General features: G+C 60.0%; 38 protein-coding genes, 1 tRNA gene and 1 pseudogene (2 of these 40 cut by a window edge). 16 read left to right on the top strand and 24 right to left on the bottom strand.

The window, feature by feature from the left end; translation table 11 throughout:
• The 6 genes from gspD to ND528_RS08975 form a co-directional block, all read left to right on the top strand.
• Positions 1-928, top strand: partial view of a type II secretion system secretin GspD gene (gspD, locus tag ND528_RS09000; RefSeq protein ID WP_263470144.1) — the 3' end only. Its footprint begins 1,454 nt before the window's first position; 928 of the gene's 2,382 nt are visible here — the last part of the coding sequence; its start codon lies beyond the left edge, outside the window; the stop codon is at positions 926-928.
• Between the two features lie 1,588 nt (positions 929-2,516).
• A complete protein-coding gene (locus tag ND528_RS08995; protein ID WP_263470143.1) occupies positions 2,517-2,750 on the top strand; it encodes a hypothetical protein in 234 nt (77 codons plus the stop codon).
• A gap of 435 nt (positions 2,751-3,185) precedes the next feature.
• Positions 3,186-4,592 (top strand): type II secretion system ATPase GspE, encoded by a 1,407-nt coding sequence (gene gspE, locus ND528_RS08990; RefSeq protein WP_137213755.1) that lies wholly within the window; start codon positions 3,186-3,188, stop codon positions 4,590-4,592.
• Entirely contained in the window at positions 4,592-5,803 is a 1,212-nt protein-coding gene (gene gspF / locus ND528_RS08985; RefSeq protein WP_041480124.1) for a type II secretion system inner membrane protein GspF, read from the top strand. Before gspE ends, gspF begins: the two co-directional genes overlap by 1 nt.
• A 436-nt stretch (positions 5,804-6,239) precedes the next feature.
• Complete coding sequence (locus ND528_RS08980) at positions 6,240-7,349, top strand: substrate-binding domain-containing protein (protein WP_137213753.1); 1,110 nt, start codon at positions 6,240-6,242, stop codon at positions 7,347-7,349.
• A gap of 191 nt (positions 7,350-7,540) precedes the next feature.
• Positions 7,541-20,041 (top strand): filamentous haemagglutinin family protein, encoded by a 12,501-nt coding sequence (locus ND528_RS08975; RefSeq protein WP_263470142.1) that lies wholly within the window; start codon positions 7,541-7,543, stop codon positions 20,039-20,041.
• 56 nt (positions 20,042-20,097) lie between these two features.
• Here ND528_RS08975 and ND528_RS08970 read toward each other — a convergent pair whose 3' ends face one another.
• The 11 genes from ND528_RS08970 to ND528_RS08920 all read right to left on the bottom strand — a co-directional run bounded on the left by ND528_RS08970 (position 20,098) and on the right by ND528_RS08920 (position 35,766).
• The gene (locus ND528_RS08970; protein ID WP_236708189.1) at positions 20,098-20,319 is read right to left on the bottom strand and encodes a type II toxin-antitoxin system RelE/ParE family toxin; all 222 of its coding nucleotides are present in this window, start codon (positions 20,317-20,319) and stop codon (positions 20,098-20,100) included.
• A gap of 28 nt (positions 20,320-20,347) precedes the next feature.
• The gene (relB, locus tag ND528_RS08965; protein WP_130911901.1) at positions 20,348-20,551 is read right to left on the bottom strand and encodes a type II toxin-antitoxin system RelB family antitoxin; all 204 of its coding nucleotides are present in this window, start codon (positions 20,549-20,551) and stop codon (positions 20,348-20,350) included.
• Positions 20,552-20,880: 329 nt separating this feature from the next.
• Positions 20,881-25,227, bottom strand: coding sequence for an RCC1 domain-containing protein (locus ND528_RS08960; RefSeq protein ID WP_263470141.1), 4,347 nt, complete (start codon positions 25,225-25,227; stop codon positions 20,881-20,883).
• A gap of 207 nt (positions 25,228-25,434) precedes the next feature.
• Complete coding sequence (locus ND528_RS08955; protein ID WP_263470140.1) at positions 25,435-29,385, bottom strand: Ig-like domain-containing protein; 3,951 nt, start codon at positions 29,383-29,385, stop codon at positions 25,435-25,437.
• A 397-nt stretch (positions 29,386-29,782) separates the two neighbouring features.
• On the bottom strand, positions 29,783-30,001 hold the full coding sequence (locus tag ND528_RS08950; RefSeq protein ID WP_263470139.1) for a hypothetical protein: 219 nt from the start codon (positions 29,999-30,001) through the stop codon (positions 29,783-29,785).
• Positions 30,002-30,109: 108 nt separating this feature from the next.
• A complete protein-coding gene (locus tag ND528_RS08945) occupies positions 30,110-31,789 on the bottom strand; it encodes an MFS transporter (RefSeq protein ID WP_263470138.1) in 1,680 nt (559 codons plus the stop codon).
• A 178-nt stretch (positions 31,790-31,967) separates the two neighbouring features.
• Positions 31,968-32,735, bottom strand: a complete 768-nt coding sequence (gene phnE / locus ND528_RS08940; protein ID WP_130911898.1) for a phosphonate ABC transporter, permease protein PhnE — start codon at positions 32,733-32,735, stop codon at positions 31,968-31,970.
• Positions 32,732-33,559 carry a PhnE/PtxC family ABC transporter permease gene (locus ND528_RS08935; protein ID WP_263470137.1) on the bottom strand — a complete coding sequence of 276 codons (828 nt, stop codon included), beginning with the start codon at positions 33,557-33,559 and terminating at the stop codon, positions 32,732-32,734. Before ND528_RS08935 ends, phnE begins: the two co-directional genes overlap by 4 nt.
• Positions 33,553-34,350 carry a phosphonate ABC transporter ATP-binding protein gene (locus tag ND528_RS08930; protein WP_258602904.1) on the bottom strand — a complete coding sequence of 266 codons (798 nt, stop codon included), beginning with the start codon at positions 34,348-34,350 and terminating at the stop codon, positions 33,553-33,555. Before ND528_RS08930 ends, ND528_RS08935 begins: the two co-directional genes overlap by 7 nt.
• Entirely contained in the window at positions 34,347-35,210 is an 864-nt protein-coding gene (locus tag ND528_RS08925) for a putative selenate ABC transporter substrate-binding protein (protein WP_263470136.1), read from the bottom strand. The genes ND528_RS08930 and ND528_RS08925 overlap by 4 nt, the downstream gene beginning before the upstream one ends.
• Positions 35,211-35,367: 157 nt before the next feature.
• On the bottom strand, positions 35,368-35,766 hold the full coding sequence (locus ND528_RS08920; protein WP_263470135.1) for a RidA family protein: 399 nt from the start codon (positions 35,764-35,766) through the stop codon (positions 35,368-35,370).
• A gap of 115 nt (positions 35,767-35,881) precedes the next feature.
• Here ND528_RS08920 and ND528_RS08915 point away from each other — a divergent pair, with 115 nt between their 5' ends.
• The 6 genes and pseudogenes from ND528_RS08915 to ND528_RS08890 all read left to right on the top strand — a co-directional run.
• Positions 35,882-36,775: a LysR family transcriptional regulator gene (locus tag ND528_RS08915; RefSeq protein WP_263470134.1), complete on the top strand. Its 894-nt coding sequence runs from the start codon at positions 35,882-35,884 to the stop codon at positions 36,773-36,775.
• A gap of 123 nt (positions 36,776-36,898) precedes the next feature.
• Positions 36,899-38,059 (top strand): radical SAM/SPASM domain-containing protein, encoded by a 1,161-nt coding sequence (locus ND528_RS08910; RefSeq protein ID WP_263470133.1) that lies wholly within the window; start codon positions 36,899-36,901, stop codon positions 38,057-38,059.
• Positions 38,060-38,151: 92 nt separating this feature from the next.
• Positions 38,152-39,177, top strand: a complete 1,026-nt coding sequence (locus ND528_RS08905; protein ID WP_137213744.1) for a GlxA family transcriptional regulator — start codon at positions 38,152-38,154, stop codon at positions 39,175-39,177.
• Between the two features lie 338 nt (positions 39,178-39,515).
• Complete coding sequence (locus tag ND528_RS08900; protein ID WP_263470132.1) at positions 39,516-41,096, top strand: hypothetical protein; 1,581 nt, start codon at positions 39,516-39,518, stop codon at positions 41,094-41,096.
• Between the two features lie 54 nt (positions 41,097-41,150).
• The gene (locus tag ND528_RS08895) at positions 41,151-44,393 is read left to right on the top strand and encodes a hypothetical protein (protein WP_263470131.1); all 3,243 of its coding nucleotides are present in this window, start codon (positions 41,151-41,153) and stop codon (positions 44,391-44,393) included.
• 596 nt (positions 44,394-44,989) lie between these two features.
• Positions 44,990-45,445, top strand: a pseudogene (locus ND528_RS08890) (LysR family transcriptional regulator); the annotation flags it as partial.
• An 84-nt stretch (positions 45,446-45,529) separates the two neighbouring features.
• Here the strand turns inward: ND528_RS08890 and ND528_RS08885 are convergent.
• Positions 45,530-46,564 (bottom strand): alpha/beta fold hydrolase, encoded by a 1,035-nt coding sequence (locus ND528_RS08885; protein ID WP_263470130.1) that lies wholly within the window; start codon positions 46,562-46,564, stop codon positions 45,530-45,532.
• A gap of 307 nt (positions 46,565-46,871) precedes the next feature.
• Here ND528_RS08885 and ND528_RS08880 point away from each other — a divergent pair.
• Positions 46,872-46,946: transfer RNA gene (locus ND528_RS08880), tRNA-Gln, on the top strand.
• Positions 46,947-47,060: 114 nt separating this feature from the next.
• Here ND528_RS08880 and ND528_RS08875 read toward each other — a convergent pair.
• The 3 genes from ND528_RS08875 to gstA form a co-directional block, all read right to left on the bottom strand.
• Positions 47,061-49,049, bottom strand: a complete 1,989-nt coding sequence (locus tag ND528_RS08875; protein WP_024013138.1) for a peptidase U32 family protein — start codon at positions 49,047-49,049, stop codon at positions 47,061-47,063.
• A 259-nt stretch (positions 49,050-49,308) separates the two neighbouring features.
• Positions 49,309-49,689, bottom strand: a complete 381-nt coding sequence (locus tag ND528_RS08870; RefSeq protein ID WP_101157158.1) for a RidA family protein — start codon at positions 49,687-49,689, stop codon at positions 49,309-49,311.
• A gap of 72 nt (positions 49,690-49,761) precedes the next feature.
• Complete coding sequence (gstA, locus tag ND528_RS08865; RefSeq protein WP_263470129.1) at positions 49,762-50,373, bottom strand: glutathione transferase GstA; 612 nt, start codon at positions 50,371-50,373, stop codon at positions 49,762-49,764.
• Positions 50,374-50,478: 105 nt separating this feature from the next.
• Between gstA and ND528_RS08860 the strand changes: the two genes are divergently transcribed.
• Both ND528_RS08860 and ND528_RS08855 read left to right on the top strand, forming a co-directional pair.
• Positions 50,479-51,372 carry a transcriptional regulator GcvA gene (locus ND528_RS08860; protein WP_263470128.1) on the top strand — a complete coding sequence of 298 codons (894 nt, stop codon included), beginning with the start codon at positions 50,479-50,481 and terminating at the stop codon, positions 51,370-51,372.
• A 123-nt stretch (positions 51,373-51,495) separates the two neighbouring features.
• Positions 51,496-51,909, top strand: a complete 414-nt coding sequence (locus tag ND528_RS08855; RefSeq protein WP_137213740.1) for a cupin domain-containing protein — start codon at positions 51,496-51,498, stop codon at positions 51,907-51,909.
• A 12-nt stretch (positions 51,910-51,921) separates the two neighbouring features.
• Here the strand turns inward: ND528_RS08855 and ND528_RS08850 are convergent, their stop codons facing one another.
• The 5 genes from ND528_RS08850 to ND528_RS08830 all read right to left on the bottom strand — a co-directional run bounded on the left by ND528_RS08850 (position 51,922) and on the right by ND528_RS08830 (position 54,214).
• Positions 51,922-52,173 carry a hypothetical protein gene (locus tag ND528_RS08850; protein ID WP_263470127.1) on the bottom strand — a complete coding sequence of 84 codons (252 nt, stop codon included), beginning with the start codon at positions 52,171-52,173 and terminating at the stop codon, positions 51,922-51,924.
• Positions 52,170-52,427 carry a DUF6555 family protein gene (locus tag ND528_RS08845; RefSeq protein ID WP_130910973.1) on the bottom strand — a complete coding sequence of 86 codons (258 nt, stop codon included), beginning with the start codon at positions 52,425-52,427 and terminating at the stop codon, positions 52,170-52,172. The genes ND528_RS08850 and ND528_RS08845 overlap by 4 nt, the downstream gene beginning before the upstream one ends.
• Before the next feature lie 207 nt (positions 52,428-52,634).
• Positions 52,635-53,186, bottom strand: a complete 552-nt coding sequence (locus tag ND528_RS08840) for an ATP-dependent Clp protease proteolytic subunit (RefSeq protein WP_137213739.1) — start codon at positions 53,184-53,186, stop codon at positions 52,635-52,637.
• Between the two features lie 97 nt (positions 53,187-53,283).
• A complete protein-coding gene (locus tag ND528_RS08835) occupies positions 53,284-53,568 on the bottom strand; it encodes a con-10 family general stress protein (RefSeq protein WP_263470126.1) in 285 nt (94 codons plus the stop codon).
• A gap of 469 nt (positions 53,569-54,037) precedes the next feature.
• Positions 54,038-54,214, bottom strand: a complete 177-nt coding sequence (locus tag ND528_RS08830) for a con-10 family general stress protein (RefSeq protein WP_016774938.1) — start codon at positions 54,212-54,214, stop codon at positions 54,038-54,040.
• A gap of 295 nt (positions 54,215-54,509) precedes the next feature.
• Between ND528_RS08830 and ND528_RS08825 the strand changes: the two genes are divergently transcribed.
• Complete coding sequence (locus ND528_RS08825; RefSeq protein ID WP_330221312.1) at positions 54,510-54,710, top strand: con-10 family general stress protein; 201 nt, start codon at positions 54,510-54,512, stop codon at positions 54,708-54,710.
• A 65-nt stretch (positions 54,711-54,775) separates the two neighbouring features.
• Here the strand turns inward: ND528_RS08825 and ND528_RS08820 are convergent, their stop codons facing one another.
• From ND528_RS08820 to modC, 4 genes are all read right to left on the bottom strand, one after another.
• Positions 54,776-55,006, bottom strand: a complete 231-nt coding sequence (locus tag ND528_RS08820; protein ID WP_016774936.1) for a hypothetical protein — start codon at positions 55,004-55,006, stop codon at positions 54,776-54,778.
• Positions 55,007-55,127: 121 nt separating this feature from the next.
• Positions 55,128-55,358: a hypothetical protein gene (locus tag ND528_RS08815; RefSeq protein ID WP_130911928.1), complete on the bottom strand. Its 231-nt coding sequence runs from the start codon at positions 55,356-55,358 to the stop codon at positions 55,128-55,130.
• A 205-nt stretch (positions 55,359-55,563) separates the two neighbouring features.
• Positions 55,564-56,601, bottom strand: a complete 1,038-nt coding sequence (locus tag ND528_RS08810; RefSeq protein WP_263470125.1) for a DNA topoisomerase IB — start codon at positions 56,599-56,601, stop codon at positions 55,564-55,566.
• A gap of 71 nt (positions 56,602-56,672) precedes the next feature.
• Positions 56,673-57,671, bottom strand: partial view of a molybdenum ABC transporter ATP-binding protein gene (modC, locus tag ND528_RS08805; protein ID WP_263470124.1) — the 3' portion only. 81 nt of this gene lie beyond the right edge of the window; only the last 999 of its 1,080 coding nucleotides appear in the window; its start codon lies beyond the right edge, outside the window — the gene reads right to left on this strand; it ends in the stop codon at positions 56,673-56,675.

Here is a 57,671-nt window from a genome sequence, read left to right as displayed (position 1 = left end):
CAGTGAATTCGGTGTGCAGTGGCAGACCGGCAATCTTGGCGGCAAAGGCGTGATCGGTGGCGCCAATCTGGGTGGTGCGGGTCTCAATACGGGGGCGAAGAACAGCATCGACGTGCTGCCGCAGGGTTTGAATCTTGGCTACGTCAACGGCACGGTCGACATTCCCGGCATCGGCAAGATTCTCGACCTGAAAGTGCTGGCCCGAGCGCTGAAGAGCAAGGGCGGCACCAACGTGCTGTCGACGCCGAACCTGCTGACCCTGGACAACGAAGCGGCGAGCATTTTTGTCGGCCAGACCATTCCGTTTGTCAGTGGTAGCTACGTCACTGGCGGCGGGGGCACCAGCAACAACCCGTTCCAGACCGTGACCCGCGAAGAGGTCGGCCTCAAGCTCAACGTGCGTCCGCAGATTTCCGAGGGCGGCACGGTGAAGCTGGATATCTATCAGGAAGTCAGCAGCATCGATGAGCGCGCGTCCAACAGCGTGACCGCCGCCGGCATCGTCACCAACAAACGGGCGATTGATACCAGCATTCTGCTCGACGATGGGCAGATCATGGTCCTCGGCGGGCTGCTTCAGGATGGCTACAGCCAGAGCAATGATGCCGTGCCGTGGCTGGGCAGCCTGCCGGGGATCGGCGCGCTGTTTCGCAACGAACGCCGGGCGATCACCAAGACCAATCTGATGGTGTTCCTGCGCCCGTACATCATCCGCGACAGCGAAGCGGGGCGCAGCATCACCCTCAACCGCTACGACTTCATGCGCCGCGCCCAGGGCGGCTTGCAGCCGGAACGCAGCTGGGCGATGCCCGACATGCAGGCGCCGCAATTGCCAAGCGCCGCGCAAGGCGTGCCAGCGCCGGGGCCGACATCAGGCCCACGCGCCACGATCAAAGCCGTACCGATTGAGGGGAGCACCCGGTTTTGACTGGAATGATGATTGTGGCGAGGGGATTCATCCCCGCTCGGCTGCGAAGCAGTCGTAAACCGGGCACATGCGATTTTCCTGGAGAAACCGGTTCTCAAGGTTTGGGTCTGCTTCGCAGCCCAACGGGGATAAATCCCCTCGCCACGGGGGATCTCATTGCCACAAGGGATCCCATTGCCACGGTATCGATGGAAGGGAGCACTCGGTTTTGACTGGAATGATGACTGTGGTGAGGGGATTTATCCCCGCTCGGCTGCGCAGCAGTTGTAAAACCGGTACACGCGATTTGCCTGGAGAAACCGGTTCTCAAGGTTTGGGTCTGCTGCGCAGCCCAACGGGGATAAATCCCCTCGCCACAGGGGATCGCATTGCTACAGAGGATCTCATTGCCACAGAGGATCCCATTGCCACGGTACCGATCGAAGGGAGCACCCGGTTTTGACTGAGATGATGACTGTGGTGAGGGGATTTATCCCCGCTCGGCTGCGCAGCAGTCGTAAACCGGGCACACGCGATTTGCCTGTAGAAACCGGTTCTCAAGGTTTGGGTCTGCTTCGCAGCCCAACGGGGATAAATCCCCTCGCCACAGAGGTTCCCATTGCCACTGAGGACTCCATTGCCACAGGGGATCCCATTGCCACGGTATCGATTGAAGGGAGCACCCGGTTTTGACTGAGATGATGACTGTGGTGAGGGGATTCATCCCCGCTCGGCTGCGCAGCAGTCGTAAAACCGGTACACGCGATTTGCCTGGAGAAACCGGTTCTCAAGGTTTGGGTCTGCTGCGCAGCCCAACGGGGATAAATCCCCTCGCTACGGGGGATCGCATTGCCCCAGAGGATCCCATTGCAACGGCATCGATCGAAGGGAGCACCCGGTTTTGACTGAGATGATGACTGTGGCGAGGGGATTTATCCCCGCTCGGCTGCGCAGCAGTCGTAAAACCGGTACACGCGATTTGCCTGTAGAAACCGGTTCTCAAGGTTTGGGTCTGCTGCGCAGCCCAACGGGGATAAATCCCCTCGCCACTGAGGTTCCCATTGCCACAGGGGATCGCATTGCCACAAGGGATCTCATTGCCACAGGGAATCCCATTGCCACGGTACCGATCGAAGGGAGCACCCGGTTTTGACTGAGATGATGACTGTGGCGAGGGGATTCATCCCCGCTCGGCTGCGCAGCAGTCGTAAAGCCGGTACACGCGATTTGCCTAGAGAAACCGGTTCTCAAGGTTTGGGTCTGCTGCGCAGCCCAACGGGGATAAATCCCCTCGCCACGGGGGATCTCATTGCCACAGGGAATTCCATTGCCACGGTGCCGATCGAAGGGAGCACCCGGTTTTGACTGGAATGATGACTGTGGCGAGGGGATTTATCCCCGCTCGGCTGCGCAGCAGTCGTAAACCGGGCACATGCGATTTGCCTGTAGAAACCGGTTCTCAAGGTTTGGGTCTGCTGCGCAGCCCAACGGGGATAAATCCCCTCGCCACAGAGGTTCCCATTGCCACAGAGGTTCCCATTGCCACTGAGGATTCCATTGCCACAGGGAATTCCATTGCCACGGTACCGATCGAAGGGAGCACCCGGTTTTGACTGAGATGATGACGGTGGCGAGGGAATTCATCCCCGCTCGGCTGCGCAGCAGTCGTAAAACCGGTACACGCGATTTGCCTGTAGAAACCGGTTCTCAAGGTTTGGGTCTGCTGCGCAGCCCAACGGGGATAAATCCCCTCGCCACAGAGGTTCCCATTGCCACTGAGGATTCCATTGCCACAGGGGATCGCATTGCCACGGTACCGATCGAAGGGAGCACCCGGTTTTGACTGAGATGATGACTGTGGCGAGGGGATTTATCCCCGCTCGGCTGCGCAGCAGTCGTAAAGCCGGTACACGCGATTTGCCTGGAGAAACCGGTTCTCAAGGTTTGGGTCTGCTTCGCAACCCAACGGGGATAAATCCCCTCGCCACGGGGGATCGCATTGCCACAAGGGATCCCATTGCCACGGTATCGATGGAAGGGAGCACTCGGTTTTGACTGAGATGATGACGGTGGCGAGGGGATTTATCCCCGCTCGGCTGCGTAGCAGTCGTGAAACCGGTACACGGGATTTGCCTGTAGAAACCGGTTCTCAAGGTTTGGGTCTGCTGCGCAGCCCAACGGGGATAAATCCTCTCGCCACGGGGGATCTCATTGCCTCAGAGGATCGCATTGCCACAGAAGATCGCATTGCCACAGCGGATGGTGGGGAGGGTGGGCGATGAGTCGGTTGCCTTACGCCTGGGCCAAGGCGCAGCGCATTCTGTTGCGCGATGGCGTGCTGACGGTGTGCCCGTCAACGCCCGGCTGGTCGATCAGCGAGGTGCGTCGGCAGTTCGGTGCGACGCAGGTTGAGCGGGTGCGTGATGACGAGCTCGACGGGTTGCTCGCCAGCGCTTACGCCGATACCGGCAGTGCGGCGGCGGTGGTCGGTGCCGCCGAGAACGAAGTCGATCTCGATCGACTGATGCAGGACATGCCGGAAATCACCGACCTGCTCGACACCCAGGACGGCGCGCCGGTGATTCGCATGATCAACGCCTTGCTCACCCAAGCCGCGCGCGACGAGGCCAGTGACATCCACATCGAGCCGTTCGAAACCCATTCGGTGGTGCGCTATCGCGTCGACGGCACCCTGCGGGATGTGGTCTCGCCGCGCAAGGCGTTGCACGGTGCGCTGGTGTCGCGGATCAAGATCATGGCCCAGCTCGACATCGCCGAAAAACGCCTGCCGCAGGACGGTCGTATTGCCTTGCGCGTGGCGGGGCGGCCGATCGATATTCGTGTGTCGACGGTGCCCACCGGCCATGGCGAACGCGTGGTGATGCGCCTGCTCGACAAACAGGCCGGGCGCTTGCATCTGGAAACCTTGGGCATGGATGCGCAGGTGCTGGCCAAGCTCGATCATCTGATCCGCCAGCCCCACGGCATCGTCCTGGTCACCGGGCCGACCGGCAGCGGCAAAACCACCAGCCTCTACGCGGCGCTGGCGCGGCTGGATGCGAGCACCAGCAACATCCTCACCGTGGAAGATCCGGTGGAATACGATTTGCCGGGGATCAGCCAGATTCAGGTCAACGCCAAGATCGACATGACCTTTGCCCTCGCGCTGCGGGCGATTCTGCGGCAGGACCCGGACATCATCATGATCGGCGAGATCCGCGATCTCGAGACTGCGCAAATCGCCGTGCAGGCCTCGCTCACCGGGCATTTGGTGCTGGCGACGCTGCACACCAACGACGCGGTGTCGGCAGTCAATCGCCTGATCGACATGGGCGTTGAGCCGTTCTTGCTCGCGTCATCCATGCTCGGCGTCCTCGCGCAACGTCTGGTGCGGCGCCTGTGCAATCAGTGCAAACAGGAAGATCCGGCCACGCCCGGCACCTGGCGTCCGGTCGGCTGCGCAGCGTGCAATCACACCGGTTACAGCGGCCGCACCGGCATTCACGAATTGTTCTGCATCGACGACGACATCCGCACGCTGATTCACCAAGGGGCAGGGGAGCAGGCCCTGCGGGCGGCGGCGTCGAAAGCGGGCATGTTCAGCCTGCGTGAGGACGGTGAGCGCTGGATTCGCAGCGGTGCCACCGCGCCGGAAGAAATCCTTCGCGTGACACGGGACGCCTGATGAATCGCTACCGCTTTGAAGCGGCGGATGCCACCGGGAAAATCGAGTCCGGGCACCTTGAGGCGGACAGCCAGAGCGCGGCGTTCAGTGCCTTGCGCGGACGTGGATTGACGGCGCTGTCGGTGCACGAGGAAAGTAACGTCGCCCGACACGGTGGCGGCGGTTTGTTCAGCGCCAGACTCTCCGACAACGACCTCGCCTGGGCCACGCGGCAACTGGCGAGCCTGCTCGGTGCCAGCCTGCCATTGGAAGCCGCGTTGAGCGCGACGGTCGAGCAGGCCGAAAAAAAGCACATCGCCCAGACCCTCAGCGCCGTGCGCGCCGATGTGCGCAGCGGCATGCGTCTGGCGGAATCGCTGGCGTCGCGGCCACGGGATTTTCCCGAGATTTACCGCGCGCTGATTGCCGCTGGCGAAGAGTCCGGCGATCTGGCGCAGGTGATGGAGCGGCTGGCCGATTACATCGAGGAACGCAACAACCTGCGCGGCAAGATTCTTACCGCGTTCATCTATCCCGGTGTGGTCGGGCTGGTATCGATCGGCATTGTGATTTTCCTCCTCAGCTACGTGGTGCCGCAGGTGGTCAGCGCGTTCTCTCAAGCGCGGCAGGATTTGCCGGGGCTGACGCTGGCGATGCTCACGGCCAGTGATTTCATTCGCGCGTGGGGCTGGTTGTGTGCGGCGCTCATGGCCGGGGCGTTCTGGAGTTGGCGTTTGTATTTGCGCAATCCGGCGGCGCGCTTGAGCTGGCACCACCGGGTGCTGAAACTGCCGCTGTTCGGGCGTTTCATTCTCGGCCTGAACACTGCGCGGTTCGCCTCAACACTGGCGATCCTCGGCGGCGCCGGGGTGCCGTTGTTGCGTGCATTGGAAGCGGCGCGGCAGACATTGTCCAACGACCGCTTGAGCCTGAGCGTCAGCGAGGCCACGGCGAAGGTGCGCGAAGGCGTCAACCTCGCCGCCGCGCTGCGGGTGGAGAATGTCTTCCCGCCGGTGCTGATTCACCTGATCGCCAGCGGCGAAAAAACCGGCTCGCTGCCGCCGATGCTCGAGCGCGCGGCACAGACCTTGTCGCGGGACATTGAGCGACGGGCGATGGGCATGACCGCGTTGCTCGAGCCGCTGATGATTGTGGTGATGGGCGGGGTGGTGCTGGTGATTGTGATGGCGGTGTTGTTGCCGATTATTGAGATCAACCAGTTGGTGCAGTAGCCCAGTTTGATGTCGGCCGGGCCGGCCTCTTCGCGAGCAGGCTCGCTCCCACAGAGGAACGCATTTCAACTGTGGGAGCGAGCCTGCTCGCGAAAGCGCCAGTCCCGACAACACAAAACTCAAATATTTTGCACCGGCCTGACCCTCACCCGAGTCCCGAGCCCGCCATCCTCGGGTTCTCCATTCTGTCATCTGCAACCACCCGCCAACGCCTCCAGCCCGATTCAGCCAAACCCCGACCCAGACGCGCCGCAACCCACCGCAAACACCCGAGAAATCCGTACCAGAATCCCCCCGCAGCTCCCGAGGTTTTTTCCTTTATCTGTCACCGGAAGCTGCGAATTTCTCTCTGCGGCTCCACCACGGTGGACCCTCCCGGTGTCATGCAAGCCTTCCGAAACCTGTGTTCCAAACCAAGTTGAAAAGGAGATTCTTCATGTTCAAGCGCACTCTGATCGCCGCCTCACTGACCGTCGCCGCTCTGGCTTCCGCCCAGGCCATGGCCGTAACTGGTGGTGGCGCCTCGCTGCCTGCCGCACTGTACAAAGGTTCTGCCAACAGCATCCTGCCTGCCAACTTCAGCTACGCCGTGACCGGTAGCGGCATTGGCAAAAGTGCTTTCCTGACCAACAACGCTTCGCAATTTGGCACCACCGGCACAGTGCACTTTGCTGCCAGCGATTCGATTCTCAGCGCTACCGAACTCAGCAACTACACCGCCAACTTCGGTACTTCCTACGGCCCGCTGATTCAGTTGCCATCGGTTGCGACCTCGGTGGCGATCCCTTACAAAAAAACTGGCAACACCACCCTCAACCTGACCAGCACGCAACTGTGCGACGCATTGTCCGGTGCCAAGATCACTTGGGGTGAATTACTCAACAACGACGCCAAAACCGACCCGACACTGATCCGCGTGGTTTATCGCACGGCTTCCAGCGGCACCACTGAAATTCTCACCCGTCACCTGAACTCGGTGTGCCCTGGCAAGTTCGCCGTCGGCACTACCTTTACCAGCGCTCGTCTGGGTGGCTCTCCGCTGCCAGGCAACTGGGTAGGTGTGGTCAACACCGCTGAAGTTGCTACTGCCGTCAACGCTGTGGACGGTTCGATCGGTTATGTCGGTCCGGACGGTGTGAACGCCTCGAGCAACGCCGTTGTGGCGCGCATCAACGGTGTTCAGCCTACCAGCGCCAACGTCAACGCTGCCTTGTCGTCGGCTGCTCTGCCAGCCACCCCATCCAACCCGGCGCAGTGGGTACCGGTCGTAGCCAACCCAAGTACCGGCTATGCCATGGCGGCCTACACCAACTTCATCTTCGGCCAGTGCTACAAGGACGCAGCGGTTGCCGCTGACGTGAAGGCCTTCCTGACCCAGCACTACAGCATTCCGGGCAACGCTGCCGCTACTGCTGCCCACGGTTTCATTCCGGTTCCAACCAACTGGAAAAACGCTGTGACCGCCAACTTCGTCACCAACTCCACCGGCAACAACCTGGACATCAACAACGCCAGCGTCTGCAACGGCGTGGGTCGTCCTTTGTAAGTCCTGCTACACGCGCAATGAAATGGCAGCAGCCTTCGGGCTGCTGCCATTTTTTTTGGCCGATCTACACCTCAATCATGAAGTTTGTGTGACATCCGTTCGGTCGTGCCTCGCGCCAACTGCCTATGTCGTAACAGCAGGTTTTCGCTGGCCTGCAGCCTTATGTGGCAATCAAAAAGGATCTCGTAGTGATGCTCGCTCGCCCATCCCGTCGCAGTACCCGTGCTCAAAATCTCAAGCGTGAGGTCAACGACCCGGGGTTGTGGCTGCTCAAGCCCTTGGCGCACGCGGTGGCGTTGTGTCTGGTGGCGGGCAGTGCGCAGGCGCAAACGGCGTTCAGTTCGAGCTGGTTTGCCGCCAAGGGCGCTGCGCAACAAGCGACGGCCGCTCGACCAAGTATGGGAGGGCTGCCGGGGATGACGCCACCATTGGCGCAGCAGCAAAAAGCCAATCAGCAATTGCAGCGTTCATTGCAGACGCTCAACAACACCGTGGCGGCGATTGCCGCGCAACAGGCGGCGCAGGCGGCCGGGCGTGCGGTGGCCCTGGGCAGTGTGCAAAACGTGCCGGACGGGTTGGGCGACGGCGGCTTGAAGGTCGACAACAGCCTCACCCAGGGTTGGCTGAACGCCAAGGGGCCGCAGCAGACGCAAGCCGATGGCAAGACCAACGTGAAGATCGAGCAGACGGCCGACAAGGCCATTCTCAACTGGGAGACCTTCAACGTCGGGCGAAATACCACTGTCGAATTTGCTCAGCAGTCCAATTGGGCCGTGCTCAACCGTGTCAACGATCCGAACGCACGCGCCAGTCAGATCCAGGGCCAGATCAGGGGCGACGGCACAGTGATGCTGATCAACCGCAACGGCATCGTGTTCAGTGGCAGCAGCCAGGTCAACGTGCGCAACCTGGTGGCCGCCGCCGCCAATATCACCGATATCCAGTTCCGGGATCGTGGTCTGTATTTCGATAGCAACGGCAGCCAACCGACGTTCACCGATGCCGCCGGCAAGGTGCTGGTGGAGCGCGGTGCGGTGCTTGAAACCCACAAGCCCGCCGTCTCGACCGACGCCGGCGGCTATACGCTGTTGCTCGGTAAAGACGTGATCAATGACGGCACCATCAACACCGTCAAAGGCCAGACCGTGCTGGGTGCCGGTGATCGTTTTTACATCCGCAAAGGCTCAGGCACGGAAGGCAACACGTTTTCGACAACCTTCGGCAACGAAGTCACGCCTGGCTTCAAGGCTTTGGAAAGTGGTGGGCGGGTCAGCAACAACGGGTTGATTCAGGCTGCCACGGGTGACATCACCCTGACCGGGCATGAGGTGGAGCAGGGCGGCGTGTTGCTGAGCAGCACCTCGGTCGCCACTCGCGGGACCATCCATTTGCTCAATCCGGCGAGTGACACGAGCGGCAGCGTGACCCTGGCGCCCGGCAGTGTCACGGCGGTCCTGCTCGACAGCAGCGACCTGACGGCGCTGGACAGTCAGCATCAGGCGGCCCTGAGCGGGGTCAGCCTCAATAACAGGATTCGCGGCGATCAGTCGCGTATCGATCTCCAGAGCGGTGGCAGCGTCGATTTCCAGAACGGTTCGATCACCCTGGCCACCGGCGGCCAGGTCGCTGTCAGCGCGCAGCGTCGCAGCCTGGTTGGCGAAGGCGCGGTGATCGACGTTTCCGGCGCCGTCGGCGTCAAGGTGGCGATGGAATCGAACAACATCAAGATCAACGTGCAGGGCAACGAGCAGCGCGATGCGTCGGTCAACCGCGAGAACGGCGCGCTCAACAGTAACGATGTCTGGGTCGATGTGCGTGAACTGGTCTACGTGCCGGCCGGCACCAATGGCTATGCGACGGACCGTTGGTACACGGCCGGTGGCCTGCTGGAAGTCGGCGGTTATCTGGGCACCCAGGGGCATGGCATCGGCGAGTGGATGGCGCAGGGCGGCACAGTGAGTTTTGCCGGCAACGACGTGGTCACTCGTAAGGGATCACTGATCAACCTGTCCGGCGGTACCCTCGATGTGCAAAGCGGTGAGATTCGACAGAGCTGGCTGCGCGGTGCAGACGGTCGCCTGTATGAAGTCTCGCGTGCGCCGGGGGATCAGCTCTACACCGGTTTGTACAAGGGCTACGAGGATGAAAGTGAGCGGTGGGGCCAGACCCGCACGTTCTACAACCCGCTGATTGCACCGTCGAGTCGCAGAGAGTCGGGTTACACGGTTGGTCGCGATGCCGGACAACTGCTGGTCAGCACTGTCAACGCGGTGCTGGGCGGGCAACTGCTGGGTGAGGTTTTCCAGGGTGAGCGACAGACCCAGGCTCCGCGTGCGGTCATCGACGGTTATGAGCAGAGCCAGACTGCGCTGGCACGGCGCGCGCAATTGATTGTCGGCAGTTATCTGCCGAGCTATCAGGCGGCGTCGGGCGGATTGCGCTACACCCTCAATCCGCTGCTGGATCAGGTCCTGATTGGCGGCGAAGGGCGGGACGAGGAATCCACCGAGGAGCTGAACGGCGCCGTCGCGCAAGACCGTCAGGGCAAGTTGTTGCTCGACGCCGGCCAGCTCAATGGTTTTGATCTCGGCGCACTGAAGATCTCGGCGCTTGAGCGGATTGAAGTGAACGACGCGCTCAAGGTAGACGCCGGTGGTGACATCACGCTGTACGCACCGGATGTCCGCGTTGCGGCCAACCTGACGGCGCGCGGCGGCAGTCTGAACCTGGGCAACGTGTTGAACCAACTGCGCAGCACCACCCTTGATGACATGCTGATTGCGGCACCGGCGGGTGATCCGGTGCAGGTAACGATCGCCAGGGACGTACGCCTCGACACCCGTGGTCTCTGGAGCAATCTGCGCACCAATCCGGACGATGTGGCAAGTCTCGGCTACCTGAACGGCGGCCGGATCTCGATCCGCAGCAGTGGCGATATCGATGTTGCGACGGGCAGCTTGATCGATGTGTCGTCCGGTGCTGCGATTCTGGCCAATGGCAAGACCCGGGGTGGCAAGGGTGGCGACGTGAGTCTTGAGTCCGGCGCGATTTCCGCGCTGGGCGATTCGCATCTGACGATGGCCGGCGACATCTTCGGGCATGGCGTGACGGGCGGCGGTGCGCTGGCTATCCAGGCTAACCGGGTGCGGATCGGTGCGTCCGCAGACAGGCTGCCCGAACATGCCTTGCAGCTGACGCCCGAGTTGTTCGACAACGGTTTCTCCGCCTACCGGGTCACCGGCCTGAACGGGCTGGAGGTGACAGCGGGCACACAAATCGATGTGACGATGCCGGTCTACCGTTTTGCAGACACAACGCTGAATCCGGGCAGCGGGGTCGAACCGAGCCAGGCGATGGAACTGTGGACGCCCACGCTGTATCAGGAAGACCCGCTCAAGGGCGTACTGAGCCAGCGCGCCGGTGCGAATCTGGCGCTGCAGGCCGGCTCGAGTGAACTCGACCGGTTCGACACCGCCAGCACCCTGACGCTGGGCCGCGCATCGCGCATCACCGTCGATCCCGGACAGCGGATCAATCTGCGCGGGACCGGGCAGATCACCCTCGAAGGCGAACTGCAGGCCTGGGGCGGAACCCTGGATATACGTCAGCAACAGTTCGGTTCGATCGACGTCGCCACTTCACAGCAACAAGCCGACAGCAAGGCGCACAACCGCTCGATCTGGGTCGGCGAGCAAGCGCAGCTGGACGTTGCGGGGCGTGCCCACACGGCTGTCGATGCGTCGGGTCGGGTCTACGGTCAGGTCGACAAGGGCGGCAGCATTATCATCGGCGGCGAAATCGATCCCAAGCGAGCGACGGCGACGGCGGCCGATGCGTTTGTGGTTGTGCGCGAAGGCGCACGTCTGGATGCCTCCGGAACGCAGGCCGTGCTGGACATCTCCGGGCAGGGGCCGACTCGCGTTGCCTCGGATGGCGGACGTATCAGCCTGAGCTCCTATAACGGCCTGTGGATCAATGGTCAGCTGCGCGCTGCTTCAGGTGGCAGCGGTGCTGCCGGCGGACGGCTGGAGGTAGCCCTGGAGACCCCGCTGTACGCTACGCAGAAGGCGAGTGCCGAGGTTCTGCGAGCTCGGGAAATCGTTATTGGCCAGGGGCCGGACGATGCAGTGTTGCCCCTGGACCTCAAGCCCGGTGACGCCGCGAACAACCTTCGTTACGGCCATGCCCGCCTGAGCACCGATACGTTGATGTCGGGCGGATTCGACAATCTGAGCGTGTTCAGCAACGGCCTCTTGTCATTTGACGGCGACGTCGACCTGCACATCAATCAGAGTCTGAATCTCTATGCTGGGGCCTTGTCCCTGGCGCAGACTTCCAGCGACTCGACGCGGGTCGATCTATCAGCGCCTTCCGTGCGGCTGTCCGGTGTGGGGACTTATTACGGCGTGGTGGACACCATTCGCCCCCGGGTCCTGAACAGTCCGACTGCGCAAGTTTCGCCGGCGCAGTTCAACGTGAATGCCAACGTTCTGGATATTGCCAACAGCCTGTCGTTCGGCGCGCATGGGTCGATCTTGCAGAACAAAGACGCCCCGGTTGAGGTCAGCCGTCGCGGCTTTGATCAGGTATCGCTGACCAGCACCGGGGACGTGCGGTTTCTGGCGCCCGTCAGTGGCCAAGTGAAGTCAGAGTTGTGGACACCAGGGGATCTGAATCTTCGCGCTGCGCAGATCTACCCTGCGAGCGGGGTCTCGGCCGAAGTCCGGGTCGGCTATCAGAGTCAGAGTTCTCTCGCCGATACCCATCGGACATTGCGCATTACTGGCCAGGGTACGGCGCCGACAGCGCTGCCGTACTCGGTGTTTGGCACGCTGGCGATGAGCGCCAGCCGGATCGATCAGGGCGGTGTTCTGCGTGCGCCTCTGGGCGTGATCAGTCTGGGTGATGATCTGCTGATCAAAACCCGGGAACTGCGCCTGTTGCCCGGCAGTACGACGTCGGTCAGTGCGGCCGGTCTGGTGATGCCTTATGGTGGCACCACCGACGGTATCGAATACCTTTACAACGGCGCACCGATCACATTGAAAGGCATCAGTGGCGACAGCGCCGGGGTGAACCTGCGCTCGCAGTACGTGGATGTGCAGTCCGGCGCGTTGATCGACCTCTCGGGCGGCGGAGATTTGCGCGGTGCCGGGTTTGTCTCCGGTCGCGGTGGCTCCACCGATGCGCGGTTCAGTCCGTTGGTGCGCAATGCCAGCGATGGCACGTTCAGTCTGCCGGGGCTGGCCAGCAACCCGGTGTACGCCATTGTCCCGGGCGATCAGAGCGCCTACGCACCGATACTGGGGGAAGCGGGAGCGGTCGATCCGCGAATCGGCCAGCAGATCACCCTGGGCACCGGCGTGCCAGGGTTGGCGGCAGGCACTTATACACTGTTGCCTTCCACCTTCACGTTGCTGCCCGGCGCGTTCCGGGTCGAAGTCAACGGCCAGGCCGCCCCCGGCGCCAGCAACGGCGCGGTTGCAATGCGCAACGGCTCGTGGACAAGCAGTGCGCGGATGTCGATTGCCAATACCGGCGTGCGGGAAAGTCTCGCCAGCCAGGTCATCGTGACATCGGCGGATGTGTTACGGCGTTACTCGCAATACAACGAAACCACACTGGAGCAGTTCATCGTCAGCGATGCAGCGCGCCGGGGTGTTCCGCGTGCGCTGGCGCCCATGGATGCCAAAGCGCTCAACCTGTTTGTCATCGCGGGGGGTAATCACGATACCGCGCTGGATTTCAATGGCCGGATCGCCTTCGCCGCCGCCAAGGGAGGCGTGGCCGGGACGGCTGTGATTCGTGGCGGCAGTGGCGCCAACTTCGAGATTCTCGGCCCCGGACAGTCAGCCACGAAAGACTTTGCCGGCGTCTCGCTGAGTGCCGATACGCTCAACCGGCTCGGCGCTTCTCGTCTGGCGATCGGTGCGAGCCCGACGGTGAATTACGGCTCGGCCGGCAATATCGTCAGTTTCACGGGCAGTACCTACAACATCACCTTGCGTGAAGGTGCGCTGCTTTCAGCACCGGAAGTGCTGCTCTGGACCAACAATGGCAACGGTGCCATCACGGTTGAGGCCGGTGCCGGCATCAATTCCCTGGGCCGCAGCGAGGTGCCGTACGACTCCTCGAACGGTTTTGTCTATCAGCCCGGCGCCGCAAGTCTGCTGGTGGTGTCCAACGGCTGGACGAATGTGCTGGCGCCAGAGGTCAACGCCAGCACTGCGTCTGGCAGCATCCGCATCGGCACCTGTAATCACCAGGCATGCGCCAATCCGGCGATGCTCTATTCCAATGGCAGCATTACGGCGGCCACCAACAATCAGTTCGAACTGGCCGAAGCGGTGCGTTTCGGCACCCGTCACCTGGCATTGGCTGTGGGTGCGGTCAACATCGGTACCGCTGAAACACTGGCGGCGGCCGGTCGCCTGCCTGCCGGGCTGACGTTGAGTCAGGGCGTGCTGGACCGCTTGCTGCGCGGCGATACTCAGTTTGCTGCGCCAGCTCTGGAAACGCTCAGCCTGACCGCTCGCGACGCGTTGAACTTTTATGGCAGCGTCGCGCTGGACACCGTGGATCCTCAGACCGGGCGCAGCAAGTTGCAGAATTTGATCATCACGACCCCGGCGATGTACGGCCTGGGCGATACGAGCGACGTGGCGACCATCCGCACAGCCAACCTGATCTGGAACGGCGCCACTCAGGCGCCCGGGGCCGTGGCCAGCGGTGGTGCGGGCAGCGGACACGGCACGCTGGACATTGAGGCTCAGCGCATCGATTTTGGCTACGGCCCTTATTCCCAACCCAACGGCCTGGATCAGAACGCTCGTCTTGCGCTGGGCTTTGCCAACGTCAACCTCAACGCCAGTGATCGTATCACCGCCAACCACAAGGGCAGCCTCGCGGTTTATGAAACGCAGGGGGCTTACGACCCGATCAAGGGTTATCTCTACAGCGGCGGCAACCTGAACCTGCGCACACCTCTGCTGACCGGGGAGGCCGGCTCGGTGAATGCGCTCAAGGCCGGCGGCAGTCTGGTATTGAGCGGACCGGCCGGGACGGCGCTCGCCGATGCACTGGGTGCCGAACTGACGCTGGAGGGGCGTAACGTGGTGCTCGACGGCCGGATTGCGCTGGCCAGCGGCAAATTGCAGGTCAAGGCCGTCGGCGATCTGACCCTCACGAGCGGAGCGAACCTGGACCTGGCGGGCCGCACCTTGCCATTCAACGATATCAACCAGTACAGCTGGGGCGGCGACGTGGCGTTGTACAGCCGCGACGGCAATATTCGTCAGGCGAGCGGCTCGCGCATCGATCTGTCGGCGCAGAACAATCAGGCCGGCAATCTGAGTGTCGTGGCACTGTCAGACACCGCAGGCGAGGTCGATCTGCAGGGTGAGATCCGTGGCAGCAGTACAGGGCATTACGATGCCGGCGGCACGTGGGTACCTTACAAATCCGCTGGCGTGGACATCCGCGCGCAACACTTGGGTGGCGCACTGAATGAACAGTTTGCTGCGCTCAACCAACGCTTGAACGCCGGCCAAGTCTTCGGCAGTCGCAGCTTCCAGTTCAAACAGGGCGATCTGGTGGTCGGCGATGGCCTCAAGGCGGGCGAGGTCTCGGTATCGCTAGACAACGGCAGCCTGACGGTGAACGGCCTGGTCGATGCCAGCGGCGAACGGGTCGGCAACATTCGCCTGGCCGCCGCCCATGGCCTGAATGTGGCGGGCGGTGCGGTGCTGGATGCTCACGGTCGGGTACTGCGGGTCGACAGTTACGGCAAGATTATCGACGCGCCCAACCGGGCCATGGTCGAACTCAGTTCCGGCGACGGCCTGCTGACACTCGCTCCCGGTGCGCGGATAGACCTGCGCCATGGCACGGACGCGGCAGTCGGCACACTGGCGGGTCAGAATGACGGTCGCCTGCGCGGCACGCTGGAGCTGAACGTACCGCGACTGGGCGCCGATGACATCGCCATCGACGCCCCTGGCGCGTTGATCATCCAGGGCGCGCGGTCCATCGGTCTCAATGCCGTGCGCCGCTATACCGATGCCGCCGACGGGGTGGATCCAGCGGCCAGCGGCCGGCCTTATCAAATCATCGACCAGGCTTACCTGAACCGCATCCACGCTGACAACGACCTGTTCATCAATGCAGCCTTGGGCAACAGTGATCTGTTGCAGCGCAAACTGGCAGGGTTGAACAATGCGCGGTATGCCGATGCCTTCCATTTGCGCCCAGGCGTAGAGATTGCGAGTAAAACCGCCGACGGCGATCTGGTGGTACAGGGCGATCTGGACTTGTCCGGCTATCGCTACGCCAGTCTCAACCCGAACACCGGCAAAACTTCGGTGTACGGTTCTGGCGAGGCGGGGAGCCTGGTGATTCGAGCCGGAGGGGACCTGGATATCTACGGCAGCATCAACGATGGTTTCGCGCCGCCACCGGAAACCGTGGACGATGCCGGATGGAAATTGCTACCGGGCGTCCAGCCGTTTGGCGGCGATCTGATTGTGCCGGGCGCAGGCGTGACACTGGCCGAGGGCACGTTGTTCCCAGCGGGCGTCAAGCTGAACTATGACCTGCCGATCCAGGCCGCCGTCCTCGCCAGCGGTACGCTGTTGCCCACCGAGGCCGTGCTCGCCGGCCCCTACACTCTGCCGGCCGGCACCGTGTTGAGCGCAGCCGTACACGATGCCTCCGGTAACCTGCTGTATGGCGCCGGAACGCTGCTCACTGACAGTGTGATGTTGCCAGCCGGCAGCCGCCTCGGCGCCGGGACCCGCCTCGGTCAGGCTACCGGGATGCAGGCCATGCTCTGGCCAAAAGGCGTGCCGTTGCCCAGTGTTCTGGATGACCAGCAGCGTTCGGTGGGTGTGAAGTTGAATGGGGCGCTGGCGCTGCTGCGTGGTTCCCTGATTCCGTCGATGACCGATGTGGTGCTGGCCGCCGACACACCCTTTATCGAACTTCGTTCATTGAACGGTACACGCCAGGGCGCGAACTGGGCGATCGCGAGCATGTTGCCGTCGGGCAGCGCCTCGTGGTCGATGCGGATGGTTGCGGGTGCCGACCTGCAAGCCGCTGACAGTCGTGTGGTGAAACCCGTCACCAGTACCGGTGACTTGCGGCTGGCGGACACCCACCTCGGGATTCTTGTCACTGAGAAAAAGCTCGACAGCACCTGGTCGGCGGATAACCCGCTGGGGTATCCGGCGGGCAGCGTCGTCAGCGATGAGGATAGTTTCTGGTGCGAATTGATTCCCGGGGTCTGTCTCCCTCCGGCCAAGTTCCTGTGGGCGGATGGCAACATGATGGGCATACCCGCCGGAACCCCGGTCAGTGACGACGATCTGTTCTGGTGCGACATCGACCCGGGGAACTGCCTGGCCAACAAGGGCGGGATAAACGCCAGTCCCCATTCGCAGATGTTCAGCGTGCTTCGCACCGGTACTGGCGATCTGGATTTGATGGCCGCTGGCAATCTGAGCATGAACTCACCGTTCGGCGTTTATACGGCGGGCACTCAGTCCAGCGATGTCGATTCACGTTTCAACCAGGCCCGCGGCCGCTTGTCTGACGATGGATCGATACTGGGCAGCGCCGGCAGTGCTTACGAAAAATGGGTCAATGGCGGTTCGGAGAGCCTGTATCAGGCGTGGTATCCGCAGATGGGCGGCAACCTGACCATCGGTGCCGGTGGCTCGGTGTCGGGGGACACGCTCGGGCGGCGCGGCTATGTAATGAACGCGCCACTGCGCGAACAGGTATCCAGCGTTGCTGTGGGCAACTGGCTCTGGCGTCAGGGTGATGGCAAGGCGGATCTGCCTACGGCCTGGTGGATCAACTTCGGCAGCTACGCCACGCAGCCCTTGCCGGACCAGAGCACCGACACCGGGTCATACCTGGTCGGCTTCACCGGCTTCGGCACATTGGGCGGCGGCAATATCAGCCTGCGCGCTGGCGCGGATGCAGGCATGCTCAGGCCCATGGGCGATCAGTTGCTTAATCCCCGCAGTCAGGGACTGATCGTGGCGGTGGGCAGCACCGGCCGCGTTGGCGCTGACGGTAGCCTGCAGTTGACTGGCGGTGGCGACATGGACATTCGTCTCGGTGGCATGCTCAATCCGTCATTGCAGGCGAGGTCGGGGCAAAACGGCACGACACCGCCGCGACACGACCTTCAAGGCGTCCTGATCAATCTACGGGGTGCGGCACAGCTGACCGGCGCTGCTGCGGGTGCAATCAACCTGCAATATGGCGTCGAGCAATTCCAGCAGGACGCCCGGGAAACCAGAGCCTACGATTTGTTCAGTGCCAGCACCGGAGCGGCGGGCGGTGGCGTGGTATTGATACCGGGTGATTCGGGGATGCGCATCAGTACACGCGGCGACCTGGTGATGGGGGGTGCGGCGGACCCGGGTCGGGTAAGGCTGCAGAACTCCACGCCGTTCACCACTGACAGTGGTGTGGTCCATGCGGGTGGCGGACTGAGCGGTTTCTCGTTGTGGACCGGGCACACGGCCATAGATCTGTTTTCCGCTGGGGGCAATCTCACACCGAGCACACAGATGGCTGAAGTCAGCACGACGTTGTCTCAACCCGTCAGCGCAATGAACAGCTCGCCGACTGATGGTCGCTTTGTATATCCCTCGATTCTTCGGGCCGTTGCAGCCAAGGGTTCCATCTACGTGGGACCGTCGGCCGCTTTTGGTGCAGCGAGCAATCTGTTCCCGGCGGTGGGGTACTCGCTATTGCTGGCGCCTTCGACAAACGGGCAATTGTCGTTGCTGGCTGGTGACTCCATCTACGCCGGCGGTTATGCAATCAATCAGTCCGGCGCGAGCCCGGGAGCCATCGCGACCCCGTTTGCGCCTTCCTTCTCCGGATACGGAGCCAGCACTGCAAACGTGCCGTTGGTCAGCAACTACAGCCCCGATGGTGTGATCCCGAGCAGAAACCTGCGTTATCCGCTGTTTGCGTTTGGCGCCGATACCTTCTCGGGGTCGAGTGATGTACAGGGTCCGGCGCGTTTCTATGCCTTGACCGGTGATCTGGTCGGTCTACGCAGCGGCGAAACCCTGAGCTTTTCCCCGTCCGCGCGTACCTGGTATGAAGCGGCGGGGCCGGTGTGGATGATGGCCGGTCGCGACATCGTCGGGTCCGGTACTTTCCTGGGGCAGCCGACAATCGCGCCGAATGAGGAATTGGGCGGAACCCGCCAAAGCGTCAGTTCGACCGGTAACCTGTTCATTCACAACGACCCGCGGGATGTCTCGCGCGTATCTGCCGGGCGCGACATTCTCTACAGCAGCTTCGATATCGCCGGTCCGGGCCTTTTGGATGTCAATGCCGGGCGCAACATCCTGATGGAGGACCGGGCCGCTATTACCAGCCTCGGACCGATCGCGGCGGGAGACAGCCGATCGGGGGCGAGCATCGTGATGCAAGCGGGTGCGGGCGCGCAGGGGCCGGATTACTCACGGTTCATTGCGCGTTATCTGAACCCGCAAAACGTAGCGGATTCAGCGGTGGCCCTCAGCGCGCAACCGGGCAAAGTGGTCAAGAGCTACGTCGATGAACTGCAGAGTTGGCTGAGCCTCGGTTATGGCTTCAAGGGTAGCGACCAACAGGCGCAAGCCTTCTTCGCCGCACTGCCGAGTACCGAACAGGCGATCTTCGCCCGCCAGGTGTACTTCGCCGAATTGCGCGCCGGTGGCCTGGAATACACCGATGCCGACGGCCCGCGCACAGGTAGTTACCTGCGCGGTCGCAACGCCATTGCGGCACTGTTCCCGACCACCGATGTGGCCGGTAATCCGATTCGCTACGACGGCGATATCACGATGTACGGCGGCGCCGGGGTCAAGACGCTGTTTGGCGGCGATATCCAGATGCTCACACCGGGCGGTGGCCAGGTGTTCGGCATCGAAGGCGCGGCGCCGCCGTCGACAGCGGGGATCATCACCCAAGGCTCGGGCGACATTCAGCTGTACTCGCAAGGCAGCATTCTGCTCGGCCAGAGCCGGATCATGACCACCTTTGGCGGCTCGATTCTCGGTTGGTCCGCCGAGGGCGACATCAACGCCGGTCGCGGCTCGAAAACCACCGTGGTCTATACGCCGCCAAAACGTGTCTACGACACCTGGGGCAACGTCACGCTGTCGCCGTCGGTGCCGAGCACCGGCGCCGGTATCGCCACGCTCAACCCGATTGCCGGAGTGGCACCGGGCAACATCGACCTGATCGCGCCACTGGGCACCATCGATGCCGGCGAAGCGGGGATTCGCGTGTCAGGCAACGTCAACATCGCCGCGCTGACGGTGGTCAATGCCGCGAACATTTCGGTGCAGGGCAAGGCAACCGGCGTGCCGGTGGTATCGGCGGTCAACACCGGCGCGATCACCTCGGCCAGTTCGGCGGCATCCTCCGCTACACAAGCGGCTGAAGACGTCGCGCGGCAGCAACAGGCAGCGGCGCGGCAGAACCAGGCCTCGGTGTTCACCGTGCAGGTGCTCAGCTTCGGCAACGAGCAACTGGCGCCGTCGCGTGATGGTGCCAGTCGCGCGCCAGCGCCGGGTTATAACCCGGACAGCCCGGTGCAGGTGCTGGGCGCCGGGGCGTTGGATGAACAGGCGAAACAGCAGCTGACCGAGGAGGAGCGTGGGCAGCTGACGTTGTAAAAGACTCTCGTGCAGTACGTTTGGGCGGCCGGTTGGCCGCCTTTTTTTATGAGTGGTTATGGATATTTTTTACGGGCGTGCAACACGGTCAGAATTTTGATGTGGTCTGTCACCTGATAGACCAGTAAATAATTCGAGTTAATGACCATTTCGCGAGTGCCCGGTATTCGGCCGGAGCGGAAACCATGCGGTATCCAGGAAAGCCTTCGCGCTGCGGCGCTGAGCTTTTGGTGCAGTGCAACTGAAGCGACAGTGTTGCGTTGTTCTACGTATTCGATGATGTCAGCCAGATCTCCAAGAGCCGGTTTACTCCAGCTTACCGGCAGCGCGTCGATTCTTGCGTCTCTCTTCCAGCATCTGACCTAGCAGCACCATTGCCTCATCGTGGGGAATAGGCGGGCGCGGGTCATCAAGTGCGGCTTGTACTTTGGCGCGATACCAAAGGTCGTATTCCGCAGCCTCTTCTTCGGTTTCGAAGTCTGAAACGATAAGTGAAAGTTCAGCGCTCATCATGACCTCCATGATCAATGTGAAGCAGTCTAAGGGGATGTGGGCTCGTTGTCGTCACTGGCGGGACGAGGGACTCATCATCTCCAAACAGACTATTCAAATCTGTCAGACGCTTCGCTTGTGATGCGAGTTAAGTCGATCAGGGGAGTAGTTCGAATCTGTAAGGAATCAGTTTCTGGTTCTCGGGCCATGCGATGTCCAGGAAAGCCTCCGCGCCGCGGCGCTGAGTTTTTGGTGCAGTGCAAATGAAGCGACAGTTGTTGCTCATGAGTGCAGCGTCAGCCCATGCGGCGCCCAGAGGAGCGCCGCATGAAAAGCACGGCCTTGTTTCAGACTGATGCACCTGTTTTACCCAAACGACTCGCTTTGAGCGCAATACCCCGAGAAGCCGGTGTAGCGAGGTACGACACCATTCCCTTTAGTCGATCCTGCACGGTGCTACTGTTTCCCCCTCCCGTAGGCTGACCCCAGGTTACAACCCGGCCGTCAGCGGTGAGCGCGCTAAACCCGTGAGTATTGGTGTAAATCGCGCGGACGTCAGTCAATTGATCCGCTACCGGCTTTGTGTCTCCACCCACGGTGGCATTACCCCATGCTGCCACCGTCCCATCTTTGAACAGTACGGCAAAAGCATGAGACGTCCCTGCCACTTGGACAACATCATCCCGGGCAGCGATGGCATCGGGCACCTTGCCGTCGGCACTGGTTTCCGGCCAAGCAACGACATGACCATTTTCGCGTAGCGCCGCAAACGAGTTCCAAGTGGCAACTACGCATAAGATATCTGTCAGTGTCGAGATCAGTTGGGGAACAGTTCCCCCTTGTGCCACAGGCCCCCAAGCGACGATCTGATTGGTTTTGCGCAGGGCGACAAAACTGTACTTATTGGCACAGGCAAGCCTTTTAATATCCGTCATGGCGGCGATAGGGCCAGGTACAGTACCGCCATAGGTCGCGTTACCCCAAGCGACAAGTGTTCCATTGGCCCTATAGGCTGCGAAGGCATAGGGATTGCCGATAACGTCTTCGATATCGTCGAGTGAAGCTATTGGCGCGGGTACGGTTCCAACATTTGCCGGCAGCCCCCAAGCCTTTACGTGCCCTGTTGCAAGTCTTACGGCAAAGGCTTGCCCAGCAGGAATGATGTCAACAGCATTGATCACGGCTTTGATTTCTGCGGTGGGCACGCCGCCGTTGGCAGCGGTGCCCCAGGCATCCACCGTCCCACCGGCTCTTATACCGGCGAAGGCAGCGATATTACCGATGATCTGGACGAATCCGACCGGATTGACTGTGCCCATGTCGCTGCCCTCACCGGCAGTGGCACTCCAGGCTATCGTGGTGTTATTGGTGCGCCGGGCCGCAAAGGTGCTGCGCGTGGCACTTACCTCAACAATGTCGTTCATCGTGATGATGGTAGGTGGAATGACGCCACCATTGGGTCCGTAGCCCCAACCAGTCATGTCGTTCTTATCGCGCAACGCGACAAATGCTGCTTGACCGGTAATGGTCGTGTCGCTCCCGGTGCCGAAGATGTTCGCTTCGCTGAGTGTGACTTGATCGTCTGCTGTACGGACTTGAAGGTGCTCCTGTGGGGCGGTATCAAACCAGGTGCTCGCCTGCGTCCATTTGCTTTCTGAAGCGTATTTCCACTCTGCCTGAAGCGGTTTTGCGGTAGTTGCATCGAATGCCATCAGTAACCTGCTGGTACTGGCGGCCCGGTATACGCTGCGATTGTAGCGAGCGCCCATGACTCGTAGCTTGCCGGGAGAGATCACCTTGCGCACATCGTATACAGCCGGTGCGGACGGGCCGTCCGTTCCTCCCGCTTTGCGTTTGACGGTGTAGTTCAGCGCGATGCTGCCGCCTTCTTCGTCGCTGATCACCCTGTGAGGCAGTTTGATTGACGACAGTTCTTTATCGGCTTCTTCAGGCTTCACGGTATGGGCAGGATGGAGATAGGTGTTTTTCCCCTCCACGGTAACGCTGATTTCGTCGCCATCCTTCAGCTTTGCAGAGTCGGCAATGATGATCGTCGCACCGTTCGTTACATCGTCAGGGTTTAACTGATCGCCGTTCGCCTCGTTGATTTCGGCAACGGGCAAGTCGATCGGTACGATTTCTCTGGATACTTCATAAACTATGGCTTCCGATGGGCCGTCCGCTCCTCCGGCCTTGCGTTTTACGCTGTACCTCAGCGCGATGCTGCCGCCCACTTCGGCGCTGATCGCGCTGTGAGGTACTTTAATTGATGACAGTTCTTTATCAGCTTCCTCAGGTTTCACGGTATAGGCAGGATGGAGATAGGTGTTTTTCCCCTCCACGGTAACGCTGATTTCGTCGCCATCCTTCAGCTTTGCAGAGTCGGCAATGATGATCGTCGCACCGTTCGTTACATCGTCAGGGTTTAACTGATCGCCGTTCGCCTCGTTGATTTCGGCAACGGGCAAGTCGATCGGTACGATTTCTCTGGATACCTCATAAACGGTGGCTTCCGATGGGCCGTCTGTTCCTCCGGCGTTGCGTTTTACGCTGTACCTCAGCGCGATGCTGCCGCCTTCTTCGGCGCTGATCACGCTGTGAGGTACTTTGATTGATGACAGTTCTTTATCAGCTTCTTCAGGCTTCACGGTGTAGGTTGGATGGGGGTAGGTGTTTTTCCCGTCCACCGTAACGTTGATTTCATCGCCATCCTTCAACTGAGCAGAGGCGTCAATAATAATGGTGGCACCATCATTTACTTTGTCAGGATTCAAATAGCCTGCATTTGCCTCTTCGATTGTGGCGCCGGGCAATTTGATCGATGCGACTTCCCCCACCGTAAATTCCAACACATTCGAATAGCTGGTCGTGTTGCTGGCGGCGCGGAAGATCTCGTTGTGAACCTGCACTTTTTTCCCGCGGTTAGGCTCGATGTGCTGCGCTACAAACGCTGCGTACAGCGGGAAATCCACGTCCTTGTCCTTGGATAGTGCGTTGAGTTTTTTAAGGTCGGTAACAGGCTCATTGCCTTCAACGATCCAGAAAAACTTCACGATATCGTTGGCCTCGCTCGGAACAGCCACTGGCCGTGGGGCGGTGATTTTGCTGGCGCCGCCGGGCAGGTCCTTGGGTTCCAGCACGCCATCCTTTTCACCCAGCACGATGGGTTTGACCAGTTCCCGTTGCGCTTCGCCGACGCTGAGCTGCGAAGCGTGCAGCGACGCGCGGCGGGTGATGGTGCCGTTTTCATCGCTCAGCAGGTTGTATGACAGATCCAGTGTGCCGCCCTCCAGTGTTTTGCCGTGTTCGCCGGAGACGGTCACGATGAAGCCCTCGGGATCATTGGCCTCGTCTTCGCTGGGAAAATACCACTCCAGTTCCGGGTCGTAAGTCGTGAGGTCGGACCGGGTGCCGAACCATTTCAGTTCGATCGCATTGTCCGGGGTGATCAGTAGATCGTATGGGATGCGGATGCGGTATTCGGGTGCGTCGGGGTCGAGCGCGCCACTGATCTGGTCGATCGCGATCGGTGCGGCCAGGCGTGTCGGTTCGCCGATTACGCTGTAGGACCGGGACTTGGATCTGGAGTTGTCGACCACGACGCCACCGCGGCGGACATGATAGGAGTACACCACCGTGCGTCCGGCCAAGGCACGCAGGGTGCTGTTTTTGTGCTTGATCGAGACCCGCACCGGCGGCGTGGTTGTAATAGCTTGAATTACCAGTTCGCTGATCTCTTCACCGTCGTTGTTGGTACCGATGACGCTGAGGTAGATCTCGTCGTTCTTTTTAAAGATATCCGCGTCTTCCGCCCAGACTTCCACCAGCGGCGGTTCGTCCCCCAGCACATCCAGATCCACGACGAGACCGTCGGCCTGTTTGAGGATGGGCGCACCCAGCCGCAAGCCTTGGGTGTCGACGACGATACGCACGGCCTCGCACCAGTCTTCGGACTCGTTGTACACGCGGTCGCGGATCTTGTAGCTGACCAACATGCCGTCGGAGTCTCCGGCTGAGAGGATGGTGGCCTTGTCGGCCAGAACCACGATGGGATTATTCTCTGGATCGTCGAGCTGTTCCTGGGTGACGGGCTCGGATTCCACGGTTTTCCCGGCCCAGGCGAGGATGAGTACGTCACCGACGGCGGCGTTCTTGTAGAGCAAGCCATCGCCGGGCTTGGGTTTGGCGTAGACAAGTACACCTGCCTCGGCGGTGGCCTTGTCGACACCGTCGCGCACCACGTCCGGCGGATCGAAGGCCATGGTCAGTTCGGAGTGGCCATAGTCGGGATTGGTGTCCTGGCCGGCGGGCAGTTCGAGTTTGACGAAGAGCTTGATCGTCGGTCCCGTCTCGGGCTGCTGACCGAACCGCGTGATCTGGTAGGACAGCTCCCATGCGCGGCCGCTGAGCAAGCGCTCGGGCGGGACGAACAGGGTGACATGCTTGTTCACTTCGATGTCTTCGGTGATGGTCTTTTGCGCGACCATGGTGGTGCCCAGGTACAACTTGCAGTTATCGCTCTTGCTCATGCTGTTCCAGGCGGGAATCTGGGTCTTCAGCCCCTTGTCCGGATAGTTGAGTTGTGCGGCGGCGAGGTTGATGCCCCAGGTGCCGTCATCCAGCAGCCGGCCGCCGGGAATTTCCGGGTCGAGCAGGGACAGTACAGAGATTTCTTTGCGTGGTTGGATGAGCATGACGGGCACTCCTGTCTGATGTGGGAACGACGGAGTGATTAGGGCGCGGTTTCGTGATTTGCGCACCTGTCAGATCTGACAGGTAGAGGCATGTTTCCGATGAGTGGTAGTGCTTCCTTTCTCCCTGAAGCACGAGTTGGTTAGACAAAGGCGTATGAACGCTTTAGAGGTGCCCGCACCGGGCGGTGCGGGCGATAATGAACAAGGCTATCGTATTCCGACACCATCAGACGCGTGCCCATTCTCTTTGGCCTCTGCCCACCCTCCACCCACGATGTACTTGGTTTTCCTGCTGGGCCATGGCCAAAAAGAGCTGCCTTTGTCGGTCGACCAGTAATGGTGATTACTCATAGGCCAGCTTCCGCCATACGCCGCAGAAATTTCATTCAGTTCTCCCATGCTCGGAATTCGTGCGCCATTAACCGATGCGTTCGCATTCATGGCACTCCAGCCGCCATTGCCCAGACCAATGCACAAGATGACGTTGGTGACATGAACGGTATAACTCTTGGATTGCCCTACACCGTCTCTGGCCGTGATTACTGCCGAGCCTCTGCTTCGTGCCCTGACAAACCCTGTCCCGTCGACTGGCGCTACCGCTGGATTACTGGAACTGTAGGTGATCGATCCCGAGCCGCCCGAAGCCTGATGTCGGACCGAGTTGCCTGCATTCGCTGCGGGGAACAGGTTTGGGTAGTCTCGACAGATATATGTTTTGCCACCCAGCGTTACCGGATTCTGATTGAAGTTCAGGGGAGGGATCGGATTGTTCCGGTGGAAGGTCCGAGTATTGGAGTTCTGTCCTGTTGCCAGCGCTTTCGCATAGACCGAATGTCCGCCAAGTCCTATGCCCAGTGTGGTAGTCCAGCTGCCATTGCTCGGATGCCCGGTAAGCTTTGGGCCTGGATTGTTGTTGTCATAAATCTGCACTTCATAACGGGGTGTCACAGTACCGCTCAGCGTGACGCTGGAGTCGGTAGTTGCACCTCCATTTGGTAGTTCGCCTCCCGAGTGTCTGACAGACGTCAGCGTTACTGCCAGATGAGCCTTGACCGCAAAGTTATGCACCGCTGATTCAAGTTGTTGGCCATAAAGCGCTCTGGCCTTGAGGGCGTACCCTTTGACAGTCAAATCAGTGAGCGTGGTCGAACCATTGCCCTCGCCATCAAGTTCGATGGGAGCACCAATTGCCGTGGCGCTGTCGTAAAGCTGGATCAACTGATCTGGGTCAGCCTTCACCGCCACTGTCACCACAGAGTCGTAAGTAGTGCCATCCATCGCCACGGGCCCCTTGGAGTCATTGACCGCTGTGATGCTGGGTTTGGTAGCAACGCCGACGGTGAATGTTCTCGGCTTGCCGACCGGGACATCAGCGTCGTACAAGGCTTCGACAGTGATTTTTTGAAGGCCTTCGGTCAGGCTGTCGGCAGGGCACTCCCATGTCCAGAGTGCTGAGGCTTCGGGTGTGCCTTTCAGTACGTCATTGATCCTGATCTCTACCTTCTCGCCACGCGTCGCCGTGCCCTGAACCGTCACACGTTTATCGTATGTCAGCCCGGCTTCAGGAATGTCCTGGCCTTGCGGGTTCAACACTTTGGTGATGACAGGGGTCACGTAGTCATAACGCGTGCGGATGGTCAGCGGCAGAGAGGGAAACTCGATCGCTGCCGACATGTCTGTGCTGCCATCAAAAACAACCGCGCACTTCACCACGGCGGCAGAACTGTGCAGCAGTTTCAGCAATTCGCTTCTGAGCAAAGGCTCGTACAGCCCTTGGATGACTTGCTGGTCGGTAATCAAGTGCCCGCTCAACACATTGATGACGTAGCTGCCTGTGCTGGCGCGACCTTCGAGCCAGATCGAGGCGAGCTGGCCTTTGGCAATGAACGGCCAGGGTTTAACCACCACGCTGGCGTCGCCGGCGATCTCCATCAAATCCAGCACCGCGTCTATTGCCTGCGGGACCTCAGGCCGTGGCAGCTCTTTTTCCGGGGCCTGAAAATCCAGTACCTGCAACGGCAGCACCTGTGACGACGTCCACAAGGCGTATCGCTGAACGTCGTGACTGACGTCAACCGAGCGCCGAATATTGGCACCCACAAAAGAGGCGGGCAGGTGAAAGGTGACGATGCCGGAAGATTCGGCGGGTTGTTCCCGATCCTCTGATGTACCGGCACCGGGTGTTCCCCGCCATTTCAGCGCCAGGGTGTCGAGTGCTTCGTCCATGCTGAGATAACTGCACTCGATATCGACACCGTCGAGGGCATCCATCGGGTTCAACGAACCGTTGGGGGCTTGCAACACAGTGGGCGCAGGCAAAAAACCTACGGGGATGCCAACCATCACCTCGAAGGGCGCCGAATAGCTGAACTTTCCAGTCGCGACATGCAGCAGGGTGTAACGCACAGTGACTGGATAGCCGATGTTTCCCGAGACGTATTGGACATCCACCCGAAAACGCGCGGTCTTGTCGATCGACAAAGTAGTGATGGGGATGCTGCCTTTGGTTGAGCTGAAAGCGGAGAAACCAGTCCAGTGATACGTCAGGATATCGTCCTTCAGCCAGTTGACCGGTTTGACCAGCACATGCGCCTGGGTATAAACCAGGGTCGGGTCGATGACGCCATCTTTGGCTTCTTCTACGTCAGGGGCGGGTAAAGTGCCGGGCACTTCACGTACCTCGACCCGCAGAAAATCAGACTCGCTGAGTCCATAATCGGCTGGATCGTCGTTGTACACCCGGTAATAGAGTTTGAGGCTGCCGTTGATCAAGGCGAGGATGTGCTCGTTCATCACGTAGATGTAGATAAAACCCGTCTGCTGATCGTTGCTGCTGACGTCATATGGTTCCTCATACACATAGCCATTGCCGTCTGATTTCGTGCCGTCCCAGATCATGTTGATCGTGTCGCCGGTTTTGAGGCTCGGGTAGGTAATTCTTACGGTCGCTGTTTTGCTGTCTCCAGGCAAAATCGCACCGATAACCTCTTCAATCTTCGGGGCGGGCAGCAATGCCGGATTGCCGATCACTTTGACGAAGGTGCGCTTGGAGTAGAGCAGAGGGCTTTCGTCTTTCTTGCGCAAAACATAGGAGCCATCGAGCGTCCCGGTGGCGAAGAGACTGACGAATGCGAAGGGGATCGGGAATTCGAGAATGTAGGGAAGATTGCCGACGGTGACTTCCTCGGTCAGGGTGCGAGGCGCTGTTCCGGTGCTCCCGACACCGGCGACATTGATCACGATCGTGTCGCCCGTGGTGAACTCCTTATTGGTTTCGAGCCGGATCAGCAGGTTGGTCGCCTGATGGTCCAGTTGATCGAGATGGAGTTCGCCATCATCGGCATCTTCGAAGAAGGCCGGGTAGAGGCGAGAAGCACCGGCATCCACCGGAATCCTGGTTTCCTTCGACCATTTCTCGCACCAGTTCCAGACCTCGTCATGGATTTCGTACCTGATCGGCAACGAGCTGCTATCGCCAGCGGTCAGGATGTCGGCGGGCAATGCGGTGATGACAATCTCCTGGATACCCTCGGCCTCGGCCTGAGTCACCACGTGTGGGGCCAGAAGCGTACTCCCCCAGCGCACCCAGATGACATCGCGCGCCCGACTTCCCCGATAGTGCTTGATGGTCATGGGGACGCCGGTGTTCGCCCAATCCTTGCTGACACCATTGTCGATGACATCCTCTGGCAACCCGACCAGGTCGAGGTGTGAGTGCCAAGGAAGATGCTGCTCCTCATCCTCCCCAGCGGGTAAATCCAATTTGACTAACAGTTTCAATGCGACCGAAGGGTCGTCAGGGAGTGGTTCACCTAGCCGGGTCACCTGGTAATAGCACTCAGAGTAACCCGGGGCGATTTCAACAGTCGGGAGAAAGAAAAACAGTCGCTCATTGACTTCTTCGGCTTTGACTTTAAGTTCGTGGATGATTTTGTTGTTCCAGAAAATCTGGATTTCATCTCCCGCTCCCATACCGATGTACGGATCGATAACGGTGAATATTCCAGCCTCGGATTCTTCATATGTGCCCAGGTTGATACCGCCGTCGGCATCCTCGACAGGACGAGTCATGCCGGCGAAGTAGATGGGCCATTCTTCTAAAAGCCCGACGGACAAATTTCCGCGAGGAGGGAACAGAAAAAGTTTGAAAGAGTTCATGGGGGATCCGCCTGAGCATGAAAACGGGAATTCCTTTCTAGTCCCTTTCATTGCTCATTGACTACTGTCAGATCTGACAGGGGAAAGCATAATTCAGACGAACGGTCCAGTGCAGGTATGTCTGTTAATCGGGCGGCCGGTTGCTAGTGATGGCCAGCCGATCAATACCGTACTCACCGGCAGGGACGATGCTTTGTATGGATGTCGAGGGGCCGATTCTTGCCCACGTCCCACAGAATGATTAGCGTGATAGTGCTATAGCCCTTGGCTTCGGGGGTATCGCTCAGTCGAATTTCGAGACCGCCTCTTTCGACCACGGCTGAGCGATATGGCTAGGATCCGGCAAGTAAGGCTGGCTGGGATGTCCTTCAAGCTGTTGCTATCTCCTCCAAATCCATTAATTACCATCAGCCACCTTACGCTCGATCTCATCGACCTTACGCTGCAGCTCTTGCGCTTCCTGCTCTTTGACCCGAGTGGAAGACGGCGTGATGATTTTGTCCACGCCTTCGGTTTTGCCGTCGCGGTCCTGCAGATCGCGCTCGACCACGTTCACCGGTTTGCCGCTGGCATCGGTAGGCGGGGCGTTGGGGGTTTTGTCGTCGTTGGGGTTCATGGCACTGGCCTCCTGTTGGTGTACACATTGGAGACAGCGCGGCGGCAGACGTTCGAAATTTTTCCAGGCCACGGCCCTCTCCCGCAGGAGAGGGCACAGCAGTTTTTTTCAGTCCTTGAGAATGTCGCGATCCTTGGTTTCCGGCAGGAAGAACGTGCCAAGTATCGCCGTCGCCACTGCAATGACGATCGGGTACCAGAGCCCGTAATAGATATCGCCGGTGGCGGCGACCATGGCGAACGCCACGGTCGGCAGGAAACCGCCGAACCAGCCGTTGCCGATGTGGTAGGGCAGCGACATCGAGGTGTAGCGGATGCGCGTCGGGAACAGTTCGACCAGCCACGCGGCGATCGGGCCATAAACCATGGTCACGTAGATCACCAGGACGGTCAGCAGAAGCAGCATCATCGGATAGTTGATTTTCGCCGGGTCGGCTTTTTCCGGGTAACCGGCGTCTTTCAGCGCCGCGGCGAGATTGGCGGTGAAGGCGTCGTTGCGGGTCTTGAAGTCGGCGGCGGGGAGGGCGCTGCCTTCGAAGCTCTCGACCACGCGGTCACCGATGCGCACCTGCGCCACGGTGTTCGGTTCTGCGGCGACGTTCTCGTACGGGATTGCCCGTTTCGCCAGCAGGGTTTTCGCCAGGTCACAGGAACTGGTGAATCTGGCCTTGCCCACCGGATCGAACTGGAACGAGCATTGCTCGGGGCTGGCGATCACCTTGACCGGATTCTTCTCCTGGGCGACGAACACGTCCGGATTGCCGTACTGGGTCAGCGCATGAAAGATCGGAAAGTAGGTCAGCGCTGCGAGAAGGCAGCCGGCCATGATGATCGGCTTGCGCCCGATGCGATCGGACAGGCTGCCGAAAATCACGAAGAACGGCGTGCCGATCAGCAGCGATCCGGCGATCAGCAGGTTGGCGGTCTGCGCGTCGATCTTCAATGTTTGCAACAGGAAGAACAGCGCATAGAACTGCCCGGTGTACCAGACCACTGCTTGCCCGGCCGTGCCGCCCAGCAGCGACATGATCACCACTTTGAGATTGTCCCAGCGTGCAAAGGATTCGGTCAGCGGCGCTTTCGAGGCCTTGCCTTCATCCTTCATTTTCTGGAACACCGGCGACTCGCTCAGTTGCAGGCGGATGTACACCGACACGGCCAGCAGAATGATCGACAGCAGAAACGGAATCCGCCAGCCCCACGCCTCGAATGCTTCTGTGCCCAGCGCAGTGCGGCAGGCAAGAATCACCAGCAATGACATGAACAGACCGAGGGTGGCGGTGGTTTGAATCCACGAGGTGAAAAAGCCGCGCCGGTTGCGTGGTGCGTGCTCGGCCACGTAGGTCGCCGCGCCGCCGTACTCCCCGCCCAGCGCCAGGCCTTGCAGCAGACGCAGGGTGATGAGGATGACCGGGGCGGCGACCCCGATGGTCGCGTATCCGGGCAGCAGACCGACGATTGCCGTCGACACGCCCATGATCACAATGGTGATCAGAAACGTGTGTTTGCGCCCGATCATGTCACCCAAGCGCCCGAAGACGATGGCGCCGAACGGCCGCACCGCAAACCCGGCGGCGAAGGCCAGCAGGGCAAAGATGAACGCGGTGGTTTCGTTGACGCCGGCAAAGAAGTGCTTGGCGATGATCGCCGCCAGCGAGCCGTAGAGGTAAAAGTCGTACCACTCGAAAACCGTGCCCAGCGAGGAGGCGAAGATGACCTTGCGCTCCTCCCTGGTGATGCCGCCGCTGCGCGGTGGCGTGCCGGTGGATGCTGTGTCGATTGTGGCCATGGGTGTTCTCCGTCGTGCTTATTGTTGTAGGCCGGAGTCCCCCGTTACTGCCTGTCGCACTCTGGCCCGTTGGCATCTGCCGCCGTTGCTCTAGCGTGAAGCTTGCACAGTCTGACTGCCTCGCATGGCTGCAAGGTTTCCTGAAGCATAATCAGCTTTTGCCAGATATCCACTTGGCCTACGCTTTGACCCAACGCTGCCGGCTCCAGGCACTCAGCCAATCGACCAGAAACACCAGCAACAGCATCGCCAGAATCACCGTACTGGCCTGGGCTTCCTGGAACAGACTGAGACTGACATACAGCATCTGGCCCAGCCCGCCGGCGCCAACAAAACCCAGCACGCTGGCCATGCGGATGTTGTTTTCCCAGCGATACAGGCAGTAGGCGAGCAGTTGCGGGGCGAGGTTCGGCAGGGTGCCGTAGCAGAACGCGAGAATCGGATTGCCGCCCTGCAAACGAATCGCTTCGGCGGGTTGCGGCGGGGTGTTTTCCAGCGCTTCGGCGAACAGGCGACCGAGTACGCCGGTGGTGTGTAGGGCGAGGGCGAGGGTGCCGGCGTTCGGTCCGAGACCGGCGGCGAGCACCATCAGCGCCGCCCAGACCAGCTCCGGAATCGCCCGCAAGCCGTTGAGCAGCAGACGCGCCGCACTTTGCAGCGGCCAGCCGAAACGCCCTGCGGCAGGCAGCGCCAGAACAATGCCGAACAGTGCCGCGAGCAGGGTGCCGAGGGCCGACATGGCCAGGGTTTCCAGTGAACCGTGGGCGATGGCTTTCAGATACCCGGCGCTCAAGTCGGGACTGAGGAAACGCTGCACATAACTGCCCATCTGCTTGAGGCTGTTGGCGCTGCCGAGTTCGGCAAGATCCAGTTCCAGATAGGCAAAAGAGGCGACCACCGCACATGCGATGACGACGATCAGCAGCAGGTTGATCAGGCGCCTCATGTCAGCCTCCAGCGCAGCAAGCGGCTGAGCTGATCGGCGCACAGCACCAGCAGCAGGAACGTCAGCAACATGCTGGCGACTTCACCGCCGGCGAACATGCGGATCGACAGGTCGATCTGTTGCCCCAGTCCACCGGCACCGACAAAGCCCATCACCACCGAGGCACGGATCGCGCACTCCCAGCGGTAGACGGTGTAGGAGAGCAATTCGGCGGCGACATTCGGCAGCGTGCCGTAGGCAAACGCCGCCAGTCGACCGCTGCCGGCCTGCAACAATGCGTGCGCCGGGCGTTGGTCGGTGGATTCGAAAATTTCTGCGGAGACCTTGCCGAGCATGCCGCTGTAGGTGATGGCGATGGCCAGCACGCCCGCCGCCGGGCCGAGGCCGACCGCGCGCACAAACAACAGCGCCCAGACGATCTCCGGCACGCTGCGCAAAAAGATCAGCAAGCCACGCACCGGCCAGCGCAGCAAACGCCCGGGCAGGCTCGGCACGCCGCCCCGTGACGCCGCAGAGAGCGACAGCGCGCGACTGGCGATCAGGCTTGCCGGTACCGCCAGCAGCAGGGCCAGGGCCATGCCCGCTGTGGCAATCGCCAGGGTTTGCAGGGTGGCTTTGAGCAGCAGTTGCAGGAACGCTTGATCATGCGCCGGTGGCCAGAACGCCGAAACGAAACGGCCCATTTCGTTCTGGCTGTCGGCCTGAAACAGCACGCCCAGGTCGAGTTCGCTGAGCTGAATGCCCGGCCACAGCAGGGCCAGCGCCAGCAGCGTCAGCAACAATCGCGGCCACGCCGCCGGGTCCCGTGAATCGGCCTTCAGCATCGCGGAATCTGCACAATCAAAGGTGCGACCGCTGGCGCTGGCGATTGCAGTTGTTCATTGGCGTACAGCGCATCGAGCTTGTCGCGGCTGACTTGATCGGATGGGCAATCAAAAAGAATCTGCCCGTCGCGCAAGCCAATGATCCGTGGGAAGTGCGCCAAGGCCAGGTCCACCGCATGCAGGCTCGCCACCAGCGTGACGTTGCGCTCGCGAGCGTGGCGCGACAGGATCGACAGCGTGTGGCCAGCGAGGACCGGGTCCATCGCTGAAACCGGCTCGTCGGCGAGCAATATTTCCGGCGCCTGATACAGCACCCGCGCAATGCCGACGCGCTGCAATTGCCCGCCGGACAATTGCTGGCAATGGGCGAACAGCTTGTCGCCCAGATCCAGTCGCGCCAACGCCGCGCGGGCGCCCGCCACATCCAGCGGATGCAGCAGGTTCAGCAGACTTTTGCCCAGACTCCACTGACCGAGCTTGCCGGCCAGCACCGCCGTAATCACCCGCTGACGCGGCGGAATCGGCGGCGCCTGATGCACCAGACCGATGCGCGCACGCAGGCGTTGACGCTGGTGAGCCGACAAGTGCCAGGCGCGTTCGCCGAGCACTTCGATGTCGCCACTGCTGGGCTTGAGCGCAGTCGCCAGCAGATTGAGCAGGCTCGACTTGCCCGCGCCGGACGGGCCGATGATCGCCACCTGTTCGCCAGCGCCAATCTGCACGTCGATGTTACGAAGGGCATCGACGCCATTGGCATGGCGCAGGCTGCCCTGGGTGAGGCGTAGGGTCATTTCAGCAATTCGGCAGCGCGGGCGGCTTCCTCGATGCCCTTGTAGTTCTCGGGCTTGGTCTCGATGAAGCGACTGGCGGCCTGCAGATCGAGGATCTTCTTCTGCTCAGGATTGGCCGGGTCGAGGTCGAGGAAGGCTTGCTTGATCTTCGCGGCCAGCTTCGGATCAAGGGTGCCGCGCACGGTCCAGTTGTAATCGAAGTAGGTAGGGGTGGTGGCGAAGACTTTGACTTTGCTGGTGTCGACCTTGCCGGCGTCGACCAGTTTCTGCCAGACGCTGGCGTTCAATACGCCGGCATCGACCTTGCCGGCCTGCACCCAGGCAACGGTGGCGTCATGGGCGCCGGAGTAGGCGACGCGGCTGAAGAAACCCTCTGGCTTGATGCCGTCGTTTTTCAGCATGAAGTAACGCGGCATCAGGCTGCCCGAGGTGGACGACACCGAACCGAAGGCGAAGGTTTTGCCCTTGAGGTCGGCGAGGCTTTTCACGTTCGGGTCGGCGGTGATGAATTTGCTGGTGAACTGCGCATCCTGCTCGCGCTGCACCAGTGGGATCACTGGCGTGGTGGCGTCGGTCTTCAATCGAGCTTGCACAAAAGTGAAACCGCCGAGCCAGGCCATGTCGAGGCGATCGGTGGCCAGGGCTTCAACCACGGCCGGGTAGTCGGCGACGGGGACAAACTGCACCTTCATGCCCAACTGCTGCTCAAGGTAGGCGCCCAGCGGTTCGAACTTACGCAGCAGCTCGGTCGGGGCTTCGTCGGGAATCGCGCTGACGCGCAGGACATCTGCGGCTTGCGCCATCAGGGCAGAAAAGGACAGGGCCAGGCCGGCGGTGAGGGCGAGGGTACGCTTGAACATAGAATTCTCCGTTTCGTAAGCGTCAACATTCGAAGGGCCACCGGTAGTCAACGGCGCGCCACGTCAGGGTAGACGAAACGGCGAGGTTATACGCATTCGCGAGGAGATTGGCCAGCCTCCGTGCTGGCGCGTTGTGTCAGTTTATGTGCGGTTCCGCTCAAGCCGCTTCGGGCAGTCTGGCAATCACCTTGATCTCGAAATCAAAACCCGCCAGCCAGGTCACGCCAACAGCCGTTACCGTCGGAAACGGCGCTTCGCCCCAGAACTCCGGCACCACACTCCAGATCGTTTCGAAGGTCGAGTGCGGATCGACCATGAACACCGTGACATCCACCGCATCATCAAAAGTGCAACCGGCCGCGGCGAGGATGGCATTGAGGTTATTGAAGGCGGTGCGCACCTGATCGCGCAGATCGGCCTCGGGCGAGCCATCCTCACGGCTGCCGACTTGTCCGGAGACAAACAGAAAGCCGTTGGAGCGAATCGCCGGCGAATAACGGTGACGCTCATACAGGGCGTGGCGGGCGGGTGGGAAAACTACATCGCGCTTGGACATGGGGTTGACTCCATCAGTGAGTTGATGGGAACGACTTTAGGTATTTGCAGTGCGCGGATAAACGCGCAAGCTTGGCGTTCACTGTTTGCAGATTCCAAACAATCGAGGGGCGCGGATGGACCGGTTCGATGCGATGCAGGCCTTTGCCCGGGTGGTCGAGGCGGGCAGTTTCACCAAGGCTGCCGAAACCTTGCACATGAGCAAGACCACGGTGACGCAACTGGTCCAGCAACTGGAGGCGCGGCTGCGGGTCAAGCTGCTCAACCGCACCACGCGCAAGGTCAACGTCACCGCCGATGGCGCGGCGTATTACGAGCGGGTGATCAAGCTGCTGGCCGACATGGACGACGCCGAAACCAGCCTGCCCGGCGCCGCTGCACGGCCACGTGGACGCTTGCGCATCGACGTGCCCAGCCCGTTCGCGCGGCTGATTCTGGTGCCGGCCTTGCCGGATTTTCATGCGCGCTACCCGGACATCCAGATCGACATGGGCGTCAGCGACCGCATCGTCGACATCATCGATGAGAACGTCGATTGCGTGGTGCGCGGCGGCGAGCTGCTCGATCAATCGTTGATGGCGCGCAAGATCGCCGATCTGCCCTTGGGTGTTTTCGCCGCGCCGGCATATCTGGCCCGCGAAGGGACGCCGGCACATCCGCTGGAACTGCAAGACTCCCATCACCGCGTCGTCGCTTTCCTCTGGGCGCGCACCGGCAAACCTTTGCCCTACGCCTTGCACAACGGTGCTGAGCAGTTGCACATCAAGGGCCGGCATGTGCTTGCGGTGGATGACGGCAACGCCTATCTGGCGGCGGGGCTGGCCGGCATGGGCGTGTTGTGGTTGCCAACGTATATGTCTGACGCCCATGTGGCGCGTGGCGAGTTGGTGCAATTGTTTGCAGGCTGGCAACTTGAATCGATGCCGCTTTATCTGGCCTATCCGCCCAATCGACACGTGAGCCTCAAGCTGCGGGTATTTATCGATTGGATCGTGCAGTTGATGGCATAGCTTCACATGGTGCAGTTATTGCTTGCTGGTGCCGCACAGCCGTCAAAATTCCAACACAAGCGACGGCCGGAACCCATGCAGTGATGAGATGCGTGGTGTTCCCATCAAGGAGCTTCGCCTGCAATGAACATGTATATCGATATTGTTGGTGCCTGCAATCTGAGCTGTCCTTCGTGTCCGATGGGCAACTCGGAAAACCTCAATTACAAGAAATCGATGCAACTGGAGATGTTCCGCCAGATCGTCGAGAAGGCCAAGGCAGAGGGCGTGCGTTCGATCTTCCTATATAACTGGACCGAGCCATTGGTCCATCCGAAGATCGGCGAGTTCATCGAGATCATCAATGCCGCCGGCATGGCCAGCGGCATCAGCACCAATTTGAATCTTTCGAAAAATATGGAAAAGGCGCTGTTGGCCGAGCCGGCCTATTTCCGTATCTCGCTGTCAGGGTTTCATCAGGAAACCTACAAGAAGGGCCATGCCGGCGGCGATATCGAAGTTGTGAAGCAGAACATGCTCGCCCTGCACGAGATCAAGCAACGGCTGGGGCTCAAGACTCGTGTCGATGTCTATTACCACCGTTATCTGGACAACATTGACGAAGAAGCCTTGATGCGCGAGTTCAGTGAGCGTCTCGGCTTTGTCTTCACCACGGGCTATTCGGTGATGATGCCGCTGGAGAAAGCCCTGGCGATTGTCGAGCGCGATCCGTCTGTCACGGCAACCGACCATGAGACCCTGACACGCCTTGCACTGCCGCCTTACGATGACCTGATCAACATCGTTCAGCATTATCCCAAGCAAGCCTGCATGCTCAAGGATGACTGGCTGGTGATCGACTGCAATGGCAATACCGTCCTGTGTTGCACCATCTTCAACCAGACCGAATACCAGGTCGGCAAGTACCTCGACATGCCGCTCGATGAACTGACGCGGCGCAAATCCACACAGCAGAACTGTGTCGATATGTGCAACCGCTGCGCCTCGAAAGGCCTGCACATCTATTCGATGTTTCCGAATCAGGGCGTTCTGGAGCGGCATGCGGTCAATCGCATCGTCGACTTCGAACGCCTCAACAGTCAGGGGCTGGCCATCGACAGCCTGCAACTGGGCCGCGCGGGTGAGGTCAGTGCCGAGGACTTCGATGAAGCCCAATACCTTCGCTTGAATGACGACGTCAGGGTGGCGGTTTCCAACGGTTCGTTCAGCAGCGGCTATCAACATTACGTGCTGTGTGGCCGTCTGGAAGGACGACTCGGTGCCGGGGTTTTCTCGGTGCTCTGAAGCGACAGCGGAGTAGCAGTCGATCACGCGCTGCGCAGGCGTGATTGACTCTTTGCTGGATCAAGCCAACTATCGGCGCATAACAACGACCGATGGACCCGACCTTGATTGAACGACGTCAATTCAGCGGTGGCATGAAGGGCAAAAACCTTCGCTATCTGAATGAACAGAACCCCGATAACACCGGCGTGACCCGCACCGGTTTTCTCTTGCTTGAACACTTTTCGCTGCCGGCCTTCACCCAGGCGCTGGACACGGTAGTCACCACCAACCTGCTACGCCCGGGACTTTTCTCGTCGCGCACCTTCGGCCTTGGAGATGGCGAGGTGATCAGCGATCTGGGCCTGGTCATCCGCCCCGACGCGCGCCTGGATTCTGCTGCGCTTAACGAGCTGGACCTGCTGGTAGTGTGCGGTGGTTATCGCACCGAGCTGCGCGCCAGTGACGAATTCATCGGCTTGCTCAAGACCGCGGCGGAGCGGGGCGTGAGCCTGGCGGGATTGTGGAACGGTTCGTGGTTCCTCGGCCGCGCCGGTTTGCTCGACGGCTATCGCTGCTCGATCCACCCGGAACATCGCCCGGCACTCACCGAAATCGCCAAGAGCACCCATGTCAGCAGCGAACCCTATGTGATCGACCGCGACCGCCTCACTGCGTCCAGCCCGTCCGGGGCCTTTCACATGGCGCTGGACTGGATCAAAGGCCTGCACGGCAAGGCCTTGGTCGAGGGTATCGAAGACATCCTCGCCTTTGAAGAGTCGCGCTACCGGCGCATCAAACCCGATGAAAACATCTGCGTCAGCGCGCCGCTGCGTGAAGTGATCAAACTGATGGACGCCAACCTCGAAGAACCGCTGGAACTGGAGCAACTGGCCGTCTACGCCGGCCGCTCACGGCGCCAGCTCGAGCGCTTGTTCAAGGAACAGCTGGGCACCACGCCGCAGCGCTATTACCTGGAACTGCGTATCACCGAAGCACGACGCCTGCTGCAACACACCGAACTGTCGCAGGTGGAAGTGCTGGTGGCGTGTGGTTTTGTTTCACCGAGCCATTTCAGCAAGTGTTATAGCTCTTACTTTGGTTATCGGCCTTCGAAGGAGAAGCGGCTGGTTAAATAGGACCAGCCGGTACAACCCGCAAAAACCCTCACCCCAGCCCTCTCCCAGAGGGAGAGGGAGCCGACCGAGGTGTCTTGCGCTGTACATCGACCTGAAAGATGGATGTCGATTTCGGATTCAATACAGCCCTTTCAGGTCGGCGTAAATCTCAAATATTCCCCAATCAGTTCCCTCTCCCTCCGGGAGAGGGCTAGGGTGAGGGGCTTTTGGGGCTGAACGACCATCCGTCGGATTACCCCACCTACCTGTAATTTCTGACAGTAGACAGCGCAACACCCCCGAGGGGTAATAGCGTCCAGGCGATGCACGCTCAGCGAATCGCAAACAAGGACGCCCCCATGTCGGACTTCGACTTAGATTCAACCCTGTTCCCCATCAAGCTCGAGGCGGGCATCTCCCCGGTAATTGTCGAGCCGGATGTGCCAGGCGGAGTCCCGTTGGAAGGCCTGGCGCACAGCGCATTCAAGGATAACGCTCCCCAAGTCAGCGCAACCTCGGCACGTATCGACCCTCCGAGGGGGGAGTACCAATCGATATCGGTATACACAATGGCACTGGATGAGGAAGTCCCGCTGCTGGTTGATGTCATCGTTCCTGACGTGCCTGACCAGCCTGTGATTTTCGACGTTGCCGAGTCGCTGTTCGTTGAAGGCATCAATGTTTTCTACTACGTGGTCAAGCGCAGTAGCGGCAACAGCAGCCCGTCGACCCACGCCTGGGCGCTTTACCACTATCAGCCGCCCGGCGGCAAAAATGTTCCAGGTACTGGCGACCATCCTTTACTGGCACTCAGCCTTCCGGCTGAACTGGGCAACCCGCCGCAGATTGGCCGGGAGGAGGCCGCTGCCGGGGTAAAGCTGACACTGGCTTACCCGCACGATCATGCCTACGACAAAATCCTGCTGAAGCTTAACGGTGGACGTTTTACCCATGTGCTCACGCCGCAAGAGCAGGGCAAGCCGATCATCATTACCCTGACTCGAGCCATGCTTGAACAAGCGGGTAACAGCCCTCTGTTCGAAATCCGTTATACCGTGATCTCGCAGCTGAACAATCCTACCGAGAACAGCCGTGAGTCCGCTGCGATTGTCGCTAACGTCGACGTCGACAGAGTCGCGTTTCACGCGCCGATTTTCCGGGAAAATCCCAATGACGAAACCGATGATGCGCAGATCATTGATCGCGACAAACTTCAGGGCAGGCCTCTGTCGGTCATCGTGAATCCGACATCGCCCACTTTTGCGGTGAATGACAGCATCGATGGCCTGATCACCGTCACTCCCCCCGGTCAGTCGTATTCGTTCCACGGCGTGATCGAGGAGGATGGCAGCGGGCAACTGCAGCGTTGTGTCATGCAGGTGCCTAACAACCTGTTCATTACCGGCAGCAGTGTTCGCGCATCCTATGAAGTGAAACGCGGTGACCTGCCGATCGGACAGTCCGCAATTGCCACCGCGACAGTTATCGGTTCCGGCCAGTTACCGGGCGACGGGTTTATCCGGGAGCCGGCGTTTCCCGTGGTCAACGTTAACGGCGCGATTGGCCTCAACGAGTTGATTGAGGGGCCGAGCGGTTTGCATAACCCGGTTCGGGTTGCTCTGGATTACGCCCATGCCGCCGTGGGCGATGCTATCGAGTTGTTTTTCGTCGGCTACGACACGCTGGATGTCGGCGGTAATCCAGTCCCCAGAGCGTCTTACAACCCGCAGCCACCCTCTGTGATGACAGAGGCCGATATCACGCGCGGTCACTTCGAATTCGCGGTGCCGGCGCGGCACCACTTTGCCGTGTGCAGCCGCGGTAGCGTTGAGGCGTGGGTAATTGTCAGCAACGGAAGCGGGCCGACGACCTCACGCAAAAAACGAGTGAACTGCGACGTGAAGAAGCCGGGTGACAGCTGGTGCCCGGAATCTTATTAGCGATGCCCGAACAGTGAGGCATGTCGCCGCGCTGGACACACAAGGAATGTAACCGTGCCTTTCAAAAATTTAAATTTCCCAGCGCTTGGCAAAAATGCACCACTGGCCCTCAACCCCCCTCGCATCCCCACGGCCGGGGCCAACGGTGGCCTGCGCTGGCAGGACCTCAACGACCCCAACAGCCCGGTGCAAGTAGAGATCGTTCTGCAGCCCGGCGGGGTCAACCTCAATGACCTCGTCAACCTGGAGTGGCAGAACCTGCCGGCGGATAGTGTTAAGGTCGATGCCGTTCACCTGAGCACCGGTGTCATCACCCTGGATGTCGCCCCGGCGGACATCCTCATACACCTGGACGGGGTGCACACCTATCAATATTTCGTTACCGCGGCCATCGGCGGGCAGACCGAACCCTCTCCACCAGCCACGGTCACGGTCAAACGGCAAATTCCTGGTGGCTATGACCCGGACGCTGGCACCGAATACATCAACGAAAACCTCAGCGCGCCCACCGGCATTCCTCCACTGATTGACGACGCCATCGCCGATCTCGGCATCACCGTGACCATCAGGGCCTGGCTCAACATGGCCGAGTGTGATCGACCCGAGCTCGACTGGGGCGGCCTGCGCTTGACCCGTCCGCCACTGACCCCCGCCGAAGTCGGCAAACCGGTGACTTTCCGCGTGGAAAAAGCCACGCTGATCGCCACCCCCGGCCAAGTCATCGTGCGTTATAGCATCCGCGACGTCGTCAACAACTGGTCACGCTGGTCGCTGGACGCCAGAACCGACGTCGAGGCCGGCGATAATCTGCTGATCGCCCCGCGGGTGCTGGATGCCGTTAACGGCGTCATCGACCTGGTCAAGCTGGGCAATCAAGATGCCCGGGTGCAAACGCCGCCATACGAGGGCATGGGCGTGGGCGACTGGGTGTACCTGATCTGGCTCGGATACACCGCCGAAGGGTCGGAAGTGAAGGTGGAGCTCGACTGGGAAGTCAAAATCGGCGACATCGGCTGGCCCCTGGATTTCCTGATTCCCAACGGCAAGGTCCGGGACATTGCCCAGGGCAAGGCCGTGGCGCGCTACAAGGTCGTCCCGCTCACTGGCACGCCGCGTGATTCACGGCGTACCACGGTGGATGTCATCGGCCTGGTCGAGCTATTGCCGGCCCCGCGCGTCGCCGGGGTGGTGGGCGATGTGCTGGATCCGGCCATTGTGCCGGCCGAAGGTGCGCTGGTGCGCATCGAAAAACATGACCTGATCGAGGCCGGTGATTCGATCCTGCTGCTGGGGGAAGGCAAGACCGCCAGCGGCACCCCGTTGCCGTACAGCGTCACCATTCCGGTGACCGGCAGCGGAGCGGCCAACGGTATCGAACACCACGTGCCGCTGGTCTACATCATGGCGCTGCTCGGCGGCACGGTCATCTTTCGCTACATCCTGACCAAAAGCGGCGGCGAGACCCTACCGTCCACTCCCTTGCCGCTGCAGGTCAAAAGCCTCGGCGCCCAACTGCCCAAGCCGACGGTGGATTACGCTCAGGGCGACGCCCTGGATCCGGACGACGTGCCGGCCAGCGGCACCTATGTGCGGGTCAACTACCCCATGCAAACAGCCGACCGCATCGACATGCACTGGGACGGTCTGCTGGATTACACCGACTGGTTCACGATCCCGCCCAACTGGGGCGGCAAGGAAGTGCCGTTTCCCGTTGCGAAAAACTACGTCGACCTGAACAAGGACCAGACGGTGGACGTGTTATACATCGTGACCCGCGGTGGGCAACCTTTGCCAGACTCGGCCAAGCAACCGCTGCTGATCGGCAGTGCCGTGGAGTATGAGCCGCCGAGCATCAAGGAAGCCATCGGCAACAGCCTTGATCCGCTCGCGGCCAAGGATGCACTGACCGCAGTCATTCCCTCCTACGACAACATGATGGGCACCTATCTGGAAGTGAGCTTGATTGGCACGGCCGGCGGCGGCAGCCACACCACCACGCCAGTCCTCGTGACCGCGCAAGGAGACCAGCAAGTCGCGCTGCCCAACACGGTGGTGGCCCTGAATCTGAACAAGCCAGTCAATGTGACCTATAAGGTGATCCGCAACGGTTCACCCAAGGATTCCAAGCCCATGGTTTTGGCAGTGCAACCGATTGCGGATGAGGATCCGGCAATGGGGCGGCCCCTGATTGTTGAGGCCGCGAATGGCGGAGAGGGGCCGGAATTTGATGTCAGTCAGTTGACCAAAGACGCCACTATCCGGGTGAATAGCTGGCCGTTGATTGCGCTGAGGCAGTACGTCTTTCTGCGGTTGAGCGGTACCAACAGCAATGGCAGCGCTTACAACGAAACGTTCTGGCAGCCGCCGAGCGGACAGACCAATCAGACCTGGATCAACCAGGGCTATTACACCCAAGCGATCCCGCTCGCCACCCTGAAGAATCTGAAGGATGGCAGTGACTTGGATTTGGAGTTCAAGGTTGGGCTGGGCGGTAGCCAGGTGGAAGCGGAGGCGGTGACTTTGCAAGGAAGGAGGTACATCGTTAAGGCCTTGGTGGAGCTGACACCGGAAATCACCTCCGCGAAGGGCTCATCGAGTGGTGCGGATATCCCGGAGGGGGGAACGACGATAGAAACTTCCGTAGTCTTGGGTGGTACGGCATCCAAAAATCAACAAATCCAGCTCTATGATGGTTTGATTCCGGTGGGAGCAGCTGTTGATGTGGGTCCCGACGGTGACTGGAATCGACAATTAGATGGCCTGTCCACCACACGGCACAGTTTTACTGCCAAAGCCCTGTATGGCTCGGGCATGGTGTCTGCAGCCCGTACCTTTACTACCATTGTTGTGGGCGGTTATGAGAACTGGGAGACCGTCGGGTATAGAGAGTTTAGTTTCACGCCTATAAAGTTCGAAAGCGGATTAGAGGTACAAATGTTACATCAAGGCTCTACTAATCTCGTATGCCAGATCACTAGTGGGCAAGCGGGCTTGGGGTCTTACACCGCCTATTTATCCAACCACAGTAAAACAAGATATAGATGGGTGGGCGGCGTGAATAATGTTTCATTCAGAGTCGGCAACCTCCATAAAGTCGGCCACACGGTCAGCTTTTTTGATTCTAGCGGTGCGAGGCTACAAAGTTTGACTCTGCCCCTGAGCGGTAGTTCTTCCGCTCCCTTGAACTACCGGGCGCCCTCTGGAAGAAAAATCTCTTACTTTGAAATAGATTGTTTAGATGAGCCTGGAGGTGGCGATATTGCTTTTGAATTAGACGAGATAAGGTGGTTCGACTGATCAAGAGTTATAAGTCAAGCAAGCGTTGGTAATTTGCACGCCAGTACTGTTATACCATCATTGGGATTACGCGCCCATGCAAAGTGGCCGAGCAACAGTAATGGGTACTCTTAAGCGATGGCGGTTGATTGCCACTGGCGTGCCTTCTTGGCTTGGATTGGTGCATTTAGCTTCATCTATGGTCGTTCTTTATGGTGAAAAGTTAGATGAACAAGTGCCTTATTGATAGCTGCTGAAGATAAGGTTTGATTGTTCGACTTCAATTCTGAAGCGGTCGGAAGAAAAATGATCTGGCGGGCTTAGCTGAACTGCTTTCCGGTGGCGAAGAATTACAAGGATGTACACTCACTCATTAAGCCGCAGTGGCTCTGGTCCACCTCCACTTCCCCGGATGCAGCTATCGTCGGCTTGATGGAATTGTTTCGCTGGTGCCAAATATTCGTTCCAGCCGGCGTGTACGGAGATACGGTTTGCTCCCGTATTCGCTGCGCTCTTGGTGTCAGAATATTTTTGTCCACCCCCAGTTTCACAATCTCAGCCCAGCCTGCGATTGTCGTATCCGCCGCCGAGGAATCCCATGGGATCGCTTTCAGGAAATGCAGATCTTCGTTGTCGTTGCCCAGGAGCAGGGCTTTTCGGCGGCGTCGCGGCGGCTGGGTTTGTCGGCGGCGAGTGTTACGCGGGCGGTGGCGGTGCTGGAACAGCACATTGGTACGCAGTTGCTGGTGCGTACTACCCGCACTGTGCACCTGACCGAAGCCGGGCAGCGTTACTGCGATGACTGCCGGCGGATTCTTGCAGAGGTGCTGGAGGCCGAGGATTCGGCGGCGGGCAGCCATGCCCTGCCGCGCGGGCAGCTGACGATTACTGCGCCGGTGCTGTTCGGCGATCTGTTCGTGACGCCAGTCATGGCTGATTACCTGTGTCGTTATCCGGATGTGTCGATCAACGCCCGTTTGCCGGACCGGGTCGTCAACATGGTCGAGGAGGGCATCGACGTCGCGGTGCGCATCGTTGAGTTGCCGGACAGTAATCAGCATGCGATTCGCGTCGACGTAATGCTTGAGCATCCCCCAATCATCTCCCTCTCTCCTCGGTAGAGGGCTAGTGAGGGGGCTCTCGGGGGGGCGGGTCTGTCAGAGACGATCAGCATCGATTACAGCCTGCGCAAACGCCGCCGGGCTTTCCTGCGGCAAATTATGCCCAACCCCACCCTCAATCAGCCTGAACTCATATTTCCCGGTAAATCGCTTCGCATAATCCTCAGGCTTGGGGTGCGGCGCGCCATTGGCATCCCCCTCCAGGGCAATCGTCGGCACACTGATCGACGGCGCAGTAGCAAGTTTCTCTTCCAGCTCTGCATATTTCGCTTCGCCCTGCACCAGACCCAAACGCCAGCGGTAATTAAACACAGTGATCTCGACGTGATCGGGGTTCTGCAATGCCTTGGCGCTGCGGTCGAAGGTGGCGTCGTCGAATTTCCACTGCGGCGACGCCAGTTGCCAGATCAGTTTGGCGAAGTCGTGAGTGTTCTTTTCATAGCCAACGCGGCCGCGTTCGGTGGCGAAGTAGAACTGGTACCACCACTGCAACTCGGCTTTCGGCGGCAGTGGGTTCTGTCCGGCGGCCTGGTTGCCGATCAGGTAGCCGCTGACTGCCACCAGCGCTTTCACGCGTTCAGGCCACAGCGCTGCGACGATATCAGCCGAACGCGCGCCCCAGTCGTAGCCGCCAAGTACCGCTTGTTTGATTTTCAGCGCGTCCATGAAGTCGATCACGTCGCTGGCCAGCGCCGCCGGTTGGCCGTTGCGCAGGGTGTCTTTGGAGAGGAAGTGTGTGTCGCCGTAACCGCGCGCATAGGGCATCAGCACTCGATAGCCTTTGGCGGCGAGCAGCGGGGCGACTTCGTCGTAGCTGTGAATGTCGTAGGGCCAGCCGTGCAGCAGAATCACCACCGGGCCATCGGCAGGACCGGTTTCGGCGTAGGCCACATCGAGCAAGCCAGCCTTGATGTGCTTCAGCGGGCCGAAAGGCGAGGGCTCGGAATAGCTGACGGCGGCCGGTTCGGGGGTTTGCGCCTGAGCGCTGCCGACAGCGCCGAACAGCGACAGCGCCAGGACCGACAAACCGAGCGCGTGGATGATTTTAGAAGTGTGCAGAGCCTGTTTCATGCTGACGTCTCCTTTGCGAGCCTGTGGCCAAGGGGCTGGATGAACCCTTGAAACCCTGGGGCCATTGAAGCGTAGCGAGGTATCCGTTGTGTGTCCCCGCACGGCAGTTTTGCAAGGGCGTGTATGGCGGCGGGGCGCGTACACAGTGTGATACACAGAGGCGAAATCCAATGTTTTCGCGCGAAAATAATAAGTCGCTGTTTTAAAACAAAAAATATTTCATCTCGGGCTTCCCAAACGAAATGAATGTTGTTAAATTGCGCCCCGTTCTCACAGCGATCCTCACGGAGCCGCTGACCAGAGCTACAGGGGCGTCGCCAAGCGGTAAGGCAGCAGGTTTTGATCCTGCCATGCGTTGGTTCGAATCCAGCCGCCCCTGCCATCTACGAAAAAACGCCAACTTCGCAAGAAGTTGGCGTTTTTTTATGCCTGCGATTTACCGCGCTAGAGCCAGCCGGGGCGTGCGCGATGCCGAAGCACCGCACACGCCGGTCACTCAGTGCGGTGCGCGCGGGATGGTTTTCATCAGGTCTTCAGGGCTGATGTGGCCGACCACGCTGCCCGGCTGCGGCAGATTAAGGATGTGGCCTTTCATCTTGCCGATGATGTGCATCTCGCACGGCTTGCAATCGAATTTCAGCGTCAGCACTTCATCGCCGTGGATCAACTGCATCGGCGCGACCTTGGTACGCACGCCGGTCACGCCTTTGGCCTGTTTCGGGCACAGGTTGAAGGAGAAACGCAGGCAGTGCTTGGTGATCATCACCGGCACCTCGCCTGGCTCTTCGTGAGCCTCATACGCCGCGTCGATCAGCTTGACGCCGTGACGGTGGTAGAAGTCGCGCGCCTTCTGGTTGTAGACGTTGGCGAGGAAGGTCAGGTGCGAATCCGGGTACACCGGCGGCGGCGTGGTTTCGGCCTTGCGGCTGCCACGCGGATGCGCGGCGACACGTGCCGCAGTCAGCGCTTCGATGACTTCGCGGCGCAGGGACTTGAGCTGCGAGTTGGGAATGAAGAACGCTTGCGGCGCATCCAGCTTGATGTCAGTGGCGTGATACTGCGTGGTGCCGAGCTGGCCGAGCAGGTCGCGCAATTGCTCCAGCGCTTGCTCAGGCTTGTTGGCGACACCAAACGGCCCGTTGAGGGTGACGCTGGCGCTGATGCCTTCTTCGCTGGTCGCGGTCACTTCCAGCTGTTCTTCGCGCAGACGGGCGAACCAGCTCAGGGCCACGCGACGTTCCGAAGAAGTTTTCTGCAACGCCTGTTGCCAGTTGTGATCGAGGTTGCGATTCAACGGATGACTTGGGCGCAGCTTGAACAGGCCTTCAGGCATTTCGTTCGGCTCGACGCGGTAGCGATAGCGCTTCTCGCCGTCTTCTTCGAACTCGCCTTTGGCCTCGGCGATGTTGGCGCGGAACCCCACCACTTCACGCTTGACCAGCACGTTCAAGCCATCGCCGTTGGACAGCGGCTCATGGGTGACGACCTGCATGTCACGCTTGCCGACTTTCTCCACCGTACCGACCGGCAGGCCGGTAAAGGTTGGCGAATCGAAGGCGCCGATGTCGATCTTGCGATCGGTGACGAAATAATCGGTGCTGCCACGGTGGAAGGTCTTTTCCGGATCGGGCAGGAAGAAATGCACGGTACGGCCGCTGGAAGCGCGGGCCAAGTCCGGGCGATCCTCGAGCACGTCGTCGAGGCGCTGGCGGTAATAGGCGGTGATGTTCTTCACATAGCCCATGTCCTTGTAGCGACCTTCGATCTTGAACGAACGCACGCCGGCCTCGACCAGGGCGCGGATGTTGGCGCTCTGGTTGTTGTCTTTCATCGACAGCAGGTGTTTTTCGTAGGCGATCACGCCACCCTTTTCGTCTTTGAGGGTGTAGGGCAAGCGGCACGCCTGCGAGCAGTCGCCACGGTTGGCGCTACGGCCGGTTTGCGCGTGGGAAATGTTGCACTGGCCGGAGAAGGCCACGCACAGCGCGCCGTGAATGAAGAACTCGATGGCGGCATCGGTTTCATCGGCGATGGCGCGGATTTCTTTCAGGTTCAGCTCGCGGGCCAGTACCAGTTGCGAGAAACCGGCCTGGTCAAGGAACTTCGCTCGCTCGAGGGTGCGGATATCGGTCTGGGTCGAGGCATGCAGCTCGATCGGCGGGATGTCCAGCTCCATCACGCCGAGGTCCTGGACGATCAGCGCATCGACACCGGCGTCGTACAACTGATGGATCAGCTTGCGCGCCGGTTCCAGTTCGTTGTCGTGCAGGATGGTGTTGATGGTGGTGAAAATGCGCGCGTGATAACGGCGGGCGAATTCAACCAGTTCAGCGATCTCGCTGACTTCGTTGCAGGCGTTATGGCGCGCACCGAAGCTCGGGCCGCCGATGTACACGGCGTCAGCGCCATGCAGGATGGCCTCACGGGCGATGGCGACATCGCGGGCAGGGCTGAGCAATTCCAGGTGATGCTTGGGCAAGGACATAGTTTTTTTAGTCAGGCGGTCACGGGCAAGGGGCGCATTCTACCCGTGAAACGCTTGGTGGGCACGTGTGTGCTGCCCGATGGTGGCTGGTGATCGAGTCAGTTCGGCAGGCTATTGTGTTGAATGTGCCGGCCTCTTCGCGAGCAGGCTCGCTCCCACAGGGTTAGATTCGGGCCGGAATACATTCACTGTGGGAGCGAGCCTGCTCGCGAAAGCGGTGTGTCATCCGAAAATCATTGAGTGACATCCGCAAATTCGATCAGCCTTTCGCGGCCATCGCCGTCACTTCCACACGCATCCCTTCAACCGCCAGCGAGGCCACGCCTACCGCCGCCCGCACCGGCCAGGGCTTGGCGAAGTAGCGTTTGTACACTTCATTGAAAGCCGCGCGATCGCCCATGTCGGTGAGGTAGATGGTCAAGTGCAGCACGCGATCCATCGAACTGCCGGCGCGTTCCAGAGCTACTTTCAGCGCTTGCAGCGTGCACTCGCTCTGCTCGGTGATGCCGCCCAGTTCCAGGCTGCCATCGGCGCGGGTGGGGATCTGCGTGGAGACCATGATCCCGCCGAAGGTGGCGACGTCGGACGAAATCGAGTCAGTGTCCGGATCGGGCGTGAAGGTGATGTCTTGATTGGCCATGCGCTTCTCTTGTTCGAGTGAATGAAGATCGCGCCAGTTTACAGATTCCCTCCGGCCATGGCCCGCGCGCGTTCAGACTGGCGAAGTCGCTGCTTCCGCCGCGATGGCCGCAAGCACACTGGGCCGCGCGCCGATGCGCTGCATGTACGCAGCCAGAGTTGGCCATTCGCAAATATCGATGTTGAACGTCGGCAACCAGGTCAGCACAGTGAACAGATACGCATCGGCAACGCCGAACGTGTTCATCAGGTAGTCCTGACCCGTGAGCGTCTGCTCAAGGTAATCCAGCCGTTTGTACAGTTTGTGCCGAAAAATCGCTTTGACCGGTTCCGCAAATTCGCCGCTGAACAATGGCGCGCTGGCACCGTGAATCTCCGAGCTGATGAAGTTCAGATGCTCCTGCAAACGTGTGCGATCCCACGTACCAGCGGCAGGTGCCAAGTCGTTCCCGGGGACTTGATCGGCGAGAAACTGCAGGATCGCCGGGCCTTCAGTGAGCACTTCGCCGTTATCCAGTTGCAGCGCGGCCACGTAGCCTTTCGGATTGATCTCGCGGAAGTCACGGCCGTCAGCGGTGCGTTTGCTCTGGTTGTTGACGCGGATCATTTTGAACGACAAGCCGAGTTCGCGCAGGACGATGTGCGGGGAGAGCGAACAGGTCATCGGTGCAAAGTACAGTTTCATGGCAAGTCCCTTGAAATTGGAGGCGCCACGATCCCCTGCGGGCAAAACTTCCGCAAAGGTCATTTGCAGTGCTAGCGTATGACAAATTCTCATGCGCTTAGCCTTATGACTGCCAGACTTCCTTCCCTCAACGGCCTGCGCGCGTTCGAAGCGGCGGCTCGGCATATGAGCTTTACCACCGCTGCGACCGAGTTGAACGTCACGCAGACAGCAATCAGTCACCAGATCAGGCGCCTCGAAGCCGAGTTGGGCGTGGCATTGTTCCTGCGCCTCAAGGATGGCCTGGCGCTTAGCGAAGACGGGCAGGCCTACCTTCCGGGGGTGCGTTCTGCATTTCAAGCGTTGCGCCATTCGACGCAACAATTACTCGAGTCGCGCGGGCCCAGCGTGTTGACCATCAGCACGCTGGTTTCGGTAGCGTCGAAATGGCTCTTGCCGCGCCTTCCGGCATTTCAGCAGGCGTTCCCGGACATCGATGTGCGCATCAGCGCCGCTACCGATCTGGTGGATTTTCGCCGAGGAGGCATCGACGCGGCGATTCGCTACGGGCGGGGCGACTGGAAAGGTCTGCGCGCGGACTTTCTCATGGCCGATGAGGTATTTCCCGTGTGCAGTCCAGCACTGGCGACGACATTGCACACTCCGGAAAATCTGGCCAGTCACACCCTTGTACAAGTCAGTGGTGTCACCGCCAGCGACTGGCAGGCCTGGCTCAACGCCGCCGGCCAGCCTGCGCAGTTGGCCGACGGCGCGAAGCTGACCTTCGATCTGGCGATGATGGCGGTGCAGGCGGCAATTGACGGGCAGGGCGTGTGTATCGGTCGTTCGACTTACGTGAACGACGATCTGCGTGCGGGCCGATTGGTCGCGCCGTTCGACCTGCGCCTGCAGGATGATCTCGGGTTCTATCTGGTCACACCCCATGAAACCGCTGACTCGACAAAGATCAGCGCTTTCAGAAAGTGGCTTGTGGCTGCGGCCCGCGACACATTTGTATAAGCGTGTATCAACCCTCTGCGGATACACACGGCAACACCAAACCGGGCATTCGAGACACATCCACCTTACATGCCGAACCCAAAGTAGCCCTCACACCAACACGACGTTTGAGAGGGCACCACCATGTATCGTCCACTGTTTCTGGCTTCTGCCGTTGTCTTCGCCTCCCTGACCGGCTTCGCTCATGCGGCGGATGCGCCGGCAACGAGCTGGCAGAAAGGCTTGAGCCGCACCGATCTGGTTCGCCAGGATCTCGGCGCTGACAATCGCGAAGTGATCCAGGCGCGTATCGATTTTGACGCTGGCGTCACCTCGCCTCGGCATGCGCACCCCGGCGTGGAAGTTGCCTATGTCATCAGTGGCACGTTTGAATATCAGCTCGAAGGGCGAGCGCCGGTGATACTCAAGGCCGGCGATTCGTTGTTCATTCCGGCGGGCGTCGCGCATGTGGCGAAGAACATTGGCAGCGAGAAAGGCGTAGAACTGGCCACTTACGTTGTGCCGAAAGGCGAACCGCTGCTGATCCTCAAGCCATGATGCGCAAATCCGCTATTTCGAGCGCGGTTTGCTCATCGCACGCTTGATGCGCATCCAGTCCTGAAAGGCCGCCGTTCGCTTGGCGTCGGCCAGAGCCTTGGCTTCGCTGAAACGGGCCCAGGCTTCAGGATTGTCCGTGTCGTCCTCGATAATTTTGTAAGCCGCTTCTTCGAGCAGATCGGCTTCGCGGAACATCGCGGCGTTTTCTGCCATCTCGTCATCCCAGGATCGGCCGAAACCGAACTTCAATGTGTGTTCTGTCATTTCACGTGATCCTCCTCCCAGACCAGAGGTACCGATTCTCGCCATTGCACCTCGGTCACGCCAAAGCGTTCCGCCATCGGTTTGGAAAAACGTTTCAACGGAGGTCGACCGGGGCGGGGAATGGGTGCGATACCCGCGTCGCAACTTGCCCACTGCCACGCTTCGGCATTGTTCATGTTTCTTGTGCGAATGACGAATGACCTGGGCTTTCCATGTAACAGGTACTCGATCACGTACAAATCCGCTCCGCTCATACATTTCCTCCGGCTGCTTAAGAAGAGGGATATCTGGCGAAATGAATAATTCAGAGAAATTGATGCGGGCGTGATGACCGGCTGGTTGGGCGCTTGGAGGGCCTGTACGGCGGGCTAAAGCTGTACAATTTCTGTCGAAATACCGATCGCTTAGAAGAGTGTGGAGACAGGAACGCGCCCGCTACGACGCGTTATTCAATCGGACTTTCAGGAGTAAATGCATGAGCAGACAAAGTCGGCATGAACTTCTGTGTTTTCAACTGCGGTGATCAGACCTGAATGCAAGGCTTCTTCAGGATTGATGATGCGTGGAGCTGCGGTCAGGTACTTCTCTGTCTCCAACGCGTTTTTCCCGTTAGTCGTACGTTCGGCGACGATCTGCGCGTAGAGGTGCAAGTCATAATCCAGGCTCATGGCGTATTCCGACATGCGCGAGTGATCGACTGAACCTTGCAGGTGCCAATGGAAAGGATGAAACAGAAACTTGCTGTGGGTGCAGGCAGTGCGGCGCTGGCCGGCGAGAAAGACAATATTGCCCATTGACTCGACCGTTCCCAGATTGTGCGTGTGCACCGGAATTGGCAGGGCCAGCAGGAAGTTGTACATGGTGAAGCCGTAACTGCACTCACCGCCCATCGTGGCGATGTTGACGATGAGTCTGGGTGCATCTTCCTTTACGGCGAGCGAGGCTTTATCGATCAGTTGGCCGCACGTCGAGGCATTGATCGGGCCGGTGAAGTTGATGACATGAACAGGCATGGCGATTCCCTCGGCTGGTCAGGACTCCTAAGCAATAGCTGTAATTTCGCTTGAATGAAAGTGGGCAGGGGAGCCACGCTCCCCTGCACCCGGCGCATCAACTGTTGCGCCCGCCACCATGGCTGTTTTGACCACCTTTCTGTCCGGCTTCAGAGGCTTTTTCCCGATCGTTGGCGAAGTTCCCGCCGCTGTTCTGGCCACCCTTGCTGCCGGCTTCGGAGGCGCGCTCAGGATCATTCTTGAAGTTGCCGCCACTGTTCTGGCCGCCCTTACTGCCGATTTCCTGATAGAACTCTTTGTCGTGCGAAGCCGAAGTGGCTTCACCACCTTTTTTTCCTGCTTCGTTAACTGACATGCTGCCTTGTTGTTTATCTTGTGCCATTTCAAACTTCCTCATTTCTCTGTATAGGCACATGGCGAATCAAGGATGCACAAACTGCGTGCCGTCGTTATTCGCCAAGTGCTCATAAAGTTTACTGATGTCGTTTGCGTTGGTTGGTCTGGCTTGTCTTGTAACTACAAGTTTGACCCTCGTGCTAAGAAGAGCGCTCATAAGTTGGCGTTGTATCCGGTGTTCGGGAGTTTTCAGAATTCACTGCCAATTCCCGGCGCTCATAACATTCCTGCTGAACGCTCTCCCTGTGCCTGGGACTGATCTGCTGTCGTTCAACACAAGGTGACACCGGTGGTATATCCGACTTCGTCACGTGCGAACTGCGCGCTGCTTCGGGATAAACTTCTGCTCCCTTGTTTCGTTGCACTTCGCCTCGTGCGAAATCTGTTGCCATGCTCATGATTGCGCTCCATCAGCCGATTTCAAAGGGCAGCGAGGCTGCCCTTGTACTGCTTGCTCAGGACTTGCGACCGCCGCCGTGGCTGTTTTGACCGCCTTTGCGGCCAGCCTCGGATGCTTTTTCACGGTCGTTGGCGAAGTTGCCGCCGGACGACTGACCGCCTTTCTTGCCGGCTTCAGATGCCTTTTCACGATCGTTTGCGAAGTTACCTGGATTTTTATTTCCTGTGGTCATGATAGCTCTCCGATATCAATTAACGTTTCGCTAGTTATGTCCGTTGTCGCACCGGACATCTACTCCGATTACGAGCCGGCGAAGAATGTTTTGAAAATTTTTATCCAGCCCGATGAACGGTAATTTTGTGATGAAACTTATACAGACTGTTAGTTTCTGCGCCGCTTCGTATAACTTTTCATAATTGAGGTCGGTTATGAAAAGAGTCGGGTCAAGTCGCCGTTTCGCTTTGCATTTCATAACCATTGGTCGGCAGGAAGTTGAACTGTAATTTGCCCCAACTAGAGTCTGGAGAGTGTATGTCTACAACTATATCGAGGGCATGAACATGACCAATCACCACAAGGGACAACCGTTTGCCGAGGATCCGCAAAAAATCAAGGAAGCCGGCAAGAAAGGCGGCAGTTCGGTCAACGTGAAAGTCGATCGGGCGGAAAAGGCACGCGTCGGCGGGCAGCACAGCCATGGCGGTGCGCGTACGGGCAAGGGTGACTGAGGCGCCGGAGTCCACCAATCGCCGTCCTCTCTGCGCCAGTGCAGAGAGGACTTCTACGGTGACGCCTATCTGAACCGTGGCAACGGACGGTCAATCGGCTTGAGTGTCGACAACGTGTCGCGAATCAGCGGCGCATCTTTTTCGATGTCATGCAGACGATCGCGAATGCGCAGTGCCGTCGGGTGTCCGCCCTGATGATCGACCCAGTCGGCGATCTCTTTGCAGGCGGCTGCAAGGCGCGCCTGGCGGGCGTCAAGCAAGGTGAGGAGGGTGGTGATGGACTCTTTTTCGGACATGGAACACCTCCGTTCTATGAAACCGCTGAACCGCAACAAAAAGCCCGCATGTTGCGAGCGTTCTGCCGTTGGGGTGCTGCTCCATCAGCTGGTTTCAGTATAGACCCGCTATCGCCGGGCATCAGCCGGAGTGCAGGCGGGCCGGTAGTTGAGAACTCGCTGCGTTGAGGCGCTGACATTCAGCTTGAGCATCTGCGTGCTGGTCAAAGCCATCGCCGAAAAAGCCGCCGGTGCGTGTGTCGCAGATGCGAAACCATGCCGATGCTTCGGCGGGTTCCTGCTGGCTGTCTTCGGCGCGGCGGCCGTGAATGACGATCTTGGTGCAACGCTTCACGACGAAAATGTCTTCCATGGCGCCACCGCAGTTGATTCGTGTCAGATCAACTATAGAAGCCCTGCGTGATCGTGCAAAAAATACCCGCCTCAACTCGTCGGCAAACGTCTGTAGGAGTGTGAGCCTGCTCGCGATAGCGATGCGTCAGTTGATGAAGATGTCGACTGACAGAGCGCTATCGCGAGCAGGCTCAATCCTACGGGGGGTGATGTTGTGCCGGAAATCAGCATGCCTCGGTCACCTCACACATGCGTTCGAGAAACATGGCCAAGGCTACTTCCTCGGCGCGCAGGCCTTTGCGTACTCGCGGTCGAGGCAGTTCGGCGAGCGCGCCGAGCATGAAATGTTCGAGCACGGCGGGGTGGATGTAGCACTTGCGGCACACCGCCGGCGTGTTGCCCAGCTGTTTGGCGACGTTCTTCACCGCTTCGACCACGTGGCGCTTGGCTTCGGTCTCCGACTCATGCTGCAACTCGCGCAGCACCGACAACGCCAGGGCGCTGCCCGCCCAGGTGCGGTAATCCTTGGCGGTGAAGGCCGCGCCGGTGAGCTTTTGCAGATAAGCGTTTACGTCGGAAGAAGTGACGGTGTGCCGTTCGCCGTGTTCATCGAGGTACTGGAACAAATTCTGCCCCGGTATCTCCAGGCAGCGCTTGATGATTCGCGCCAGGCGACGGTCCTTGACGGTGATCTGGTGCTCGATGCCGCTCTTGCCACGGAACTGGAACAGGATCGCGCTGCCGTTGACCTCGACATGGCGGCTGCGCAACGTGGTCAGGCCATAGGAGCGATTATCCCGCGCGTATTGCGTATTGCCGACGCGGATCAGCGTGGCATCGAGCAAGGTGATCACCGTGGCCATGACCTTGTCACGGCTGAAGCCCGGCTCATCAAGCAGTGCCTCGAGCTTGCGCCGCAGTTTCGGCAGGGCCAGGCCGAAGTCGCGCAGGCGCGAGTATTTGTCGGCGTCGCGCACTTCGCGCCAGCGCGCGTGATAACGGTACTGCTTGCGCCCGCGCGCATCGCGTCCGGTGGCTTGCAGGTGGCCGCACGGGTCGGCGCAGATCCACACATCGGTGTAAGCCGGCGGCACCGCGAGGGCATTGATGCGTTTGATTTCGTCCGGGTCGGTGATGCGCTGCCCCGATGGCTCGAAATAAACGAACTTGCCGCGCAGTTTTTTCCGGGTGATACCAGGCTGAGTGTCATCGACGTAATGCAGGTCGGCGGGCAGAGCATCTGTCAGCACGGTATCGGGCATGGCGGTTTCCTTCGGTCATACGGCAGTCTGTAACTGATTGACCGCAGGCACCGGCCGTCGTGCCGAATGATTTACGCGAGCACCGCCACCGCCTTGATCTGCGCCCACAGGCGCTGGCCCGGGTGCACGCCCAGTTGATCACGCGAGAAGCGGGTGATCCGCGCCAGCAGCGGCGTGCCGCCGGCATCGAGGCGGATCAGCACATGGGCACTGTTGTCAGCGGCCTGTTCGCTGACGACCGTAACGGGCAGACGATTGAGAATGCTGCTGGCTGCATCATTGTTCAGCGCCAGGCTGATGTCGCGCGCGTGCACTTTGCAGCGCAGAGCCTGGCCTACGGCCATAGGCGCATGGGTGACGCGAATGTTCATTGCAGTGGCCGGCAGTTGCAGGCTGAGCAATTGATAGGTGGCGTCGTAGGCGCTGACCTGGCCTTCGATGATCACCCCGGCTTCATCGCCCATTGCCAAGGGCAGGTCCAGACGCGCTAGGGTCTCGCCGATCGGGCCGCTCGCGAGGGCTTTGCCGTCACGGAGCAGCACCAGATGATCGGCCAGACGCGCGACTTCGTCCTGCGCATGGCTGACGTACAGCAGCGGAATATCCAGTTCGTCGTGCAGGCGTTGCAGATACGGGAGGATTTCGCTTTTGCGCCGGCTGTCGAGAGCCGCCAGCGGTTCGTCCATCAGCAACAGTTTCGGGCTGGTCAGCAGGGCGCGGGCGATGCCGACGCGCTGCCGTTCGCCGCCGGACAGATACTGCGGGTGACGCTCAAGCAAATGGCCGATGCCGAGCAGTTCGGTCGCTTGGTTGATATCGACCCGGCGTTGCGACCTGGCGATGCGTTTTAGACCAAACTCCAGATTGGCCAGCACCGACAGATGCGCGAACAGGCTGGCTTCCTGAAACACGTAGCCGAGCGCACGTTTGTGCGGTGGTACGAAGATGCCGTTGGCACTGTCCTGCCATACCTCGTCATTGATCTGCACAAAACCATGCCCGGCGCGCTCGAGCCCGGCGATGCAGCGCAGGCAGGTGGTTTTGCCCGAGCCGGAATCACCAAACAGCGC

It is taken from the genome of Pseudomonas mercuritolerans, assembly GCF_025706525.1.
In the GTDB taxonomy this organism is placed as follows: domain Bacteria; phylum Pseudomonadota; class Gammaproteobacteria; order Pseudomonadales; family Pseudomonadaceae; genus Aquipseudomonas; species Aquipseudomonas mercuritolerans.
Note: the sequence above shows the minus strand (reverse complement) of the source record. Positions and strands in the feature narration are given on the sequence as shown.

Bases quoted from the DNA above. Each gene is read 5' to 3' on its own strand.
- ND528_RS08850 (WP_263470127.1), bottom strand. From the start codon at position 52,173: ATGACAGAACACACATTGAAGTTCGGTTTCGGCCGATCCTGGGATGAC.
- ND528_RS08810 (WP_263470125.1), bottom strand. From the start codon at position 56,601: ATGCCCGATACCGTGCTGACAGATGCTCTGCCCGCCGACCTGCATTAC.
- ND528_RS08900 (WP_263470132.1), top strand. From the start codon at position 39,516: ATGTCGGACTTCGACTTAGATTCAACCCTGTTCCCCATCAAGCTCGAG.
- ND528_RS08925 (WP_263470136.1), bottom strand. From the start codon at position 35,210: ATGTTCAAGCGTACCCTCGCCCTCACCGCCGGCCTGGCCCTGTCCTTT.
- ND528_RS08980 (WP_137213753.1), top strand. From the start codon at position 6,240: ATGTTCAAGCGCACTCTGATCGCCGCCTCACTGACCGTCGCCGCTCTG.
- ND528_RS08820 (WP_016774936.1), bottom strand. From the start codon at position 55,006: ATGTCCGAAAAAGAGTCCATCACCACCCTCCTCACCTTGCTTGACGCC.
- phnE (WP_130911898.1), bottom strand. From the start codon at position 32,735: ATGAGGCGCCTGATCAACCTGCTGCTGATCGTCGTCATCGCATGTGCG.
- ND528_RS08835 (WP_263470126.1), bottom strand. From the start codon at position 53,568: ATGGCACAAGATAAACAACAAGGCAGCATGTCAGTTAACGAAGCAGGA.
- ND528_RS08975 (WP_263470142.1), top strand. From the start codon at position 7,541: ATGCTCGCTCGCCCATCCCGTCGCAGTACCCGTGCTCAAAATCTCAAG.
- ND528_RS08860 (WP_263470128.1), top strand. From the start codon at position 50,479: ATGACTGCCAGACTTCCTTCCCTCAACGGCCTGCGCGCGTTCGAAGCG.
- ND528_RS08845 (WP_130910973.1), bottom strand. From the start codon at position 52,427: ATGAGCGGAGCGGATTTGTACGTGATCGAGTACCTGTTACATGGAAAG.
- ND528_RS08830 (WP_016774938.1), bottom strand. From the start codon at position 54,214: ATGACCACAGGAAATAAAAATCCAGGTAACTTCGCAAACGATCGTGAA.
- ND528_RS08930 (WP_258602904.1), bottom strand. From the start codon at position 34,350: ATGACCCTACGCCTCACCCAGGGCAGCCTGCGCCATGCCAATGGCGTC.
- ND528_RS08950 (WP_263470139.1), bottom strand. From the start codon at position 30,001: ATGAACCCCAACGACGACAAAACCCCCAACGCCCCGCCTACCGATGCC.
- relB (WP_130911901.1), bottom strand. From the start codon at position 20,551: ATGAGCGCTGAACTTTCACTTATCGTTTCAGACTTCGAAACCGAAGAA.
- ND528_RS08905 (WP_137213744.1), top strand. From the start codon at position 38,152: ATGGACCCGACCTTGATTGAACGACGTCAATTCAGCGGTGGCATGAAG.
- ND528_RS08870 (WP_101157158.1), bottom strand. From the start codon at position 49,689: ATGGCCAATCAAGACATCACCTTCACGCCCGATCCGGACACTGACTCG.
- ND528_RS08885 (WP_263470130.1), bottom strand. From the start codon at position 46,564: ATGAAACAGGCTCTGCACACTTCTAAAATCATCCACGCGCTCGGTTTG.
- ND528_RS08875 (WP_024013138.1), bottom strand. From the start codon at position 49,049: ATGTCCTTGCCCAAGCATCACCTGGAATTGCTCAGCCCTGCCCGCGAT.
- ND528_RS08910 (WP_263470133.1), top strand. From the start codon at position 36,899: ATGAACATGTATATCGATATTGTTGGTGCCTGCAATCTGAGCTGTCCT.
- ND528_RS08920 (WP_263470135.1), bottom strand. From the start codon at position 35,766: ATGTCCAAGCGCGATGTAGTTTTCCCACCCGCCCGCCACGCCCTGTAT.
- ND528_RS08945 (WP_263470138.1), bottom strand. From the start codon at position 31,789: ATGGCCACAATCGACACAGCATCCACCGGCACGCCACCGCGCAGCGGC.
- ND528_RS08915 (WP_263470134.1), top strand. From the start codon at position 35,882: ATGGACCGGTTCGATGCGATGCAGGCCTTTGCCCGGGTGGTCGAGGCG.
- ND528_RS08955 (WP_263470140.1), bottom strand. From the start codon at position 29,385: ATGAACTCTTTCAAACTTTTTCTGTTCCCTCCTCGCGGAAATTTGTCC.
- ND528_RS08840 (WP_137213739.1), bottom strand. From the start codon at position 53,186: ATGCCTGTTCATGTCATCAACTTCACCGGCCCGATCAATGCCTCGACG.
- gspE (WP_137213755.1), top strand. From the start codon at position 3,186: ATGAGTCGGTTGCCTTACGCCTGGGCCAAGGCGCAGCGCATTCTGTTG.
- ND528_RS08935 (WP_263470137.1), bottom strand. From the start codon at position 33,559: ATGCTGAAGGCCGATTCACGGGACCCGGCGGCGTGGCCGCGATTGTTG.
- gspF (WP_041480124.1), top strand. From the start codon at position 4,592: ATGAATCGCTACCGCTTTGAAGCGGCGGATGCCACCGGGAAAATCGAG.
- ND528_RS08855 (WP_137213740.1), top strand. From the start codon at position 51,496: ATGTATCGTCCACTGTTTCTGGCTTCTGCCGTTGTCTTCGCCTCCCTG.
- ND528_RS08960 (WP_263470141.1), bottom strand. From the start codon at position 25,227: ATGCTCATCCAACCACGCAAAGAAATCTCTGTACTGTCCCTGCTCGAC.
- gstA (WP_263470129.1), bottom strand. From the start codon at position 50,373: ATGAAACTGTACTTTGCACCGATGACCTGTTCGCTCTCCCCGCACATC.
- ND528_RS08815 (WP_130911928.1), bottom strand. From the start codon at position 55,358: ATGGAAGACATTTTCGTCGTGAAGCGTTGCACCAAGATCGTCATTCAC.